The organism is Erwinia sp. AC075 (genome assembly GCF_979253995.1).
In genome coordinates, this window is the sequence record NZ_CEEDEU010000001.1 from 2,563,593 (window position 1) to 2,620,854 (window position 57,262).

The 57,262-nt window shown below is 55.8% G+C and carries 56 protein-coding genes (2 of these 56 only partly in view); 21 read left to right on the forward strand and 35 right to left on the reverse strand.

From position 1 onward, the window contains the following. A protein-coding gene (locus tag AC0IXH_RS12235; RefSeq protein WP_346565697.1) for an MFS transporter crosses the window boundary here: on the forward strand, positions 1-781 show its 3' portion. Its footprint begins 587 nt before the window's first position; only the last 781 of its 1,368 coding nucleotides appear in the window; its start codon lies off the left edge, out of view; it ends in the stop codon at positions 779-781. 55 nt (positions 782-836) lie between these two features. Here AC0IXH_RS12235 and AC0IXH_RS12240 read toward each other — a convergent pair whose 3' ends face one another. Continuing rightward, positions 837-1,328, reverse strand: coding sequence for a YajQ family cyclic di-GMP-binding protein (locus AC0IXH_RS12240; protein WP_013201028.1), 492 nt, complete (start codon positions 1,326-1,328; stop codon positions 837-839). Positions 1,329-1,490: 162 nt separating this feature from the next. On the opposite strand from AC0IXH_RS12240, the gene panE reads away from it, so the two are divergent. Both panE and yajL read left to right on the forward strand, forming a co-directional pair. Continuing rightward, the gene (gene panE / locus AC0IXH_RS12245; RefSeq protein WP_471720494.1) at positions 1,491-2,411 is read left to right on the forward strand and encodes a 2-dehydropantoate 2-reductase; all 921 of its coding nucleotides are present in this window, start codon (positions 1,491-1,493) and stop codon (positions 2,409-2,411) included. Beyond that, complete coding sequence (gene yajL / locus AC0IXH_RS12250; RefSeq protein ID WP_053141824.1) at positions 2,365-2,970, forward strand: protein deglycase YajL; 606 nt, start codon at positions 2,365-2,367, stop codon at positions 2,968-2,970. The genes panE and yajL overlap by 47 nt, the downstream gene beginning before the upstream one ends. Positions 2,971-3,065: 95 nt before the next feature. Here yajL and thiI read toward each other — a convergent pair whose 3' ends face one another. Beyond that, positions 3,066-4,514 carry a tRNA uracil 4-sulfurtransferase ThiI gene (gene thiI / locus AC0IXH_RS12255; RefSeq protein WP_013201025.1) on the reverse strand — a complete coding sequence of 483 codons (1,449 nt, stop codon included), beginning with the start codon at positions 4,512-4,514 and terminating at the stop codon, positions 3,066-3,068. Positions 4,515-4,744: 230 nt separating this feature from the next. Here thiI and xseB point away from each other — a divergent pair, with 230 nt between their 5' ends. From xseB to AC0IXH_RS12275, 4 genes are all read left to right on the forward strand, one after another. Continuing rightward, positions 4,745-4,987, forward strand: coding sequence for an exodeoxyribonuclease VII small subunit (gene xseB, locus AC0IXH_RS12260; protein ID WP_013201024.1), 243 nt, complete (start codon positions 4,745-4,747; stop codon positions 4,985-4,987). Continuing rightward, on the forward strand, positions 4,987-5,886 hold the full coding sequence (ispA, locus tag AC0IXH_RS12265) for a (2E,6E)-farnesyl diphosphate synthase (RefSeq protein ID WP_471720495.1): 900 nt from the start codon (positions 4,987-4,989) through the stop codon (positions 5,884-5,886). Before xseB ends, ispA begins: the two co-directional genes overlap by 1 nt. Positions 5,887-5,905: 19 nt before the next feature. Continuing rightward, positions 5,906-7,771, forward strand: a complete 1,866-nt coding sequence (gene dxs / locus AC0IXH_RS12270) for a 1-deoxy-D-xylulose-5-phosphate synthase (RefSeq protein ID WP_013201022.1) — start codon at positions 5,906-5,908, stop codon at positions 7,769-7,771. 97 nt (positions 7,772-7,868) lie between these two features. Further along, on the forward strand, positions 7,869-8,843 hold the full coding sequence (locus AC0IXH_RS12275) for an aldo/keto reductase (protein ID WP_471720496.1): 975 nt from the start codon (positions 7,869-7,871) through the stop codon (positions 8,841-8,843). Between the two features lie 58 nt (positions 8,844-8,901). Here AC0IXH_RS12275 and pgpA read toward each other — a convergent pair whose 3' ends face one another. The 6 genes from pgpA to nrdR form a co-directional block, all read right to left on the reverse strand. Next, a complete protein-coding gene (pgpA, locus tag AC0IXH_RS12280) occupies positions 8,902-9,408 on the reverse strand; it encodes a phosphatidylglycerophosphatase A (RefSeq protein WP_471720497.1) in 507 nt (168 codons plus the stop codon). Further along, positions 9,386-10,363, reverse strand: a complete 978-nt coding sequence (gene thiL, locus AC0IXH_RS12285) for a thiamine-phosphate kinase (protein WP_013201020.1) — start codon at positions 10,361-10,363, stop codon at positions 9,386-9,388. Before thiL ends, pgpA begins: the two co-directional genes overlap by 23 nt. 56 nt (positions 10,364-10,419) lie before the next feature. Continuing rightward, positions 10,420-10,839 (reverse strand): transcription antitermination factor NusB, encoded by a 420-nt coding sequence (gene nusB / locus AC0IXH_RS12290; RefSeq protein ID WP_013201019.1) that lies wholly within the window; start codon positions 10,837-10,839, stop codon positions 10,420-10,422. A 16-nt stretch (positions 10,840-10,855) separates the two neighbouring features. After that, complete coding sequence (gene ribH, locus AC0IXH_RS12295; RefSeq protein WP_013201018.1) at positions 10,856-11,326, reverse strand: 6,7-dimethyl-8-ribityllumazine synthase; 471 nt, start codon at positions 11,324-11,326, stop codon at positions 10,856-10,858. A gap of 84 nt (positions 11,327-11,410) precedes the next feature. After that, positions 11,411-12,517: a bifunctional diaminohydroxyphosphoribosylaminopyrimidine deaminase/5-amino-6-(5-phosphoribosylamino)uracil reductase RibD gene (gene ribD, locus AC0IXH_RS12300; protein WP_151038113.1), complete on the reverse strand. Its 1,107-nt coding sequence runs from the start codon at positions 12,515-12,517 to the stop codon at positions 11,411-11,413. A gap of 3 nt (positions 12,518-12,520) precedes the next feature. After that, a complete protein-coding gene (gene nrdR, locus AC0IXH_RS12305; RefSeq protein WP_151038114.1) occupies positions 12,521-12,970 on the reverse strand; it encodes a transcriptional regulator NrdR in 450 nt (149 codons plus the stop codon). A 213-nt stretch (positions 12,971-13,183) separates the two neighbouring features. Here nrdR and lysM point away from each other — a divergent pair, with 213 nt between their 5' ends. Both lysM and AC0IXH_RS12315 read left to right on the forward strand, forming a co-directional pair. Then, the gene (lysM, locus tag AC0IXH_RS12310) at positions 13,184-13,621 is read left to right on the forward strand and encodes a peptidoglycan-binding protein LysM (protein WP_013201015.1); all 438 of its coding nucleotides are present in this window, start codon (positions 13,184-13,186) and stop codon (positions 13,619-13,621) included. A 27-nt stretch (positions 13,622-13,648) separates the two neighbouring features. After that, a complete protein-coding gene (locus tag AC0IXH_RS12315; RefSeq protein ID WP_013201014.1) occupies positions 13,649-14,221 on the forward strand; it encodes a SadB/YajI family lipoprotein in 573 nt (190 codons plus the stop codon). A gap of 45 nt (positions 14,222-14,266) precedes the next feature. On the opposite strand, the gene secF is transcribed toward AC0IXH_RS12315, so the two are convergent. The 5 genes from secF to queA all read right to left on the reverse strand — a co-directional run bounded on the left by secF (position 14,267) and on the right by queA (position 19,756). Continuing rightward, entirely contained in the window at positions 14,267-15,235 is a 969-nt protein-coding gene (gene secF, locus AC0IXH_RS12320) for a protein translocase subunit SecF (protein WP_013201013.1), read from the reverse strand. A gap of 10 nt (positions 15,236-15,245) precedes the next feature. Continuing rightward, complete coding sequence (gene secD, locus AC0IXH_RS12325; protein ID WP_013201012.1) at positions 15,246-17,093, reverse strand: protein translocase subunit SecD; 1,848 nt, start codon at positions 17,091-17,093, stop codon at positions 15,246-15,248. Positions 17,094-17,120: 27 nt separating this feature from the next. Next, positions 17,121-17,453 carry a preprotein translocase subunit YajC gene (gene yajC, locus AC0IXH_RS12330; RefSeq protein WP_013201011.1) on the reverse strand — a complete coding sequence of 111 codons (333 nt, stop codon included), beginning with the start codon at positions 17,451-17,453 and terminating at the stop codon, positions 17,121-17,123. A 24-nt stretch (positions 17,454-17,477) separates the two neighbouring features. Then, positions 17,478-18,602 (reverse strand): tRNA guanosine(34) transglycosylase Tgt, encoded by a 1,125-nt coding sequence (gene tgt, locus AC0IXH_RS12335; protein ID WP_013201010.1) that lies wholly within the window; start codon positions 18,600-18,602, stop codon positions 17,478-17,480. 83 nt (positions 18,603-18,685) lie between these two features. Then, positions 18,686-19,756, reverse strand: coding sequence for a tRNA preQ1(34) S-adenosylmethionine ribosyltransferase-isomerase QueA (gene queA / locus AC0IXH_RS12340; RefSeq protein ID WP_346565689.1), 1,071 nt, complete (start codon positions 19,754-19,756; stop codon positions 18,686-18,688). A 181-nt stretch (positions 19,757-19,937) separates the two neighbouring features. Here queA and AC0IXH_RS12345 point away from each other — a divergent pair, with 181 nt between their 5' ends. From AC0IXH_RS12345 to AC0IXH_RS12360, 4 genes are all read left to right on the forward strand, one after another. After that, entirely contained in the window at positions 19,938-20,519 is a 582-nt protein-coding gene (locus tag AC0IXH_RS12345) for an ACP phosphodiesterase (protein ID WP_013201008.1), read from the forward strand. 195 nt (positions 20,520-20,714) lie between these two features. Continuing rightward, positions 20,715-21,317: a peroxiredoxin C gene (locus AC0IXH_RS12350; protein WP_013201007.1), complete on the forward strand. Its 603-nt coding sequence runs from the start codon at positions 20,715-20,717 to the stop codon at positions 21,315-21,317. A 330-nt stretch (positions 21,318-21,647) separates the two neighbouring features. Further along, positions 21,648-23,600 carry an acyltransferase family protein gene (locus tag AC0IXH_RS12355; protein ID WP_471720498.1) on the forward strand — a complete coding sequence of 651 codons (1,953 nt, stop codon included), beginning with the start codon at positions 21,648-21,650 and terminating at the stop codon, positions 23,598-23,600. Positions 23,601-23,694: 94 nt separating this feature from the next. Then, positions 23,695-24,984, forward strand: coding sequence for a histidine-type phosphatase (locus AC0IXH_RS12360; RefSeq protein ID WP_471720499.1), 1,290 nt, complete (start codon positions 23,695-23,697; stop codon positions 24,982-24,984). Between the two features lie 43 nt (positions 24,985-25,027). Here the strand turns inward: AC0IXH_RS12360 and proY are convergent, their stop codons facing one another. From proY to phoB, 6 genes are all read right to left on the reverse strand, one after another. Next, positions 25,028-26,395 (reverse strand): proline-specific permease ProY, encoded by a 1,368-nt coding sequence (proY, locus tag AC0IXH_RS12365; RefSeq protein WP_013201004.1) that lies wholly within the window; start codon positions 26,393-26,395, stop codon positions 25,028-25,030. Positions 26,396-26,465: 70 nt separating this feature from the next. Next, positions 26,466-27,791 carry a branched-chain amino acid transport system II carrier protein gene (brnQ, locus tag AC0IXH_RS12370; RefSeq protein ID WP_013201003.1) on the reverse strand — a complete coding sequence of 442 codons (1,326 nt, stop codon included), beginning with the start codon at positions 27,789-27,791 and terminating at the stop codon, positions 26,466-26,468. Between the two features lie 406 nt (positions 27,792-28,197). Next, a complete protein-coding gene (locus tag AC0IXH_RS12375) occupies positions 28,198-29,301 on the reverse strand; it encodes a cobalamin-independent methionine synthase II family protein (protein ID WP_471720500.1) in 1,104 nt (367 codons plus the stop codon). A 175-nt stretch (positions 29,302-29,476) separates the two neighbouring features. Next, entirely contained in the window at positions 29,477-30,403 is a 927-nt protein-coding gene (locus AC0IXH_RS12380; protein ID WP_471720501.1) for a PstS family phosphate ABC transporter substrate-binding protein, read from the reverse strand. A gap of 18 nt (positions 30,404-30,421) precedes the next feature. After that, positions 30,422-31,735 (reverse strand): phosphate regulon sensor histidine kinase PhoR, encoded by a 1,314-nt coding sequence (gene phoR / locus AC0IXH_RS12385; protein ID WP_053141799.1) that lies wholly within the window; start codon positions 31,733-31,735, stop codon positions 30,422-30,424. Positions 31,736-31,758: 23 nt separating this feature from the next. Then, positions 31,759-32,448 carry a phosphate response regulator transcription factor PhoB gene (phoB, locus tag AC0IXH_RS12390; RefSeq protein WP_013200999.1) on the reverse strand — a complete coding sequence of 230 codons (690 nt, stop codon included), beginning with the start codon at positions 32,446-32,448 and terminating at the stop codon, positions 31,759-31,761. Positions 32,449-32,647: 199 nt separating this feature from the next. Here phoB and sbcD point away from each other — a divergent pair, with 199 nt between their 5' ends. Further along, a complete protein-coding gene (gene sbcD, locus AC0IXH_RS12395) occupies positions 32,648-33,871 on the forward strand; it encodes an exonuclease subunit SbcD (protein WP_346595158.1) in 1,224 nt (407 codons plus the stop codon). Next, positions 33,868-37,542, forward strand: coding sequence for an AAA family ATPase (locus AC0IXH_RS12400; protein ID WP_471720502.1), 3,675 nt, complete (start codon positions 33,868-33,870; stop codon positions 37,540-37,542). Before sbcD ends, AC0IXH_RS12400 begins: the two co-directional genes overlap by 4 nt. Before the next feature lie 31 nt (positions 37,543-37,573). Here AC0IXH_RS12400 and AC0IXH_RS12405 read toward each other — a convergent pair whose 3' ends face one another. The 3 genes from AC0IXH_RS12405 to AC0IXH_RS12415 are packed head-to-tail and all read right to left on the reverse strand — an operon-like array spanning position 37,574 to position 39,267. Next, a complete protein-coding gene (locus AC0IXH_RS12405) occupies positions 37,574-38,218 on the reverse strand; it encodes a DUF799 domain-containing protein (protein WP_013200996.1) in 645 nt (214 codons plus the stop codon). Next, positions 38,218-38,571: a DUF4810 domain-containing protein gene (locus AC0IXH_RS12410; RefSeq protein WP_013200995.1), complete on the reverse strand. Its 354-nt coding sequence runs from the start codon at positions 38,569-38,571 to the stop codon at positions 38,218-38,220. The genes AC0IXH_RS12405 and AC0IXH_RS12410 overlap by 1 nt, the downstream gene beginning before the upstream one ends. 18 nt (positions 38,572-38,589) lie before the next feature. Further along, positions 38,590-39,267 carry a CsgG/HfaB family protein gene (locus AC0IXH_RS12415; protein WP_471720503.1) on the reverse strand — a complete coding sequence of 226 codons (678 nt, stop codon included), beginning with the start codon at positions 39,265-39,267 and terminating at the stop codon, positions 38,590-38,592. A gap of 308 nt (positions 39,268-39,575) precedes the next feature. Here AC0IXH_RS12415 and AC0IXH_RS12420 point away from each other — a divergent pair, with 308 nt between their 5' ends. Next, positions 39,576-40,004: a cell envelope integrity TolA C-terminal domain-containing protein gene (locus tag AC0IXH_RS12420; protein ID WP_049789584.1), complete on the forward strand. Its 429-nt coding sequence runs from the start codon at positions 39,576-39,578 to the stop codon at positions 40,002-40,004. Here AC0IXH_RS12420 and qhpR read toward each other — a convergent pair. Together qhpR and AC0IXH_RS12430 are read right to left on the reverse strand one after the other, a co-directional pair. Continuing rightward, positions 40,001-41,068, reverse strand: a complete 1,068-nt coding sequence (gene qhpR, locus AC0IXH_RS12425; protein WP_371732183.1) for an AraC-like transcriptional regulator QhpR — start codon at positions 41,066-41,068, stop codon at positions 40,001-40,003. The two genes, AC0IXH_RS12420 and qhpR, sit on opposite strands and share 4 nt — an antisense overlap. A gap of 147 nt (positions 41,069-41,215) precedes the next feature. Further along, positions 41,216-42,220, reverse strand: coding sequence for a phosphotransferase enzyme family protein (locus AC0IXH_RS12430; RefSeq protein ID WP_346565677.1), 1,005 nt, complete (start codon positions 42,218-42,220; stop codon positions 41,216-41,218). A gap of 238 nt (positions 42,221-42,458) precedes the next feature. Here AC0IXH_RS12430 and eat point away from each other — a divergent pair, with 238 nt between their 5' ends. Continuing rightward, a complete protein-coding gene (gene eat / locus AC0IXH_RS12435; RefSeq protein ID WP_105759642.1) occupies positions 42,459-43,823 on the forward strand; it encodes an ethanolamine permease in 1,365 nt (454 codons plus the stop codon). A 35-nt stretch (positions 43,824-43,858) separates the two neighbouring features. On the opposite strand, the gene mak is transcribed toward eat, so the two are convergent. Next, positions 43,859-44,764: a fructokinase gene (gene mak / locus AC0IXH_RS12440; protein WP_013200990.1), complete on the reverse strand. Its 906-nt coding sequence runs from the start codon at positions 44,762-44,764 to the stop codon at positions 43,859-43,861. A 144-nt stretch (positions 44,765-44,908) separates the two neighbouring features. Here mak and rdgC point away from each other — a divergent pair, with 144 nt between their 5' ends. Next, positions 44,909-45,820 (forward strand): recombination-associated protein RdgC, encoded by a 912-nt coding sequence (gene rdgC / locus AC0IXH_RS12445; protein WP_013200989.1) that lies wholly within the window; start codon positions 44,909-44,911, stop codon positions 45,818-45,820. Positions 45,821-45,894: 74 nt separating this feature from the next. Here the strand turns inward: rdgC and ppnP are convergent, their stop codons facing one another. From ppnP to aroL, 4 genes are all read right to left on the reverse strand, one after another. After that, positions 45,895-46,185, reverse strand: a complete 291-nt coding sequence (gene ppnP / locus AC0IXH_RS12450) for a pyrimidine/purine nucleoside phosphorylase (protein ID WP_013200988.1) — start codon at positions 46,183-46,185, stop codon at positions 45,895-45,897. A 60-nt stretch (positions 46,186-46,245) separates the two neighbouring features. After that, positions 46,246-46,923 (reverse strand): AroM family protein, encoded by a 678-nt coding sequence (locus AC0IXH_RS12455; protein WP_053142003.1) that lies wholly within the window; start codon positions 46,921-46,923, stop codon positions 46,246-46,248. A 298-nt stretch (positions 46,924-47,221) separates the two neighbouring features. Further along, positions 47,222-47,413, reverse strand: coding sequence for a YaiA family protein (locus AC0IXH_RS12460; protein ID WP_013200986.1), 192 nt, complete (start codon positions 47,411-47,413; stop codon positions 47,222-47,224). A gap of 103 nt (positions 47,414-47,516) precedes the next feature. Continuing rightward, on the reverse strand, positions 47,517-48,041 hold the full coding sequence (aroL, locus tag AC0IXH_RS12465; protein ID WP_013200985.1) for a shikimate kinase AroL: 525 nt from the start codon (positions 48,039-48,041) through the stop codon (positions 47,517-47,519). Between the two features lie 305 nt (positions 48,042-48,346). On the opposite strand from aroL, the gene AC0IXH_RS12470 reads away from it, so the two are divergent. Then, a complete protein-coding gene (locus AC0IXH_RS12470; protein ID WP_346599608.1) occupies positions 48,347-49,075 on the forward strand; it encodes a DUF2076 domain-containing protein in 729 nt (242 codons plus the stop codon). A gap of 37 nt (positions 49,076-49,112) precedes the next feature. Here the strand turns inward: AC0IXH_RS12470 and AC0IXH_RS12475 are convergent, their stop codons facing one another. Further along, positions 49,113-49,565, reverse strand: a complete 453-nt coding sequence (locus tag AC0IXH_RS12475) for a YaiI/YqxD family protein (protein WP_471720504.1) — start codon at positions 49,563-49,565, stop codon at positions 49,113-49,115. 172 nt (positions 49,566-49,737) lie between these two features. On the opposite strand from AC0IXH_RS12475, the gene proC reads away from it, so the two are divergent. Continuing rightward, on the forward strand, positions 49,738-50,547 hold the full coding sequence (gene proC / locus AC0IXH_RS12480; protein ID WP_013200982.1) for a pyrroline-5-carboxylate reductase: 810 nt from the start codon (positions 49,738-49,740) through the stop codon (positions 50,545-50,547). Between the two features lie 33 nt (positions 50,548-50,580). On the opposite strand, the gene AC0IXH_RS12485 is transcribed toward proC, so the two are convergent. The 4 genes from AC0IXH_RS12485 to AC0IXH_RS12500 form a co-directional block, all read right to left on the reverse strand. Continuing rightward, positions 50,581-52,110: an FAD-dependent oxidoreductase gene (locus AC0IXH_RS12485; RefSeq protein ID WP_471720505.1), complete on the reverse strand. Its 1,530-nt coding sequence runs from the start codon at positions 52,108-52,110 to the stop codon at positions 50,581-50,583. A 208-nt stretch (positions 52,111-52,318) separates the two neighbouring features. Then, the gene (locus AC0IXH_RS12490) at positions 52,319-52,624 is read right to left on the reverse strand and encodes a PsiF family protein (protein WP_013200980.1); all 306 of its coding nucleotides are present in this window, start codon (positions 52,622-52,624) and stop codon (positions 52,319-52,321) included. A gap of 151 nt (positions 52,625-52,775) precedes the next feature. Beyond that, the gene (gene iraP, locus AC0IXH_RS12495; protein ID WP_013200979.1) at positions 52,776-53,036 is read right to left on the reverse strand and encodes an anti-adapter protein IraP; all 261 of its coding nucleotides are present in this window, start codon (positions 53,034-53,036) and stop codon (positions 52,776-52,778) included. A 229-nt stretch (positions 53,037-53,265) separates the two neighbouring features. Next, on the reverse strand, positions 53,266-53,409 hold the full coding sequence (locus AC0IXH_RS12500) for a hypothetical protein (protein WP_162096468.1): 144 nt from the start codon (positions 53,407-53,409) through the stop codon (positions 53,266-53,268). A gap of 288 nt (positions 53,410-53,697) precedes the next feature. On the opposite strand from AC0IXH_RS12500, the gene AC0IXH_RS12505 reads away from it, so the two are divergent. Further along, positions 53,698-56,778, forward strand: coding sequence for a beta-galactosidase (locus tag AC0IXH_RS12505; protein WP_471720506.1), 3,081 nt, complete (start codon positions 53,698-53,700; stop codon positions 56,776-56,778). 29 nt (positions 56,779-56,807) lie between these two features. On the opposite strand, the gene AC0IXH_RS12510 is transcribed toward AC0IXH_RS12505, so the two are convergent. Beyond that, on the reverse strand, positions 56,808-57,262 hold the 3' end of the coding sequence (locus AC0IXH_RS12510; protein ID WP_013200977.1) for a multidrug efflux MFS transporter. The gene runs 754 nt beyond the window's last position; only the last 455 of its 1,209 coding nucleotides appear in the window; its start codon lies off the right edge, out of view; it ends in the stop codon at positions 56,808-56,810.

Consider the following 57,262-nt stretch of genomic DNA (forward strand, 5'->3'; position numbering starts at 1 on the left):
CGAATCGGGCATGGTGAAAGGCACCTTCAAAGCCGTGCTGACCAATCCGCGCCTGGTGAAGCTGAACTTTGGCATCCTGTGCCTGCATATTCTGCTGATGTCGAGCTTCGTCGCCCTACCGGGTGAGTTTGAGCGCGCAGGTTTCCCTGCGGAGCAGCACTGGAAAGTCTATCTGGTCACCATGCTGGTCGCCTTCTGCGGCGTGATCCCGTTTATCATTTACGCGGAAGTGAAGCGTCGCATGAAGCGGGTATTTGTCAGCTGTGTTGCTCTGATGCTGATTGCAGAGATCGTGCTGTGGGGTGCGGGAAGTAATTTCTGGACGCTGGTGGTCGGTGTGCAGCTGTTCTTTATTGGCTTTAACCTGATGGAAGCCATTTTACCGTCGCTGATCAGTAAAGAGTCACCTCCGGGTTATAAAGGCACCGCAATGGGCCTCTATTCCACCAGCCAGTTTTTAGGCGTGGCCATTGGTGGCAGCATGGGCGGTTGGGTATTCGGTCATTTTGATGCGCAATCGGTGTTCGTGGTCGGCAGCCTGGTGGCGGCGATCTGGCTACTGGTGAGCTGTACAATGAAGGAACCGCCGTATGTCAGCAGCTTACGCATCATGTTGGATGACAGTACCTTAGACAAGAGCGTGCTGGAGCAGCGTCTTAAAGCGCAACCGGGCGTGGCCGCGGTGTTTATCGTGCCGGAAGAGAAAAGTGCTTACGTGAAGATCGACAGCAAGGTGACCAACCGCGCAGAGATCGAAAAGCTGGTCGCCGAAGCGGCCTGATCGATGCAGATAACCAGCCAGCGCGGCCCTGAAAAGCCCCGCTGTCTGGGATCGCTTAGTCGCGGAAGTTTTTAAACTGGAAAGGCTGTCCCAAATCACCACCACGCACCAGCGCCATTGCGCCCTGCAGGTCATCACGAGATTTCCCCGTCACGCGTAATTCTTCACCCTGAATCTGCGTCTGCACTTTGATTTTGCTGTCTTTGATCAGCTTAACCAGCTTTTTCGCCACATCCGCAGGAATGCCTTTTTTCATTTTGGCTTCCACGCTCCAGGTTTTACCGCTGTGCTCAATCTCTTCCGGGATCTCCAGCGCCGCGCCTTCAATGCCACGCTTCAGCAGCCTTTCGCGCAGAATATCAATCAGCTGTTTAACCTGAAAGTCAGACTCGCTTAACACCTTGATAGACTCGTTTTTCTCAATCAGCTCATAGCTGGCGGTCACGTTACGAAAATCGAAACGGCTTGAGATTTCGCGGTTGGCATTTTCCACCGCATTTCGGACTTCCTGCATGTCAATTTCTGAAACGATATCGAAAGATGGCATGATGTATTCTCCTGATCCTAAAGTGACATGCATAATACCGACTTAGCGCCGTTAAAAAAACCATCGGCGTTGAAAGCTATAATAAGGATAACAAACCTGCGCGGCGCCATGATGGGCTGACAGCAAGGTGGTACTAACGCAACCCGCACGCGGGGAGGACGTATGAAGATTACCGTACTGGGATGCGGTGCATTAGGGCAAATCTGGTTAGCTGCCCTCGACGCTCAGGGACATGATGTACAGGGCTGGCTGCGGGTGCCGCAGCCCTACTGCTCCGTCAACGTCATCGATCTGAATGGCACGACGATCAATAAGACATGCATAGCCAACGATCCAAAGTTCCTCGCGGAAAGCGACCTGCTGCTCGTCACCCTCAAAGCCTGGCAGGTTTCCGAGGCGGTGAAGAATTTGCAGTTTATCCTGCGCGATGACTGCCCGATCCTGCTGCTGCATAACGGCATGGGGACGCTGGATGAACTGAAAGCCCTGCATCAGCCGCTACTGCGAGGTATCACCACGCATGCGGCGAAACGCGACGGTACGGTGATCGTCCACGTTGCGGCCGGTATCACCCACATCGGCCCAACTTCTGCCGATGCAGCGGCACTCAGCGATCTGGCAGAGGTGTTGCAGCAGGCGCTGCCGGATGTCGCCTGGCACAATAATGTGGCCTCCGCCGCATGGCAGAAACTCGCCGTTAACTGCGTGATTAACCCGCTAACCGTGCAGTACGACTGCACCAATGGCGAACTGCTTCATCATCTGGATGAAGTCTCGGCGCTGTGCAATGAAGTGGCGATGGTGATGGAGCGCGAAGGCCAGCATACCTCGCGTGAAGGGCTGCTCGACTATGTGCTGGACGTGATCAACTCCACCACCGCCAATACCTCTTCCATGCTGCAGGACATCCGCGCCGAGCGCCGCACAGAAATAGATTACATTACCGGCTACGTCATCCGACGAGCGCGGGCACAAGGCCTGGCAACGCCTGAAAATAGCCGACTTTATGAATTGATTAAGCGAAAGGAACAAGATTATGAGCGAGAACGCATCGGTACTGGTTTGCCTGGCACCTGGCAGTGAAGAAACGGAAGCGGTCACCACTATCGACCTGCTGGTGCGCGCCGGGCTGAACGTGACCACTGCCAGCGTGACGGATGACGGCAGCAGAGAAATCCGCTGCTCGCGCGGCGTCAGGCTGATTGCCGATGCGCCGCTGGTGGAGGTGGCAGATAATGATTTTGCCGCCATCGTGCTGCCCGGCGGCCTGAAAGGCGCTGAAGCCTTCCGCGACAGCCCGCTACTGGTTGAAACGGTGCGCCAGTTCCATCTCTCAGGCCGTATTGTTGCCGCGATTTGTGCCGCTGCCGGCACGGTGCTGATCCCCCATAACCTGTTCCCGGTCGGCAATATGACCGGTTTTCCGGGTCTTAAAGAGACCATTCCTGATGAGAAGTGGATGGATAAACGGGTGGTGTGGGATCCGCGCGTCAATCTCCTGACCAGCCAGGCACCGGGCACCTCTATCGACTTCGCGCTGAAGTTAATCGACCTGATTTTAGGCCGGGATAAAGCCCATGAAGTGGCGAAACAGCTGGTGGTCGCTGCCGGAATTTATGATTACCGCGAGTGGATTGAATAGGATCGACGCAAAGAAACAGCGTGAGGTGCCGGCAGGCGGGGAAAGTGCCTGCTGGCAAGGGTGGAGCTGACGGGATAAGTCAGCTCCACTGCCCACTACGGACGATAGACCTTCACATTTTTGAAGCCCTGCTCGTGCAGGTAAAGGGCCTGCAGACGGCTCATTACGCCGCGATCGCAGTAAAGCAGCCAGGTTTTGCTTTGGTCCAGATTGCCGAACTGGGTACTGAGCTTATAAAACGGCAGGCCTTTCACTTCCACCCCTTCCAGCTCCAGCGGACGATCGTCCTGCTCATCGGCAGAACGGATATCCAGCACCATATCTTCCGGGCCGAATGACACCACCGTTTCGACTTCAACCACTTCCTGCTCGGTATCTTCCGCAATACGACGGATATCGACGTTGGTGGCTTCTGCGACCATCCGATCGAGAATAGCAAAATCGAAGTTCTGCTCTTCCGCTTCGATCTTCGCCTTGACCGCTTTGACGGTTGGGCTTTTGGAAATCACACCGCAGTATTCCGGCATGGTACGGGCAAAATCTTCCGTACCGATATGACGCGCCAGATTAATGATGTGCTCTTTATCATGGGAAATCAGCGGGCGCAGGATCAGCGTGTCGCTGGCGTTATCAATTAAGCGCAGGTTGGTCAGCGTCTGGCTGGACACCTGGCCAAGCGCTTCACCGGTTACCAGCGCCTGCACGTCATAACGCTCGGCGATTTGAGATGCGGCACGCACCATCATGCGCTTCAGCACTACGCCCATCTGACCGTCTTCCACTTTCTCGAGGATCTCACCGACCACCGGCTCGAAGTTGATCGCCACAAAACGCACCTTGTGCGAGCGACCAAAACGGTTCCACAGATAATGCGCCACCTGACGAACGCCGATTTCGTGCGCTGCGCCGCCAAGGTTGAAGAAGCAGTAATGCACGCGGCAACCGCGACGCATCAGCATATAGCTGGATACGCCGGAGTCGAAGCCGCCGGAAATCAGCGACAGGACATCTTCCTGAGTGCCGATCGGGAAGCCACCGATGCCTTCATGACGGCCGGTCACTAACAGCATACGATCGTCTTCAATTTCCAGATTCACCGTCACCTGCGGGTGATTCAGTTTCACCTGGGCGCTGGCCACGTGCTGATTGAGCCCGCCGCCAACGTAACGCTCCACATCCTGCGAGCTGAAATCATGCTTGCCCCGGCGCTTCACGCGGACAGCAAAGGTTTTCCCTTCAATACGATCGCGGTTCAGCTCCAGCGTCTGCTCAAAGATGTCGTGCATATCGGTATAAGCACGATCTTCCACGTCGAGGATATGGTGAATGCCGGGGATGCGCTGCAGCCCTTCAACCAGTACGGAACGCTTGCTATCGTCCTTTGAACGCACTTCGATATGGTCCCAGTGACGGACCACGGCCAGCGTTTCATCGCTGTCCTTCAGCACGTTACGGATATTCGTCGTCAGGATTTTAATAAAACGCAGGCGAACGGTCTGACTTTTGATGGTGATTTCGGGGAATAACTTAATGATAAACTTCATGGCGGCATGGGTTCGTTAAGCAATTAAGTGCTGAAATGGGACGCACTTAGCTGGTAAAATGAGGGTATTGCAAAGCAGCTTGTAGCCCTTTACATTCAATACTCGAGTGTATCACACCTGTCCGCTCACTGCTTCTTCATCCGTTAGCAGCATCATTATTTTGCTAATCATTTCGAGTCGGCTACCATGGGCGGCTTCACGCTAAAAAAACGACTGAGCAGAACGCCATTATGCCTAAAAAAGCCGAACAGCCAGCCAGCTTCGAAACCTCTCTGCAGCAGCTGGAGCAGATTGTATCCCGTCTTGAAAGCGGTGACCTGCCGCTGGAAGAAGCGCTGAATGAATTTGAACGCGGCGTGCAGCTCGCACGTGCGGGCCAGCAAAAACTGCAGGCCGCTGAACAGCGCGTGCAGATCCTGTTGAGCGACGATAAAGACGCTGACCTGCAGCCCTTCACGCCGGAAAATGAGTAATGGATTTTAACGATTTACTGACCGCGCACCACACGCGTGTGAATCAGGCTTTACAGCGTTTTATCGCGCCACTGCCGTTTCAGAATTCCCCGCTGGTTAATGCCATGGAATATGGGGCATTATTGGGGGGTAAACGCTTACGTCCTTTTCTGGTGTACGCCACCGGAGAAATGCTCGGCGCGGACGATGCCGCGCTGGATGCGCCCGCGGCAGCCGTTGAATGCATTCATGCCTATTCATTGATCCACGACGATCTGCCGGCGATGGATGATGACAGCTTGCGCCGTGGCCAACCGACCTGCCACATTAAGTATGGCGAGGATACGGCGATCCTGGCCGGCGATGCTCTGCAAACGCTGGCCTTTTCAATTCTGGCCGATACACCGATGCCAGGCGTGAGCGCAGAATACCGCGTGGCGATGCTTTCAGAACTGGCTCAGGCCAGTGGCGTGGCAGGGATGTGCGGCGGACAGGCGCTGGATCTGGCTGCCGAAGGCCAGCAGGTTGATCTGGCCGCACTGGAGCAAATTCACCGCCATAAAACCGGGGCGTTAATTCGCTCCGCCGTTCGTCTGGGCGCTTTAGCCGCCGGAGAACGTGGGCGCGCTGCCCTGCCCGCACTCGATCGTTATGCCAATGCGATTGGTCTGGCGTTCCAGGTGCAGGACGACATTTTAGATGTGGTGGGTGATACCGCCATTATCGGCAAACGGCAGGGAGCCGATCAGCATTTAGGCAAAAGTACCTACCCGGCCCTGATGGGACTCGACGGCGCACGGGCCAAAGCGTGGGACCTCTATCAGGAGTCACTCAGCGCATTAGAAACACTTGCCGCGCACTCTTTTACTACAACGTCATTACAAGCGCTGGCAAGTTACATAATTGAACGCAATAAATAACTTCCACAATGAGTCTCTGATGAGTTTTGATACTGCAAAATATCCGACGCTGGCGTTGGCCAGCACGGTACAAGAATTACGATCGCTCCCCAAAGAGAGCCTGCCAAGACTTTGTGATGAGCTACGTCAGTATTTACTCGACAGCGTAAGCCGCTCCAGCGGCCACTTTGCCTCTGGTCTTGGCGTGGTGGAACTGACCGTCGCGCTGCATTACGTTTACAACACGCCTTTTGATCATCTGGTGTGGGATGTCGGCCATCAGGCCTACCCGCATAAAATCCTCACCGGACGACGCGATCGTATTGGCACCATTCGCCAGAAAAATGGGCTGCACCCGTTCCCGTGGCGCGATGAAAGCGAGTTTGATGTGCTGAACGTTGGGCACTCCTCGACGTCGATCAGCGCCGGGTTGGGTATGGCTGTCGCGGCAGAGAAAGAAGGCAAAAACCGCCGCACGGCATGCGTGATTGGCGATGGTGCGCTGACGGCGGGGATGGCGTTTGAAGCCATGAACCATGCGGGCGACATCAAAACCGATATGCTGGTGGTGCTGAATGACAACGAAATGTCGATTTCAGAAAACGTCGGCGCGCTGAACAATCGTCTGGCGCAAATCCTGTCCGGCAAAACCTATTCACGCCTGCGTGAGGGGGGCAAAAAAGTGCTGGGCAGCCTGCCGCCAATCAAAGAGTTGGTGAAGCGTACGGAAGAGCACCTGAAAGGGATGGTCGTGCCGGGCACCCTGTTTGAAGAGCTGGGCTTTAACTACATCGGCCCGGTCGACGGTCACGACGTGCTGGCACTGGTGCAAACGCTGAAGAATATGCGCGAGCTGAAAGGCCCACAGTTCCTGCATATCATGACTAAAAAGGGCAAAGGCTACGCCCCGGCAGAAAAAGATCCGATCTCCTGGCATGCGGTGCCTAAGTTCGATCCTGCCAGCGGCCTGCTGCCAAAAGCGGCTGAAGGGCTGCCAAGCTACTCGAAAGTCTTCGGGCAGTGGCTGAGCGAAACCGCCGCCGATGACAGCAAGTTGATGGCGGTCACGCCAGCCATGCGTGAAGGGTCTGGCATGGTCAGCTTCTCACGCGATTATCCTGGCCAGTATTTCGATGTGGCCATCGCTGAGCAGCACGCGGTGACCTTTGCTGCCGGTCTGGCGATCGGGGGGTATAAGCCGGTGGTGGCGATTTACTCCACCTTCCTGCAACGCGCCTACGATCAGCTGATCCATGACGTGGCGATCCAGAAGCTGCCGGTGCTGTTCGCCATCGACCGTGGCGGTATTGTCGGTGCTGACGGACAGACCCATCAGGGCGCATTTGATATCTCGTTCCTGCGCTGCATCCCGAATATGGTGATCATGACGCCAAGCGATGAAAACGAATGCCGTCAGATGCTGTACACCGGCTACCACTATTCGCAGGGGCCAAGCGCGGTACGTTATCCACGCGGCACCGGAACCGGCGCAGAACTGAAGCCGCTTGCCTCGCTGCAACTGGGTAAAGGCCTGGTCAAACGCGAAGGCGAGAAGCTGGCGATCCTCAACTTCGGCACCCTGTTGCCAGAAGCGGCAGCGGTTGCTGAAAAGCTGAATGCCACGCTGGTCGATATGCGATTTGTGAAACCACTGGATGACGCGCTGATTATTGAGCTGGCTGCCAGCCATGAAGCGCTGATTACGCTGGAGGAAGGCGCGATCAAAGGTGGCGCAGGCAGTGGTGTAATTGAACTGCTGATGGCCAGGCGCCTGCTGGTCCCGGTTCTGACCGTCGGGCTGCCTGATGAGTTTATCCCGCAGGGCACCCAGGATGAGATCCGTCATGACTATCTGCTTGATGCAGAAGGCATTGAGCAGCAAATCACCGACTGGCTCGCGCAGTAATTCCGCACAATGCTCCCCGTCCGGGGAGCTTTTCTCCTGCTATGCTTATTCAGTTCTTTACCGGCTTAACGCCGCCAACCGACTGGCAGGAGCTCGCATGAAAACCACCACACTGGGCACAACCGATCTGACGGTTTCCCGCCTTTGCCTGGGCTGTATGACCTTCGGTCAACCCGATCGAGGCCGCCACGCCTGGACACTTCCTGAAGAGAGCAGTCGCCCGCTGATCAGGCAAGCGCTGGAATCAGGCATCAACTTCTTCGATACCGCTAACAGCTATTCCGATGGCAGTAGTGAAGAGATTGTTGGCCGCGCGCTGAAAGATTTTGCCCGCCGCGACGAGGTCGTGGTCGCCACCAAAGTCTACTTCCCGATGAGCAACCTTTCGGGCGGACTTTCCCGCGCGAATATCATGCAATCCATTGACGACAGCCTTGGCCGGCTTGGGATGGATCACGTCGACCTGCTGCAAATCCACCGCTGGGATTACAACACCCCGCTGGAGGAGACGCTGGAAGCGCTGCACGACGTGGTGAAATCGGGCAAGGCTCGCTACATCGGCGCATCCTCGATGTTCGCCTGGCAGTTCGCTAAAGCACTGTACACCGCAGATTTACATGGCTGGACACGCTTTGTCAGCATGCAGGACCAGTACAACCTGATCCAGCGTGAGGAAGAGCGGGAAATGCATCCGCTGTGTCAGGCCGAGAATATTGCCGTGCTGCCGTGGAGTCCGCTGGCGCGAGGCCGTTTGACGCGTCCATGGGGCGAAACCACCGCGCGTTCCGTCTCTGATGAGTTCGGCAGCACGCTGTATGACAAAACCGAAGAGAACGACGGCGCGATTGCCGCCCGGGTGGCCGAGATTGCGGAAGATAAGGGCATCAGCCGCGCGCAGGTCGCGCTGGCGTGGATGCTGGCTAAGCCGGCGGTCACTGCCCCGATCATCGGCGCATCAAGAACCGAACAGCTCGCCGACCTGGTACAGGCGGTTGACGTTGAGTTGACGCTGGAAGAGATTATCCAGCTTGAAAGTGCCTACCAGCCGCATAACGTGGTCGGCTTCGAGTAAAGAAAAAGGGCGACGGTTACGTCGCCCTTTCTTATCCTGCCGCTTCAGAACACGCGGTTCAGAACGTAAAATGCAGCCCGGTATAATAGAGAATGCCCGCGGAGAGAATGCCGGCGATGATATCGTCGACCATAATCCCCATGCCACCGTGCACGTTGCGATCGAACCACCGGATCGGCCACGGCTTCCACATATCCAGAATACGGAAGATCACAAACCCCGCCAGCACCCACTGCCAGCTGTTGACCGGGATCGCCATCAGCGTAATCCACATGCCAATAAACTCATCCCAGACAATGCTGCCGTGATCGTGAACGCCCATATCTTTCGCCGTACGGTGGCAAAGATAGACCCCGATACAGATACCGAACATCACCACCAGCGAGTAAATATCCTGCGGCAAAAAGGTCATCAGATACCAGAACGGGATCGAAGCCAGCGAGCCCATGGTGCCCGGGACATAGGGGCTGAGTCCGCTGCCAAAACCGGTGGCCAGCAGATGCCAGGGGTTGCTCATTTTCAGGCGGCTTTTCGCCACATCCTTATTCGCGGCCAAAATGGTCAAATCCTTTCAGGTCTTTTTCGACGGGCTTGCCGTCCTGTAACAGCACCAAGCCTTCGGATTGTGGGGCGATCTGACCCACACAGGTAAACGGCACGCCATAATGCCCCAGCGCCACGTCTAACGCGCCACGGTTAATCTCCGGCACGGTGAAGCACAGTTCGTAATCTTCGCCACCGCTTAACGCCCAGCGGATCGCCTGCTCTGGCTCGAAGTGCAGTTTCATCACTTCAGAAAGCGGCAAGGCTTCCAGATTCAGTCTGGCGCCGCAGTCGCTGGCTTTCAGGATATGACCCAGATCGGAAATCAGCCCATCGGACAGATCGATCGCCGAACTGGCCAGGTCGCGCAGCGCCTGTCCTTGCAAAATACGCGGCATCGGACGCAGATGGCGTTTGATCAGCATTTCATGCGCCACCGGATCGTTAATCTTCACGAGGTGTTGCAGCAGCGCTAAGCCTGCGGCACTGTCGCCCAGCGTGCCGGTGACGTAGATCCAGTCGCCGGGACGGGCACCTGAACGTTTCAGCGCCCTGCCCTGCGGCACCAGGCCATGAATGCCCAGCGTCAGGCTCAGCGGCCCACGCGTGGTGTCACCGCCAATCAGCTGCATATCGTAGTAGTCGAGCAGCTCAAACAGGCTGTCGCTGAAGTCCTTCAGCCAGGCTTCGTTGACGGATGGCAGGGTTAAGGCCAGCGTCAGCCAGGCCGGATCGGCGCCCATTGCAGCCAGATCGCTGAGGTTAACCGCCAGCGCTTTGTAGCCCAGATCGGCAGGATGGATATCACGCAGGAAGTGAACGCCTTCTACCAGCGTATCGGTGCTGATAGCGAGGGTCTGTTTTTCAGACAGCGTCAGTAATGCGCAGTCGTCGCCGATGCCCTTTTCCACATCGCGACGGGAGCTTGTCACACGATCGAAATAACGCGCGATAAGTTCGAATTCGCCACATGCCATACTATGCGTTCCGAGTTTGAAAAATGAAGAAGGCCGGTCAGACCGGCCTTGGAGGATTACTTCTTGTTGGGGCGGATGTAGGGAGCGGCTTTATCCAGCACGCCATTGACAAACTTATGGCTGTCTTCGGCGCCGAACACTTTCGCCAGCTCAATGCCCTCATTGATGGCCACCTTGTAGGGAACATCGGCACGCTTGCTCAGCTCAAACAGCGAGATACGCAGGATGGCTTTTTCTACCTGGCCCAGCTCTTCGAGCTGACGCGACAGGTACGGCTTCATCAGGCCATCCAGGTATGCGCTGTTGGTTGCAACGCCTACCAGCAACTCGCGGAAGTAGCTGATATCAACGTCTTTGACGTCTTGCTCCGCCAGAAACTGATATTCGACATCAGAGATGTCGTTTTTAGACAACTGCCAGGAGTAAAGCGCCTGGACAGCACATTCACGGGCGCGGCGACGAGCAGCAGGTTTCACGAAATTCCCCTTAAAATCAGGCTTTGATGGCTTTCAATACGTTAATCATTTCTAGTGCGGTCAGGGCAGCTTCTGCGCCTTTATTACCCGCTTTGGTTCCGGCACGTTCAATGGCCTGTTCGATGTTTTCAGTCGTCAGGACACCAAATGCGACCGGAATATCGCTGTTCATCGCGACGCTGGCCAGGCCAGAACTGGCTTCACCAGCGACATATTCGAAGTGGGCAGTCCCGCCACGAATAACGGTTCCGAGGGCGACAACAGCGTCGTACTTACCGGCTTTAGCCAGCGCACGTGCGGTCATTGGCATTTCATAGGCGCCTGGCACCCACACCACGGTGATGTTTTCATCTTTCACCTGGCCGATGCGCTTTAACGCATCAAGGGCACCGCTCAGCAGGCTGTCGTTGATAAAGTTGTTGAAACGCGCAATGACGATGGCAACGCGCGCGTCAGGAGTAGCAACAGCAGCTTCAATAACGTTCATAATCTTCCTTTCAGGGTTCAGTTATGGCCCCGCAGGGGGGCGGATTCTATCATACTCTTCACCGCTCTGCTCCGCTTTTAAAAGCTAAGAGTCAGGCGTCAGCGTCAGGCGAATGTCGGGCCCAACCTGGCGACTATCGCTGAAGGTGAAGGCGGGAGCGTCAGCAAGATGTGCTATGCCCGGTAAATGGCACAGACCGCGTGCATTATCTCCCAGTAATTTCGGTGCCATATAGACAATCAACTCGTCCACGACGCCCGCGGTAAGCAGTGCGCCGGCCAGTTTTGCGCCGGCTTCCACCCAGACCGTATTGATCTGTCGGCGACCCAGCAGCATCATCAGCGACACTAAATCGGTATGGTCATTATGGCGCGGAACGAGGAACTGCTCCACGTTCTCCGGCCAGTTCAGGTTATCTGCCTGCTGGCGTGCCAGCCAGGTCTCACCGGGCTGGGAAATCAATCGGTGCTCAGGCGTCACCTGATTTTGACTGTCAATCACCACCCGTACCGGCTGGCGCAGATCTGCTTCGGCATACGCGGCCTGGGTATCCGCGGCAAAATCCTGCCAGCGCACGGTTAACGACGGATTATCGGCCAAAACGGTGGCGCTGGTGCTGAGGATAGCCGAACTCTGGGCGCGCAGGCGCTGAACGTCGCGGCGGGCTTCTGCTGAGGTGATCCACTGGCTTTCGCCATTGGCCATCGCCGTGCGGCCATCGAGAGAGGCGCCGAGCTTCAACTGCACCCATGGGAAACCGGTTCGCATGCGCTTCAGGAACCCGCGATTAAGCGCTTCTGCTTCCTGCATCATCAGCCCATGGCTGACCTCAATGCCCGCCTGCTGCAGGCGATATAGCCCGCGACCGGCTACTTCCGGATTGGGATCCTGCATCGCTGCAATAACCCGGCTGACGCCCGCGGCAATCAGCGCATCACAGCAAGGTGGCGTCCGGCCGTGGTGGCTACAGGGTTCAAGGGTGACATACGCCGTTGCCCCTTTCGCCTTATCGCCAGCCATCCGCAGCGCGTGGACTTCAGCATGTGGTTCACCGGCGCGAAAATGGTAGCCTTCGCCGACCATCACACCATCGCGGACAATCACGCAGCCGACATTCGGATTGGGCGTGGTGGTGAACCGGCCACGGCGGGCGAGCTCAAGGGCGCGCGCCATCCAGATTTCATCGCTCATGGTTTAATCCTGTAAACGGGCAATCTCTTCGCCAAACTCGCGAATATCTTCGAAGCTGCGGTAGACGGAGGCAAAGCGGATATAGGCCACCTTATCCAGTTTTTTCAGCTCATCCATCACCAGGTTGCCGATCATTTTGCTCGGCACTTCACGCTCGCCGGTGGAACGCAGCTGGCTTTTGATATGACTGATGGCATTTTCCACATCGTCAGAGCTGACCGGACGCTTCTCCAGCGCCTTCATCAGGCCGCTGGCCAGCTTGTCTTCATTGAAGGGTTCGCGGATATCATTGCTTTTGACGACCCGAGGCATCACCAGTTCGGCCACCTCAAAGGTGGTAAAACGTTCATGGCACACCAGACACTGGCGACGACGGCGCACCGAAGTGCCTTCCCCAACCAAACGGGAGTCGATCACTTTGGTATCCACAGCAGAACAGAACGGGCAATGCATGATAATTCCTGATAATCCTGGAAATTGGCCCACAGTGTAGCGCGAAGTGGCTACTAACAAAATAACGTCATCGCCCTTTCCGTGCCTTTGGCGAATGTTGCCTCGCCGCTCAGAACCTGCGCGTGTCCTGACGTGGCTTAACGCTTTACCCGCTATAATAAGCAGGTTGTATAGCGTTATTTCTTCTCTAACCAAGGATAAACCGGAGGATATATGGGATTGTTTAACTTCGTAAAAGAAGCAGGTGAGAAATTGTGGGACTCCGTCACCGGAGGCGATGACCAGAACAAAAAGCTGCAGGAGCACATCACCAAGCTCAACCTGCCCGGCAGCGACAAGATTGACGTGAAGGTTGCCGACGGCAAAGCCAGCATCAGTGGCGATGCCATTTCACAGGAGTTGAAAGAGAAAGTGCTGATTGCTGTCGGTAACGTCGCCGGCATCACCGCAGTGGAAGACAACGTAAACGTGGAGCAACCCGCCACGGAAGCCCGTTTCTACACGGTGAAAAAAGGCGACACGCTGAGCGCCATTTCGAAAGAAGTCTATGGCGATGCTAATAAATACAATAAGATATTTGAAGCTAACAAGCCGATGCTGTCTGATGTGAATAAAATTTATCCCGGGCAGACATTGCGCATTCCAGAATAAATTGACGGCAAGGAGCTCTGAGCGGGTATGGCGAAAGACTTAAAGAAAAAACCTCTGCTGCTGGTTGCAGCATTGATGCTGGCGGGTTGTGCAGCACCCAAGCAGCAGCCAGAGCTGAATAAACTGCATAATCAGGTCGGTAAGCTCAATATTGAAATGCAGCAGCTCACTCAACAGGCTGCCAGCCTTGAACAGCAAAACATGCTGAACAGTACCTTAAACCAGGGAGCCTGGTTGCTGCCCGCCACTAAAACGGCAGTGGCATTGAAGAGCCAGGCTGGCGAAGTCCGCCTTTCCCTCAGCCAGATTGAAGGCGATGCTAACGGCACCCGTGCCATTCTGCATATCCGCTCGGCAGCGGATAACACCATACCGGCCTTTACCGCGCAGGTTGAATGGGGCGAAATGGACCCCACTACCGGTAAACCGCTGCAGGTAGACAGCCAGAGTCAGTCACTGACGGTGAAAGACTCGCTGCTGGCGCGCAGTGAAGTTACCGTGCCCTTACGCCTGAGCAATATCACCCCTGAGCAGTTGGGCTATATCAGGGTTCACGATATCGTGTTGCAAGATCCGCCAAAACCGGCCACCGCGCCATAAAAAAAGGGCCGCTTTCGCGGCCCTTTCTCATCGTAACGTCACAGCTTACGGCATAATTGAAGGTTGATCGGCACCCTCTTTTTCTACTTTGGTCTGCAGCATGTGCTCACGCTTCATGCCGAGTTTCAGCGCCAGCGCTGAAGCCACGTAGATAGAGGAAACGGTTCCGATAGACACCCCGATCAGCATCGTCAGCGAGAAGCCTTCCAGCAGCGCGCCGCCGAAGATAAACAGCATCAGCACCACCATCAGCGTGGTCGCCGAGGTCATGATGGTACGGCTTAACGTCTGCGTCAGCGAGACGTTAACGATATCGTAAGGCGTGCCGCGACGGATCTTGCGGAAGTTCTCACGAATACGGTCCGATACCACGATACTGTCGTTCAGCGAGTAACCGATAACCGACATCAGTGACGCCACGATGGTTAAATCAATCTCAATATGGAACAGAGAGAGGATACCCATGGTGATGATCACGTCATGCGCCAGTGCCAGCACCGCACCTAACGCCAGTCGCCACTCAAAGCGGAAACCGACGTAGATCAGGATGGCAATCAGCGCCACCAGCAGCGCCATGCCGCCAGCCTGCGCCAAATCGCTACCCACGCTTGGCCCAACAAATTCGATACGCTTAACCGTGGCGTTCTGCTCGCTGGCCTGGTTGATGATGCTCACCACCTTGTTACCCAGCTCCTGGCCCGCATTGCCCTCGTTAGGGGACATACGCACCAGCACGTCACGGCTGCTGCCGAAGTTCTGTACCTGAGGATCGACGAATCCTGACTTCTCCAGCGCACCGCGCAGGCTGTCAATATCCGCTGGTTTCTCCAGGGTGATTTCAATAACGGTTCCGCCGGTAAAATCCAGGCCCCAGTTAAACCCTTTCAGTCCCATGATCGCAAAGGACGCGATCAGCAGCAGAGCTGAAATGGTAAAGGCCACTTTATCCCAGCGCATAAAGTCATGAACTTTACGCCCGTAGTTCAGTTGTTCAACGGTATAGTCCTGTGCCACAACGCACTCCTCAGATAGACAGCTTGGTGATGCGTTTGCCGCCGTACAACAGGTTGACGAGGGCACGGGTACCGACAATGGCGGTAAACATCGAGGTCACGACGCCAATCGCGGTCGTAATTGCAAAGCCTTTGATTGACCCGGTGCCCACCGCATACAGAATAATTGCAGTGATCAGCGTGGTGACGTTGGCATCGACAATACTGGAGAACGCGCCTTTATAGCCTTCATGGATAGCTTGCTGAATGGAACGTCCATTCTTGATCTCTTCCTTGATACGCTCGTTAATCAGTACGTTCGCATCCACCGCAACCGCCAGCGTCAACACGATACCGGCAATACCCGGCATGGTCAGCGTTGCACCCGGCAGCAGCGACATGATACCAACAATCAGCACCAGGTTAGCCACCAGCGCCGAGGTGGCGATCACACCGAACTTACGGTAGTAAACCACCATAAATACGATAGAGGCGATCAGGCCCCACAGACAGGCTTCCAGACCCTGAGTGATGTTCTGCGCACCCATGGTTGGACCAATGGTACGTTCTTCAACAATCTGGATTGGCGCAATCAACGCACCGGCACGCAGCAGCAGTGACAGCTGGCGGGCTTCGTTCGGGTTGCTGATGCCGGTAATACGGAAGCTGTTACCCAGTCGGGACTGGATGTTCGCAACGTTAATCACCTCTTCCTGCTTCGCCAGGATCGCACGGCCGTTGGCATCTTTCTTACCGCTGTCTTTGTATTCCACAAACAGCGTTGCCATCGGCTTACCGATATTATCCTTGGTGAAGTTGGACATGATGTTACCGCCCGCGCTGTCCAGCGAGATGTTCACCTGTGCCTGGTTGTACTCATCCTGGCTCGACGTGGAGTCAGTAATGTGGTCACCGGTCAGGATCACGCGCTTGTACAGGGTCACTGGCTGACCGTCACGGGTGTTTTTCACTTCTGAATCACCCGGTACACGGCCGTTAGCCGCAGCGGTTGGATCAACAGTGGTGTTCACCAGACGGAATTCCAGCGTGGCGGTCGCGCCCAGAATTTCTTTCGCACGGGCCGTGTCCTGGATACCAGGCAGCTCAACCACAATACGATCGGAACCCTGACGCTGAACCAGCGGTTCGGCTACGCCAAGCTGGTTAACACGGTTACGCAGGATATTGATGTTCTGCTGAACCGCATATTCACGGGCTTCACGCAGACGATCGTCAGTCATCACCGCTCGCAGGGTATTACCGCTGGTTCCGCTGATCACCAGGTCACGATGGCGGTCCGACAGATAGCTGACGGCAGCATCACGCGACGCGGCATCACGGAAACGAATTTCCAGACCGTAATTGTCGGTTTTGCGAACGTTGGTATAAGGAATGTTTTTGTCACGCAGATCGCTTCTGAGGTTATCGATGTTCTGCTCCTGGAGTTTACCCAGAGCGGTATCCATATCGACTTCCATCAGGAAGTGTACGCCGCCGCGCAGATCGAGACCGAGTTTCATCGGCTCTGCGGCCAGCAAGGTCAGCCAGGTTGGCGTTGCGGGAGCAAGGTTAAGCGCGACAACGAAGTCTTCACCCAACACTTTGGTAATGGCATCACGGGCACGCAGCTGCACGTCACCGTTTGCGAAACGCGCCAGAATTGCGCCATTTTCCAGTGCAATGGATTTGCTCTGGATATTATCTTGCTTCAAGGCATCTTGGATCTGAACCAGCGTCTGCTCACTGGCGGCGCTTCCGCGCGCACCAGTGATCTGAACGGCCGGATCCTCACCATACAGGTTGGGAAGTGCGTACAGCAGGCCGCCGAGTAACACGACGATCAGCATGATGTACTTCCACAAAGGATAACGGTTTAACACGGCAGTTCCCTTAGGGAAAACAAAAAATTAAAGCGCCTTCATCGTACCTTTCGGCAGAACGGCAGCCACGAAGTCACGTTTAACTACCACTTCAGTAGTTTCGTTCAGCGCGATAGCAACATAACCGGTGTCAGCCACTTTGGTGACGCGGCCAACCAGGCCACCGGTGGTCAGCACTTCATCACCTTTAGAGATGGAGTCCATCAGCTTCTTGTGCTCTTTACCGCGTTTTTGCTGCGGGCGCAGGATCATGAAGTAGAAAATCAGACCAAAAACCACCAGCATAATAACCAGTGAATAAGGACTTCCCTGAGACGGCGCGCCAGCTGCTGCCACTGCGTCAGAAATGAACAAGCTCATTAAATTTCCCTCATTGTTTAATTATCAAACGGATAGTGGCGGAGCCGTGTTACCCGTCCGGTCGTAGAATTCAGTCACAAAGTGCTCTAACTTACCGTCTTCAATCGCCTGACGTAAACCAGCCATTAAACGCTGGTAATAGCGCAGGTTGTGAATGGTGTTCAGACGCGCACCCAGTATTTCGTTACAACGATCAAGATGATGCAAGTAGGCACGGCTGTAATTGCGACAGGTGTAGCAATCACACTCCGCATCCAGCGTTGCGGTGTCATCTTTATACTTCGCATTACGGATTTTTACGATGCCGTCGGTCACAAAAAGGTGGCCGTTGCGCGCGTTGCGGGTAGGCATCACGCAGTCGAACATATCGATTCCGCGACGTACGCCTTCCACCAGATCCTGAGGTTTACCGACGCCCATCAGGTAACGGGGTTTGTCTTCCGGGATCTGCGGGCAGACATGCTCCAGAATACGGTGCATATCTTCTTTTGGCTCACCGACCGCCAGGCCGCCCACAGCGTAACCATCAAAGCCAATCTCTACCAGCCCTTTTACCGAGACATCTCGTAAATCTTCGTAAACCCCACCCTGGATTATGCCGAAAAGCGCATTTTTATTCTCAAGAGAATCAAAGCGATCGCGACTACGCTGCGCCCAGCGCAGTGACATCTCCATCGAGCGCTTGGCGTAATCCCAGTCAGCAGGATAGGGGGTACATTCATCGAAGATCATCACGATGTCAGAACCGAGATCGTACTGGATCTCCATCGACTTTTCCGGGTCGAGGAAGATCGCATCGCCGTTGATCGGATTGCGGAAGTGCACGCCGGCTTCGGTGATTTTACGGATGTCGCCGAGGCTAAACACCTGGAAGCCGCCGGAATCGGTAAGGATCGGGCCTTTCCAGTTCATAAAGTCATGCAGATCGCCGTGCAGCTTCATCACTTCCTGGCCAGGACGCAGCCACAGGTGGAAAGTGTTGCCGAGGATGATCTGTGCACCGGTATCAATCACTTCTTCCGGCGTCATGCCTTTTACCGTGCCGTAGGTGCCCACGGGCATAAATGCCGGGGTTTCCACCACGCCGCGATCGAAGATCAGACGGCCACGGCGCGCGCGCCCGTCAGTTTTATCTAATTCGAACTTCACGTTGCCTCCACCAGAGATACAGTCTGATGTTAAGTGTTAACAGCCGCACAGGGTGCACGGCTGAGGATACTGCCGGTTGGATGTTATTCGCCAACCTGCTCGGTAACAGCCCCGGGATTGCGGGTGATAAACATCGCATCGCCGTAGCTGAAGAATCGGTACTGCTCTGCCACCGCCTGCTGGTAGGCGTGCATCGTATTGCGGTAACCCGCAAACGCCGAGACCAGCATAATCAGCGTGGACTCCGGCAGGTGGAAATTGGTCACCAGCGCATCAATCACCTGATACTGGTAGCCGGGGAAAATAAAGATTTTGGTATCGTCGAAGAACGGCGCGATCAGCGCATCCTGAGCCGCCTGCGCGGCGCTTTCCAGCGAACGCACGGAAGTGGTGCCTACGGCCACCACGCGGTTGCCACGGGCTTTACAGGCCAGCACCGCATCCACCACATCCTGCGGCACTTCGGCATACTCCGCGTGCATAATGTGGTCTTCAATGCTGTCCACCCGAACGGGCTGGAAGGTCCCTGCCCCAACGTGAAGGGTGACAAAGGCCGTTTCGATGCCCTTTTCACGCAGCGCGTCGAGCATGGGCTGATCGAAATGCAGGCCGGCCGTTGGCGCAGCGACAGCGCCCGGGCGCTGGCTGTAGACGGTCTGATACAGCTCACGGTCAGCGTCTTCATCAGGACGGTCAATATAAGGCGGCAGCGGCATATGCCCCACCGCATTGAGGATATCCAGTACCGCGCGCTCATCGTCAAACTGCAGTTCAAACAGCGCATCGTGGCGGGCAACCATTGTCGCTTTGACGCTTTCATCATCGCCGAGCAGTAACTCTGCACCCGGCTTTGGCGCTTTCGACGCCCGCACATGGGCCAGCACGCGATGGTCATCGAGCATGCGCTCAACCAGCACTTCAATTTTGCCGCCGCTGACTTTACGACCAAACACACGCGCAGGGATGACGCGGGTGTTGTTGAACACCAGCAGGTCGCCAGGGGTGAGCTTATCCAGCAAATCCGTAAAGATGCCATGAGACAACTCGCCATCCGGTCCGTTAAGGGAAAGGAGACGACATCCGCTGCGCTGGGCCTGCGGATAATGGGCAATCAAAGATTCGGGCAACTCAAACGAAAAATCGGCAACGCGCATGGTCATTCACTGTTGGGAAATCAGGGCGCACATTCTAGCTGAAATCCCGCCATTTCTAAACAATCTAATGCTGCACGCGCCGGGAACACCTCCGGAGTCCTGTCAGAGCCGCATTCATCCAGAGTTCCTGCACCGGCTAACGCAACTACACCACCAGCGGATTAGGCGATATACTCCCCGGATGAACTTTCTTGCGCATCTCCACCTGGCCTCGCTGGCCGAAAGCTCCCTGTTGGGCAATTTGATGGCCGATTTTGTGCGGGGTAATCCGCATAACGACTGGCCGACGCCGGTTGCCGAGGGCATTTTGCATCATCGTCGCATTGATGTGATGACCGACGCGCTGCCCGAAGTGCGCGCTGCGCGTGACTTTTTCCGTGCCGAAACCCGTCGCGTTTCCCCCATCACCCTCGACGTGATCTGGGATCATTTTCTGTCACGAAACTGGGATAAAATCGTTCCGGAAATTTCCTTGCCAGCTTTTTTGGCTCAGGCAAAATCTGTGATCGCGCCCGAATTAGCCTCGACACCCGAGCGATTCCAGAATCTTAACCGTTATTTATGGTCCGATCGCTGGATGGAGAAGTACGCCGATGCCGATTACCTGCAGCCGGTACTGCGGGGCATGGCCAGTCGTCGCCCACGCCTGGCCGCGCTGGAAGATTCGTTCGACGACTTTATTGATAATTATCAAATATTTGAAGATTTTTTTTGGCAGTTTTATCCGCGTATGATGGATAAAGCCGTGCATAAAGCGCTGTAAAAGCCGGGTGAGACGTTTGCCGCTTGCCCTTTTGGCGAAAACGGTTATTGTATGAGGCTGCTTTAAGCATTTTAATTTTTTGATAGGTTTTACCTATCTGAACAATCAGCGTTTTACGCTGGCACCTGTCCCGACATCGCTCTTATACTGCAGGCGATTCGTCTCATTAACCCACCTCTCTCTACAGGAGTGAACATGGTCCTGGTAACTCGTCAAGCCCCAGATTTTACTGCCGCAGCTGTGCTGGGCAACGGTGAAATCGTTGAGAACTTCAACTTTAAAAAACACACCGCTGGTAAAGCCACCGTTGTGTTCTTTTGGCCAATGGATTTCACCTTCGTTTGTCCTTCTGAACTGATTGCTTTCGACAAGCGTTACGAAGAATTCCAGAAGCGCGGCGTTGAAGTTGTCGGCGTGTCTTTCGATTCTGAGTTTGTGCACAACGCATGGCGCAAAACCCCAATCGAAAAAGGCGGCATCGGCGAAGTGAAATACGCCATGGTTGCTGACATCAAACGTGAAGTGCAGAAAGCGTACGGTATCGAACATCCGGACGCTGGCGTTGCACTGCGCGGTTCATTCCTGATCGACAAAGCCGGTGTGGTTCGCCACCAGGTTGTTAACGATCTGCCACTGGGCCGTAACGTTGACGAAATGCTGCGCATGGTTGACGCGCTGCAGTTCCACGAAGAGCACGGCGAAGTGTGCCCGGCTCAGTGGGAAAAAGGAAAAGAAGGTATGGGCGCGTCTCCAGACGGCGTTGCTAAATACCTGTCTGCGAACGCGGCTAAGCTGTAATAGCGTCCGCTGTCGAAAAGGCTCGCTTCGGCGGGCCTTTTTCATTTCTGCGCCCCACCATTTTTTTCACTTAATTGTTAGTTCCCCTCTGCTTAGCCGAAATTAACACCGGTCGTTTTAAGATAATTCCCTCAGGAATATCTATATTTGTTTCTCCGTATTGGAAATCCCCGCGTATTGCCATAGCCTGATATGAAAATTAGTCCAATTATTCATCGCGGCTTGCTTCACAGGTGGCCTGACAGAAGTCAGTAACGCGTGTGGGGTAATCAGTTGTTATTTTCGTTTTTTTATTAACGGCAATACTGCGTATTTTTGGGATCAGTGACCATGAAGAGTGTGCATCTATTTTCCTATCGTAAAGACATTGACGGGCTGCGGGCCCTTGCGATCCTGCTGGTGGTTCTGTTCCACTCTGGCGTTGGCGCGTTATCGGGCGGATTTATTGGCGTTGACGTATTTTTTGTTATTTCTGGATTTTTAATTGGCAGCATTATCTCCAGAGAAATAAGCAATAATACCTTCACCTTTTATCAATTTTACGTTCGACGCATCCGCCGTATTGCCCCCGCCCTGTTCTTTATGTTGTTTTGCATCACCGCATTAAGTTACAGCATTTTGTCACCGCTGGAATTCCGCGATCTGGCAAAGTATGTCACCGCCGTATTGCTGTTTGTTCCCAACGTCATGCTGTTGAAAGGCATTGATTACTTTAATCCCAACGCCGACCTCAATCCGATGCTGATGACCTGGTCGCTGGGCATTGAAGAGCAATTTTATTTTGTGCTGCCGGCGTTGATGATCATTGCCCACCGGTTACGATTTTCACTGAAGGCGGTCATTGTTACCCTCAGTCTGGCCTCGCTGGTCGCGGGCATTATCATCACCCCAATCAACGGCAACAGCGCGTTTTACCTGTTGCACACCCGGGCGTGGGAGCTTGGCGCAGGAGTGCTGTTGGCTCTGTGGCGCAACCAGCCGGTGACCGGCAGCAAAGGCGTGCCGTTGACGCTGGCGGGCCTGCTGTTAATCCTGCTGCCGGTATTTTTCCTCGATAAAGAGAGTGCTTTTCCCGGCTTCCTCGCGCTGATGCCGGTGGTCGGCGCGGTGCTGATTATTCTTACCCATAACCGCCTGCATCAGACTCTGCTGGAAAACCCGCTGATGGTATTTATCGGCAAGGTTTCCTACTCATGGTATTTGTGGCACTGGCCGTTACTGAGCCTGGCCCGTATCAGCGCGAACGATCCTTTAAGCGTGGTGCAGGGATTATCCATCAGCGCTGGCGCACTGCTGATTGCCACCTTTTCCTGGTACTTTGTCGAGAAGCCGTTCCGGCGTCCGGCTCAGCCGCAACAGCGTATTATAACGTCCTACGCCATATTATGCGTGGTCGGTATTCTGTCATTCGTTTCTATCTATATGACCGGCGGGCTGAAATATCGCGTTAACGATTTGGTGAACAACGGTGAGCTGTTTAAGGTCGAGGCGGAAACCAATCCCTGCCTGTTAACCTATGGTGCCAACCTGCCGTCAACCAACAGTCTGTGTATGCCGGCGATAGCGGTGCCGGCTGTGGCACTGGTGGGCGACAGCCATGCTGCGGCGCTGCGCTCGGCCGTCGCGCAATATGCCTTGAAAAATAAAAAGCCCTTATTCCAGATGACCAAATCCTCCTGTCCATTTTTGATTGGCAGCAGCCGCTATATGCTGGATCATCCTGAACAGGGCGACCAGTGCACCGCCTTTAATAAAGAAGTGATGAAAACGTTACTCAGTGACAAGGTCGACGAAGTGGTGATTACCGCATTCTGGTCATCCGGCTTTTCATTAATTCCCGGCTATGGCTATCGCTCAATCGATGGAAAACAACAGGATAATTATCTGGCGCTCGATCAGGGCCTGGGTAATGCGGTAAAACTATTACGCGCGGCGAATAAGAAAGTGACAATAGTGGAAGATGTGCCGAGTCTGGATATCGATCCGCTGCGTTACAGCATTACCCAGAATATCCCGCTGCGGGCGAAAATTAACGCGTGGCTGAGCAACGGCTCTGGCGTAAATACGGCTGCCGACCGCACGCTGCGTTTTCATCTGACGGAAGATAAAGTCAATAAAATCCTCGGCGCCTATGCGCAGCCGGGGGTGAAAGTGCTCAATTTGAAAGAGAATTTATGCTCGCAAAAAGGCTGTCTGATTGCCAGTAAAGGCTTGCCGCTTTACTACGACACCCACCATCTTACCGATCTGGGCAGCAGCATTGCACTGGGCAACAATTTGTAGCCTTGCCCGCAGCGTCACGGTTTCAATGGCCTGACGATTGCGTTACTGTCAGGGGCCTGGCACGCCCCTGACTCAACGCTAAGCAAAGGAAAACATGGACGCTAAACTCTCCCTTGTGACCACCCTGATGGTTTCTGTCCTGTACGGGGTCTTCAGCCCGTGCGTCGCGGCGAAAGCAGAAGACTACACGCTGGAAAAAGTGGTCGAAGTCAGCCGCCATGGCGTGCGGCCGCCCACCCCGGGCGATCGTCAGTCCATTGAAGCGGGCACACAGCGCAGTTGGCCGCGCTGGTTAACGGCCGACGGCAACCTGACCGGCCACGGTTACACCGCCGTCTGGTTGAAGGCCCGCTATGAAGCCGGGCGCTATCGCCAGCTGGGCGTGTTAAAAGCCGGTTGCCCATCCCCTGGCGACGTCTATATCCGTTCCAGTCCGTTGCAGCGCACCCAGGCCAGTGCAGAAGCCTGGTCTGCGGCCGCGTTCCCTGGCTGCGGCGTTCCGGTGCATGCGCTGGACAAAGACGATGCGCTGTTTGCCTTCCCCTCGGATAAAGTCAGTGAGTCGCAAAAGGCCCGCTATAAGCAGGAAGCGCTGGACGCACTGGGCGGCACCCCCGAACAGGCGCAGCAGCGTCTGCAACCGCAAATTGACGCCCTTAAACACGCCGTTTGCCAGCATCACCAGCCCTGCCCGGCATTCGATCGGCCCTGGACTCTGAACGTCTGGTCGAATGGCGGCATCGCTATCCAGGGGCTGGATACCCTGGCGGCAATGGCAGAAAGCATCCGCTTAGCCTGGAGTGAGAATCAGCCGTTGAGCAAGGTGGCGTTTGGCCAGGCGGATAGTGCGGCCAAGGTCAGCGCATTACTGCCTTTGCTGACGGCGAAATATGATTTCACCAACGATTTGCCTTCCGCCGCACGCCGGGGCGGCTCGGTGTTGCTGGATCAGATTGCCAAAGCGTTGCAAACCTCTCAGTCGCAGGATGCACCACCCGACGTGCGCTGGTTATTGTTCGTCGCCAGCGATATCAACCTCTCCTACCTGCGCACGCTGCTGCACTTCAGCTGGCAACAGGGCGATTATCCACGAGGCAATCTGCCGCCCGGCGGCAGCCTGGTGTTTGAACGCTGGCGCGATAATCTCGGTAAGCGTTTTCTCCGGGTCTACTTCCAGTCGCAAAGCCTGGATCAACTGCGCCAGCTAACGCCCATCAGCGCCAGCGATCCGTTGCTGACCACGGAATGGCACCCCGACGGCTGCAAACGCACCGAGGTGGGCACGCTGTGCCCTTATGACGCTGCCTTACAGCGTATCGGGCAGGCGACAGATCGCTCAAGTCAGGTGCCGGTCAGCTACCCTCAATCCGCATCGCAGCCATAAAAAAACCGCCCACGTTGGGGCGGTTCTTAAACGGTTAGCGCGGTTAAGCGTTGGCGTTCTTGTTCAGCGTTTTCTTCACAAACTGCCAGCTCACCAGCAGCACCACCAGCCAGGCGACACCGACATACAGCGAAATTCGCGTATCCGGGAAGTAGCCAATCAGGCCGATGATAAAGACGAGGAACAGGATGCCTACGATGGCGGTAAAGATGCCGCCTGGCACGGCAAACTTCAACGCTTTCGCCTGCTCTTTGGTCAGCGAGCGGCGGAAACCAATCTGGGCGAAGAGGATCATAATCCACACCCAAACGGTGGCAAAGGTCGCCAGTGAGGCGATCACCAGGAACACTTTTTCCGGCATCAGGTAGTTCAGATAGACCGCCACCAGCATCGCCGCCATCATCACCAGCACCGTCACCCACGGAATGCCGCGACGGGAAACCGTAGCGAACATTTTCGGCGCGTGGCCCTGCTCGGCCATACCGTGCAGCATACGTCCGACGCCAAACACATCGCTGTTAATCGCCGACAGTGAGGCGGTGATCACCACAAAGTTCAGGATTGCCGCCGCGGCCGCAATGCCCATATGCTGGAAGGTCAGCACGAACGGGCTGCCGTTGGTGCCGACCTGGTTCCACGGGAAAATCGACATAATCACGAACAGCGTGCCGACGTAGAACACCAGAATACGCAGCGGAACGGTATTGATCGCTTTCGGGATCGAGGTTTCAGGATCTTTCGCTTCACCTGCGGTGATGCCGATGATCTCAATGCCGCCATAGGCAAACATCACAATCTGCAGTGACAGCACCATGCCAATCACCCCGTGGGCGAAGAAGCCGCCGTTGGTCCACAGATTATGGATGCCGGTCGGCTGACCGCCGTTGCCGATACCCCAGAAGATGATGCCGATACCGGCGACAATCATAATAATGATGGTCGCGACCTTGAACAGCGACAGCCAGAACTCCACTTCCCCGAACACTTTCACCGTGGCCATGTTAATGGCGCCGATAATCAGCACCACGCTCAGCACCCAGATCCAGTGCGGAACGTCCGGGAACCAGACGCCCATATAGATACCAAAGGCGGTGACATCGGCGATGGCGACAATCAGGATTTCAAAACAGTAGGTCCAGCCGGTGATATACCCGGCCAGCGGGCCAAGGTAGTCCTGCGCATAGCGCGAAAAGGAGCTGGCCTGAGGATTGTTGACGGACATTTCGCCGAGCGCGCGCATGATGATATACGCAATCGCGCCGCCGATAATATACGCGAGAATCACGCTCGGACCGGCCATTTTCATCGCGTCTGCCGAGCCATAGAACAGCCCGGTGCCGATTGCCGATCCCAATGCCATAAAACGAATGTGGCGGGTACTCAGTCCCTTTTTGAGCGTATTTTTTGTCATGTTTCGGGTTCTGCTTTCACTCTGACTGCGTCTTCTGCCGCACGGGCAACAGAAGACGCGGGGGTTAAGACTATTTCTGCTGCGCGCTGACCTGCTCACGACTGCCGGAGACGCGGTCATACACGGCCACCAGTACCAGCATGGCCAGCGATGGCGGCAACCAGGCCAGACCTTGTTCTGCCAGCGGCAGATGCTGGGCGAACGCCGGCAGCAAATCTTTCCAGCCGGTGGTTTTGATCGCATCAACAATGCCGAACAGCAGGCTGACCAGCATGGTTGGCGCAATAATGCGGGTGTTTTTGTTCCACCAGCTCAGGGTAAAGCTCAGCAGCACCAGCACGATGCACGGCGGATAAATTGCGGTCAGCACCGGAATGGAGATGGCAATCAAATGGCTCAGGCCGAGGTTAGACACCACCATTGAGAACAGACCCAGCACAAACACCAGCTGGCGATAGCTCAGCGGCAGGTACTGCTCAAAGAACTCGGCACAGGCACAGGTCAGGCCAACTGCCGTCACCATGCAGGCCACAAAGATCAGCGCGGCGAGGAACACGCTGCCCATGCCACCGAAGGTCTGCTGAACATAGGCGTGCAGGATAGCTGCGCCGTTGGCACCCTGATCAACGATAGCTGAACTGTTGGAACCCAGCTTGAACAGCGCCAGATACACCAGCGTCAGGCCGACACCGGCAATCAAACCGGCCAGTACGGTATAACGCGTCAGCAATTTCGCGTCACTGACGCCACGCGAACGCGCTGCGTTGACAATCACGATGCCGAACACCATTGCCCCCAGCGTATCCATGGTCAGGTAACCATTGACGAAGCCGCTGGAGAACGCCGCATGTTGATACGCCTCGGTCGCCGGGGCCAGGCCGCCAGCAGGCCAGATCAACGCCGCGATGCCCAATATCGCCAGCGCCACAATTTTCAGCGGCGCCAGGAAGTGGCCAACGGTGTCCAGCAGTTTGCCGGGATAAAGGGAAATGCCGATCACCAGCGAGAAGTAAATCAGGCTGTAGATAAACAGCGGCAGCCAGCCGTCACCGGTCAGTGGCGCGATGCCGACTTCAAACGAGACGGTTGCGGTACGCGGCGTGGCGAACAGCGGGCCAACGGCAAGGTAGCAAACGGTGGCCAGCACCAGTCCGGCTGCTTTGCCGATAGGCGTACTCAGCGCATCCACGCCGCCGCCGACACGGGCCAACGCAATGACGGTGATCACCGGCAGACCTACGGCAGTGAGCAGGAAGCCGAGGGCCGCAATCCAGACATGTTCACCAGACTGGATGCCGACCATAGGCGGGAAAATAATGTTACCTGCACCCACAAACAGCGCAAAGGTCATAAACCCCAGTGCCAGGATGTCTTTGGAAGTTAAACGATTCGTCATAAGCAGAAAATTAGCCCGTACTGGTGTTAAGTGAAGTCGCGATGTCAGCTTCATCACCCTGCCTGCACTAAAAACGCCAGAATTTCAGACCGATACAGGGCGATTGTCTGTCCTGTGGTCACTCTGGTAGCGGATTTGCGCTGATTTTAATCTGTTTACAGGGGGATAACGTAAAAACGGCGCTAAGTAAACCGTTTATAGGGCAGAAAGGCAAGGCGGGATCGGAAAAGCAGAGCGATATGTTGCAAAAAAAGAACCAGCCAGTGTATCGCTTCAGGTTATCGGCTGGATGCCTTACATGATTTGTATTTTATTTGTGCAACGCGGGGTTAATTTCTGCAGGGAATGGCCGGATGATGCACAAAAGGCGCGGAATTCCGCGCCTTTTACACAGGTTGATGCAGGGTTACCAGACGTCTTTGGCGATATCGACCACCAGACGCAGCTTCGCCCACTGCTGCTCTTCGGTCAGGCTGTTGCCCTCTTCAGTGGAGGCAAAGCCACACTGCGGGCTCAGGCAGATTTGATCGAGGCTGACAAACTGCGCCGCTTCGGCAATCCGCGCTTTCACCGTTTGCGGATTTTCCAGCTCACCGTTTTTAGTGGTGATCAGGCCCAGCACCACCTGCTGCTTGCCGGGTTTGATAAAGCGCAGAGGCTCGAAGCCGCCGGAACGCTCGTTATCATACTCCAGGAAGAAGGCATCAATATTCACGGTGCCGAACAGAATTTCTGCCACCGGCTCATAGCCGCCTTCGGAGATCCAGGTTGAACGGAAGTTGCCGCGACAGACATGCAGACCAATGGTCAGATCGTCCGGCTTGCCTTCGATGGCTTTATTCAGCACCTGCGCATAAATGCGCGCCAGCTGTTCTGGATCGTCGCCGCGCTCGCGGATCTGGCTTTTCTGATCTTCAGAACAGAGGTAAGCCCAGACGGTGTCGTCGAGCTGCAGGTAACGGCAGCCGGCCGCATAAAATGCGCTAATCGCGTCACGGTAGACGGTGGCCAGATCGTCGAAGTAGTCGTTAAGATCCGGGTAAACGTTGGCGTCGATCGCCTTACGGCCACCGCGGAAGTGCATCACGCTTGGGCTAGGAATGGTCATTTTCGCCACCGCGTCGCCGCTGATACTTTTCAGGTAGCGGAAGTCTTCCAGCATCGGATGGTTACCGAAGGCGATCTTGCCGGTGACACGGATACCGTGGGCTTTGGTCTGCACGCCGTTGAACTGGATGCCCTGCTCAGACTCATAGCGCTCAACGCCTTCCAGGCCATCGAAGAAGTCAAAGTGCCACCACGCGCGGCGCAATTCACCGTCGGTGACCACCTTCAGTCCACAGGCGCGCTGATGAGTGACCACATCACGAATGGCTTCATCTTCAATACGACGCAGGGCAACGGCATCAATCTCACCCTTCTGGAACTGCTCGCGCGCCTGTTTGATGGCGGCGGGACGAAGGAAGCTGCCTACCACTTCGGCACGATACTGAGCTGAATCTCTTTGCATGTTGTGTCACTCCTGACCTGCGCACACGCGCATAATTTACCGGTGAAATTATCACGAATCGTTATTCTTAGACTTCTGGATGTCTATATGTCCAGACGCAAGAGTGTCATGAGAGCGACGCTGGCGCAAACGAGGATAATTCATCAGACATGAAAAAAATTCATCTTGGCCGGTGTTAACGATCCTCAATCAGCGCACGCGCCTGACTGACCTGCTCTGGCGATAACGGCAGATATCCCGCCTGGGTGACCAGCGCCTGGCCGTCAGCGGATAACACGTGATGAAGAAACGCGGCGGTAAGAGGTTCCAGCGGCTTGCCGGGTGGTTTATTGACGTACAGGTACAGCTTGCGGGCGTAAGGATAACGGCCGCTGCGAATATTGGCCGCATCCGGCGCCACCCAGTTCTGGCCATCGCGGGACACCGGTAATGTCTTCACACCGCTGAGATGAATGCCCATGCTGGCATAGCCAATGGCATTCAGCGTGCCCGCCACGGCCTGCACCACCGCCGCAGAGCCGGGATATTCCCCGACATCATTGCGGAAATCGCCATTGCACAACGCCTGCTGCTTGAAAAAGCCCCAGGTGCCGGAAGCGGAATTGCGGCCAAAACGCTGCAAAGGACGGGACACCCAGCTTGGTTGAGTTAACTGCACATCGCCCCAGCGATCCACCGCGGAGAGCGCGCCACAGCGCCGGGTAACGGAAAAGATCGCATCGAGCTGCTGCGTATTCAGACCCTTGATCGGGTTGTCCTGATTGACCACCACCACCAGCGCATCCATCGCCACCGGCACGGCCAGCGGTGGATAGCCATAGCGGTCCTCGAACAGCTGGCGCTCAACCGCCTGCATCGGGCGACTCATTGCGCCAATCTGCGCCGCGCCGGCCGCCAGCGAGGTGGGTGCGGTAGAGGAACCAGCGGCCTGCACCTGCACATTTACGCCCGGAAACTGCCGGTTGAAGCTATCGCCCCACAGCGTCATTAAGCTGCCGAGGGTATCCGAGCCAACGCTGGTCAGGTTACCGGCCAGCATCCCCTCTTGTGCCTGGGTGGTCAGGCTGAAACAGGCCAGCAGCATCAGAAACAGCTTTTTCATCACAGGGTTCCGCTACGATCATCGAACCGCATTCTGTGCCAACTCGCTGCTGACAATCAACCTTGGTGGTAAGGAGAAGCTGAAACAGGTCTCTTTGCCAGGCTGGCTGGTGATGTCCAGCCGGGTGTTGTGGTGGCTGAGCGCATGCTTGACGATCGCCAGGCCAAGCCCGCTGCCGCCGGTTTGCCGCGAACGGGCCTTATCGACGCGGTAAAAGCGCTCGGTCAGCCGGGGAATATGCTCTTGTGCAATGCCCGGACCGTTATCCTTCACCTTAAATTGCGCGCCCTGTGGAGTTCTCAGCCAGCTGATATCGATGCGCGTGCCGGCCGGCGTGTGGTTAACCGAGTTGTACACCAGGTTTGAGATGGCGCTGCGCAGCTGTTCATCATTGCCATACACCCGCAAATCCGCGTCCATCGTGAAGTGAATCTCGTGCCGGCCCTGGCTCAGGGTTTCCGCTTCACGCTGCAGCAGACGCAGCATCATCGGCACGTCGACTTTTTCCTGCAGATCCAGCGCCGGTGCGGCTTCAATCCGCGACAGGGTCAGCAACTGTTTCACCAGGCCGTCCATGCGGCGGGTCTGCTCCTGCATGGTGTGCAGGGCCTTGTCACGCAGCGGGCCTTCCATCACCGAATCGTTCATCATCTCCAGATAGCCCTGCAGCACCGTTAACGGCGTGCGTAGCTCATGGCTGACGTTAGCGAAGAAGTTGCGCCGGGCACCCTCAAGCTGATGCATCTGCGTCACATCACGGGCCACCAGCAGCCATTGCCCTTCCGAGTAGGGCATTACGCGGAATTCCAGCTGACGATTGCTGTTCAGCACCAGCGTCAGCGGTCGGGTAAAATCGCGCTGCCGCACATAGCGGGTAAACTCGGGATAGCGCAGCAGGTTAAGGATGTTCTGACCATTGTCTTCCGGCCAGCGCAGTCCCAGCATCTGTTGCGCCAGGCCGTTACACCAGAAAATGGTGCCCTCTTCTGTGGTCAATACCACCGCATCAGGTAAGGATTCGGCGCCACTGCGAAAGCGTTTGATCAGATGGCCCAGCTCACGCCGACGCCGGCGATTTCTCGCCTGCATCTGGTAAAGGCCATAAAAGAGAGGTTCCCAGCTGCCGCGCCCCGCCGGTGGCGTCATGCTGCGGTCAATCCACAGCCAGTGGGATAAACGAAGTAAATTAGCGAAATGCCAGCCCAAAACGGCTAACACCGATACCAGTAGCAGCCAGGGCAGGTAGCCCACCAGCAGCCCCAAAATCAGGGCCGGAAGGCAGGCGAGCACCACTTCCAGCAACAATCTCTTCCAGGAGAGGCGTTCCAACACGGTGAAGACTCCAGTGCGAACGATCAGTAACGTGCAGAGAAACGGTAACCTGTTCCGCGAACCGTCTGCACCATGCGATCGTGCCCGGTCAGTTCCAGCGCTTTACGTAAGCGGCGAATATGAACGTCAACGGTACGATCTTCGACGTACACGTTAGTGCCCCAGACATGATTAAGCAACTGCTCACGGCTGTAAACCCGCTCAGGATGGGTCATAAAGAAATGCAGCAGCTTGTATTCCGTCGGCCCCATTTCCAGCGGCTGGGTGTCTGACATCACGCGATGAGACGAAGGATCCAGGCTCAGTCCCTGCATCTCAATCACTTCTTCCACCGCCATTGGCGAGATCCTGCGCATCACCGCTTTAATCCGCGCCACCAACTCTTTCGGCGAAAACGGCTTGGTAATATAGTCGTCAGCCCCCACTTCCAGACCGCGAACGCGATCTTCTTCTTCACCGCGCGCCGTCAGCATCATCACCGGAATGTCGCGGGTCATCGCTTCACGCTTTAAATGCTTGATAAACTGAATGCCTGAACCACCCGGGAGCATCCAGTCCAACAGGATCAAATCAGGCCAGGGTTCGATAAGCAAATTGACCGCACTGTCATAATCTTCCGCTTCTATCGGTTGATAGTCATTTTGCTCCAGCACGAAACACAACATCTCACGGATTGGGGCTTCATCTTCGACTACCAGAATACGCTTAGCCATTATTGCTCCTGCTACTGTGACGGAATGTCACTGGATTTGCGGCGTCATTATGCGTCAGTTTTATGACAGTTTTATGAAAAAAGCACGGCCCGGGCCGCCGTTTAATAACACTTTTGTGAAGGTTACAGTCATTCAGACTGGGGTTTTACGCGTTGCTGTTTATAATCGTCGACTCTGCCTTGCGCCTTAAAGGGATCTCATGCGAATTATCCACACGTCAGACTGGCATCTGGGCCAATTTTTTTACACCAAAAGCCGCGCCCCGGAACATCAGGCTTTTACAGACTGGCTGCTGGCTCAGGCGGTGGAACATCAGGTAGATGCCATTATCATCGCGGGGGATATCTTCGACACCGGTTCGCCGCCCAGCTATGCGCGCGAGCTGTATAACCGTTTCGTGGTCAACCTCCAGCAAACCGGCTGTCAGCTGGTGGTGCTGGGTGGCAATCATGATTCCGTCGCCACGCTGAATGAATCGCGTGAGCTGCTGGCCTGTCTCAACACCCGGGTGATCGCCGCGGCCAGTGACGATATCGCCCAGCAGGTGGTGATCCTGAATAAGCGCAATGGCGAACCTGGCGCGGTCCTGTGCGCCATTCCCTTCCTTCGCCCGCGTGACATCACCGTCAGCCAGGCCGGTCAGTCTGGCCATGAGAAGCAGCAGACCCTGCTGGAGGCCATCACCCAGCATTACGATCGCTGCTGGCAGGCGGCGCAGGCCGAGCGGCAAAGGCTGGATTTACCGTTGCCGATTATTGCTACCGGCCATCTGACCACCGTCGGCGTGACCAAAAGTGATGCGGTACGCGATATCTATATCGGCACGCTGGATGCTTTTCCGGCCCAGGCATTTCCCCCGGCGGATTACATCGCGCTCGGCCATATCCACCGCGCGCAGCGCATCGCCAACACGGAGCATATTCGCTACAGCGGCTCCCCGATTCCGCTCAGTTTTGACGAGTTGGGCAAAGACAAAAGCGTGTTTCTGGTCGACTTTGCCGACGGCAAGCTGAGCCAGGTTGAAACGCTCTCCGTCCCGCTGTTTCAGCCGATGCAGATGATCAAAGGCTCGCTGGAGGAGATTGAGCAGCAGCTGGCCGCGATTGCGCCGCGTGAAGATGGCAAGCCGGTGTGGCTGGATATCGAGATTTCCACCCAGGCGTGGCTGAACGACCTTCAGCGGCGTATTCAGGAACTGACCCAGGAAATGCCGGTAGAGGTGGTGCTGTTGCGCCGCAGCCGCGAGCAACGGGAACAGGTTATCGACCGGCAAAACAATGAAACCCTCAGCGAACTCAGCGCGCAGGAGGTGTTTAGCCGCCGTCTGGCGCTGGAAGAAAATGAACAGCCTGAACGGCTGGCGCGGGCGACGGCGCTGTTCACCCTGACGCTGGCAGAAATTGATGATGAGGTGCAACCGTGAAAATCCTGACGCTGCGGTTCAAAAACCTCAACTCGCTTAAAGGCGAATGGAAGATAGATTTTACCGCCGAGCCCTTTGCCAGCAACGGTTTGTTTGCCATTACCGGCCCGACCGGCGCGGGAAAAACCACCCTGCTGGATGCCATCTGCCTGGCGCTGTACCACGAGACGTCGCGGCTGGGGAAACTCTCGCAGACGCAGAACGATTTGATGACCCGCGACACCTCAGAATGTCTGGCCGAGGTTGAATTTGAAGTGAAAGGCGTGGCCTGGCGGGCATTCTGGAGCCAGAACCGCGCACGCGGCGCGGTGGATGGCAATTTGCAGGCCCCGCGCGTCGAGCTGGCCCGCTGTGATGACAACAAAATCGTCGCCGATAAGGTGAAAGACAAGCTGGATATGCTGACGGCGCTGACCGGGCTGGATTTCGAGCGCTTTACCAAATCGATGATGCTGTCGCAAGGGCAGTTTGCCGCCTTTCTGAATGCCGATGCCAACAGCCGGGCAGAGCTGCTGGAAGAGCTGACCGGCACCGAAATCTACGGTCGCCTGTCCGCCAACGTCTTTGAACGGCATAAAAACGCCAAAGTGGCGCTGGATACGCTGCGTGCGCAGGCCAGCGGCATGGCGCTACTCGACGAAGAGCAACTGCAGCTGCTAACAACCCAGTTAGAGCAGTTGGTGTCGGATGAGCAGGTACTCACTTCGCAACATCAGCAGCACAGCCTTTTATGGCAATGGCAGCAGCAATATCACGCGGCCTTGCAGGCGCTGAAAGCGGCCGAAGACGATCATCAGCAGGCCGAAAGCGCCTGGCAACATGACAGCGGCGAGCTGGCGCGTCTGGTTCAGGCCGAACCGGCAGAAAAACTGCGCCCGCTCTGGCAACAACGCGAACAGTATCAGCAGGATGCGCATCAGCTCAGCATCCAGCTGCAGAACCTGTCCCAGCAAAAGGATCGGGCTCAGCAGCAGCTGACCGGCTTAACCCAGCAGCTGAAAGCGGCCGATGAGGCACGGCAACAGCATGAAGCGCATCGCCAGCAGCAGGAAACGGTGATTACCGACAGGGTGCTGCCGCTGGATAACCGCATCGCCACGCTGGACCAGCAAAACCAGCTGCTCGAAAAAGAGGTCAGTGAGTACCAACAATCTCTTAATCGTCGGCAGGATGCCCTGCAGCAGAACCAGAAATCCCAGGCTGAGAAGCAACTTCAGCAGCAGCAAACCCGCCAATGGCAGCAGGCACATCCGCACTTTTCCGGCTGGGGTGCCTCCCTTCCCCTGTGGCGCGTGCGCTTTGAGCAGCAGCATCAGAGCGAACTGGCGCTGACTGCACTGCAGGCACGCAGTGCACAACAGGCCGCTCAGGTGGTTCAGCAGGAACAGCATTACACCGCGCTCGATCGGCAGATACAGCCTCAGCAACAGCAGCTGGAACAGGCCAAAACCCGCTGTGATGAAGCTGAAAAATTGCATCACCAGCGTCAGCTGCAGCATCCGGAAGATCGGCTGCAGGCCTCGCTGGCCCAGCTCAGCCAGCAACGTCCACTCCGACAAACGCTGGCGCTGCTGATCCCGCAGTGGCAGCAGTTGCAGACCCGCATGCAGCGACAGCAAACCAGTCAGTCAGAGGGTCAGAAACAGCTGAAGCTGACCGAACAGCAACTCGAGGTGCTGCGCGCGAACTGGAAAGAGAAGCATCAGCACTGGCAGGATCTGGAGAAGCGCTGCGAGCTTGAGAGGCGCATTGCCGGGCTGGAGCAGCAGCGGGCCTTACTGGAAGCCGGTCAGCCTTGTCCGCTGTGTGGCGCGTGCGAGCATCCTGCAATTGCCGACTATCAGGCCCTTGAGCCGTCAGAAAATCAGCAGCGGCTGGTCAAACTGAAAGCCGAGGTCGATAGCCTGAAAGATCAGGGCACGGCGACGCGGGAACAGTTGAAAAACCTGCAGCAGCAGGCGGAGAAAGAGCAGCAGCTGCGGGAAGAGAACGATCGTGAAGCCGCACAGTTACAAAGCCAGTGGCAGACCGCAGTCGATGGCCTGGCGTTAACCCTGACGCTGGCAGACCGGGAAGAAACGCAGCAATGGCTGGCCGCTCAGGATCAGTCAGAAGCTGAGGGTCAGGCTAACTTACTCAGCCTGCAGCAAAGCGCGCGAGAACTGCAACAGCAGAAAGATGCGCTGAACCAGCGGCAGAATGAGCTGGCAGCATTGCTGCAGCAGCAACAGCTGGCAGGTCAGCAACTGCTTACTACCCGACAGGCGCTGAGCGAGCTGGAGCAGCAGCATAAACAGCAGCAGGCCGCCGTGCAGCAGCAGCGCGACGACCTGCAGGCCTCGCTGGCCGAATCTGCGCTGACGCCACCCGAGCCGGGCAGCCATGAAAGCTGGCTGGCCAGCAGACAAGATAAGTGGCAGCAGTGGCTGAAAGCGGAGCAGGCGCTAACTGACCTGTTGCCACAGCTGACGACCCTTGCCACTCAGCAGCAGGCATTGAGCGATGAAATCGGCCGCGAAAAATCGCGCCTTGCGGAACTGGCACTGCGCCTTAACACCGAAGCTGAATCGCTGAGCGAATTGCGAGCCCAACGCCTGCAGCTGTTTGGCGAGCAGGCAACTTCAGCGGTACAACAGCAGCTGCGTCTGGATTCTCAGCGTCACGCCGAAAGCAGCCAAGCCTGCCTGCAGCAGTGGCAGACAGAGCAGAACCAGTTAAATACACTGACCGGACAGCATAACTCACTATCTGAGCAGTCGGTTACGCTGGCACGACGGCTTGAAGATGCTCAGCAAGCGTTGAATACCGCACTGGCCGCCAGTCACTTCAGTGATGAAGCGGCCTTCACTGCCGCATTGCTGGATGAAGAGCAGACGCTGAAACTGCGTGCATTGCAAAAGCAGCACGACCAGCGTCGCCAGCAAGCCAGCGTATTGCTGCAACAGGCGCAAAAAATCCGGGATCGGCATCTTGAGCAGAAACCCGCCGAACTCACGGAGCAGACTGAGGCGTTAAGTGAAGCGGTCAGCCGGCTGGCTAACCTGCTGAAAGAGAATAATCGCCAGCAAGGGGAAACCCGCCAGCAGCTGACCAGCGATGCCGCGCGTCGCCAGCAGCAGCAATCGTTACTGGAACAAATCCGGCAGAACGAACAGGAAGTGGAAGACTGGGGCTATCTCAACCAGCTGATCGGGTCCCGCGAAGGGGATAAATTCCGTAAGTTTGCCCAGGGACTGACCCTTGATCACCTGGTGTGGCTGGCGAACAACCAGCTGAACCGGCTGCACGGACGCTATCTGTTGCAGCGTAAATCGAAAGAGGCGCTGGAGTTGCAGGTGGTGGATACCTGGCAGGCAGATTCACTGCGCGATACCCGCACCCTGTCCGGCGGCGAAAGCTTCCTCGTCAGCCTTGCGCTGGCATTGGCGCTGTCGGACCTGGTCAGCCATAAAACCCGGATTGAATCCCTGTTCCTCGACGAAGGTTTTGGCACGCTGGATGCGGAAACGCTGGACAGTGCGTTGGACGCGCTGGATGCCCTGAATGCCAGTGGCAAAACGATTGGCGTGATCAGCCACGTGGAAGCGATGAAAGAACGCATCCCGGTGCAGATCAAGGTCAGAAAAGTCAACGGATTGGGTTACAGCAAGCTGGAAACGCCCTCGGCGTAAAGCGGGCGCCTGGAAGGCGCCCGATGATGACTTACAGGGTCGGTGATTTCGCGCGCGGCCCTTTTAAAATGCCGCCATTGTCATTGGCGCTCAGCAAACGGGCACTGGTGACAGAGGCCACGGTATGCGCCTCATCGCTGACGTTGTTGACGATCTGCTTCACCGCCGCCGCAACCAGCATCCCCACCAGTCCCTGGTTATTGTTGTTTTCGTTGTTCGCCGCGGTGGCCAGTCCACTCCAGATCTGCGTGCCGGTGCGCAAATCCACCAGTTTGGCAGTGGCCGTCACCTGGGTCACGCTGTCTACCACAATGTACTTGGTGCCGTACGAAGTGATATCGATGTACAGCGCCGCATCCGCATTGAAGATACTGCGCAACTTAGCCGCGCTGACGCCACGAATGTCGGTGGCATTGGTCAGGCCGTTCTGATTAAAGGTCTCTTCCACCACGGCGACCGGGAAGACGTAGTAGCCCGATTCCGCCAGCGGCTGTGTTACCAGCGAGGCAAAGCTGTGGGCGGCATTGATATCCGTGGTGCGATTTTCCGCAGGCAGCACCAGAATCGAGGCCGGCTTGCTGGCACGGAACGCGGTGTAATCATAAGGCGTTTTTTTGGCGCAGCCGGTCAGGGCCAGCACCGCCAGGACGGCGGAAATAACTACAATTTTCTTCATTAATTTGCTCCCTGCTTATTACGCATCAGAAAGTCCATATAGTGAGCGGATTCAGGAAACGCGGTTTTCTCGGCGTTAAATTGCTCGAATGCCAGATCCGGATGACCGGTATCGACATACAACAATCCCAATTGCGCGCGCAGGCCTGGCGCTACCGGTTTATTTTTGGCATGGGCTTGCTGAATAACTGCATTAAGCGTCTCAATTTCTTTTTCAGGTGCCGCACTTTTCTGGTAATAGCTGTAAAGCGAGGGCTGATAGTCACCCCAATAATAGATATTGCTACTTTTTTCGGCGCAGGCCGTCAATAACAGCGCGGTTGTCGCTATTAGCAGTGTCTTATTAATTCGCATTGTATTCCCTTCCCTGAGTTATTTAGCTGCGCGCCATGCGCCGGACTCCAGTCCGCTGACCAGATGATTTACCGCTTCACGCATCGCCAGATCGATCACCTTGCCATTCAACGTTGAGTCATAGCTGGCGGTGCCGCCAAAGCCAATCACTTCACGATTTGAAAGCTGATATTCGCCCGCGCCCTGCACGGAATAAACCACTTCAGAGGTGGCAACATCGACGATATTCAGGTTCACTTTCGCGTAAGCAACCTGCGTTTTCCCCCGGCCCAGAACGCCCCACAGCTGCTGATCGCCGACTTCCTTGCGTCCGAACTCGGTGATATCACCGGTCACCACATAATCCGCACCCTTGATGGTCTGCGCGCTGCGCTTGTAGCCCGCTTCAGCCTTCAGCTCATCCAGGTTGGCGCGATCCAGCACGTTAAAGCGGCCGGTTTGCTGCAGGTGGGTGATCAGAATCGTTTTGGACTGATTGCCCAGACGATCGACGCCATCCGAGAAGATGCCGTTCATATACGCGGAACGGTTATCGAACTTACCGACCGCGATGGGGCTTTTAGCGCCCTGCCAGGCCGGTTGCGTGGCAGCAGTCACCTGAGGCGCTTCAATGGCACGCGAGGATTCGGTCGCGCAACCGCTGAGCATGGCGCTACTTAATAAGGTCAATGCGAGGACGTTAATATAAGGTTTCATTTCTGTTCCATGAATTAAGGTAAAAACCCGTCTGACGGCTTCATTTACGGCAAACCTGTTGCTCTACTTCCCGAAGCACTTAATAAAAACAGGCATAATTTACGCTGGAAAAGGAGAATTGAAAAATAATTTATTTCCGTTATTAAGTAAATTCCCTGCCAGTTTGTTTTAATCTGAGAGAATATATTCGCTGAAGTAGAGATTTATCTGTAAAGAGTCTGACGGCGAAAAAAGAGTCAGCCAGCAAGAAGCTAACAGGATAAACTATCGGCTGGACGTCAGGATTCTTTAGAAATAGTGATGAATAAATGAAAATGAATCGGCACAAAATGGCATGGGCGTTGGCGGCAACGGTGATGACGACGCTGCTGGCCGGCTGTCAGTCAGCCAAAAATACTCAGCAAAATGCCCCGGCGACGGCGCAGGAAATGCAGGCGTTTGCTGACCAGCAGTGCACAGCCGCCACCGCAGAAATGTCTGAGGAAGACTGCCGCTACTACGCGAAAATGCAGTACGGTATTCAGCGCAATTTTTATGACCACGCGCGTTATGTCGGACGCGAATGCGTGCTGACCATTAGCTGGAAACAGAATGGGCGGTATAGCGTGTTGAGTACGTCGGGCGATGAGCAACTGTGTAAGAAAGCCTGGGGCGTGGTCAGCAGCGCGGAAAATCTGCCCGCGCCACCGAAAAAATTCCCCAGCGAAATTATTCTCGACTTTAAGCCGGCCGGTTAACCCGCCAACTCGTCCTGCCGCCACTGACGTGGGCTGATGCCAAACCAGCGGCGGAAGGCGCGGGAAAAGGCGCTGACTTCGGAATAGCCCAACAGCAGCGCCATCTCCGAAATTGGCAGCTGGCGCTGTTGCAGGTAGTGCTTGGCCATTTCGCAACGCACCTTGTCCACCAGCGCGGTGAAGCTCAGGTTTTCATCGCGTAGACGCCGTTGCAGCGACCAGCTCGACAGCCCCATTTTTTCAGCCACCTCTTCCAGCACCGGCTCACCTTTCAGCAACACCAGATGCACCTGCGCACGGGCCTGATCGACAATATTTTGTTGTGGCGTGGCGCTGTTCAGGCGGCGGATCGCATCCTGCATCACCATTAACAGCATCGGATCGCTGTCCGGCATCGATCGCGCCAGATCGCGTTTCGGGATCAGTAATGAGTTGAAGGGTTGATCAAAATAGACCGGCGCATCGAACACTTTGCAGTGCTCATGCCATTGTGAAGGCCGTGGATGCTCGAAATGGACCTCTCTGGGTGCCCAGTTTTTACCCGCCACATGGCGAATAAGGTTCATAAACATCCCCAGCGTCAGTTCAGCATCCTGACGGCGACAGAGGATCGCGCCGTGGCGCACCTGGTAATCCAGCCGCCAGCAATCCCCTTTATCAACCAGCCGGGTGAGCGTGTCGTGCTGATGATACGGAAAGGCATTCACCACGTTCTGCAATGCCTGTTCCAGCGTCGCCGAACACAGGCCAACATAACCAATCAGACCTAATGACTGCGGTTTAAACTGCTTGCCGTAGTGCAAACCGAAGTTATCAAAACCTGAATAACGCGCCGCTTCTTCCATCACGCGACAGTAGTTGATCAGCCCAAGGCTTAAGGTCGGGCTGGAAAGCAGTTCGGGATCGATGCCGCTGACGCCAAAAATGCGATCGACATCGCCGCCCTTCTCACTGATAAAACTGCTCAGGCCGCTGGCTGCCGCCGCCAGAACCCCACGATTACTGACGGCGCTGGCATTCAGCGCCGTTGCCATGTCAGGCTGTCTGATAAGACCGGTTTCCATCATCGTCGCCTCGGCGTAGAAAATATGCTGCTAATGCAGCAATATTCATACCAACCTCGTCGGTGACGTTTAAAAACAAGGTGTTATGACAGGACAATCACGGGCAGATGCGGCACCCGCCGCGTGCCTGCCCGTTCTGGGTGCAAATCAGGCGCCAACCGGAAGCTCGCGGGTCTCCAGATAGCGGTGGCACAGGCGCACAGAATGATCCGCCCACTCTGGGCCAAGACTGTGCGCCATCTCGGTTTCGGCATGGGATCCGGCCCACGCCATCAGCTGGATACGGCGCTGGATCAGCAGGGTTGGCAGCATCGCCATCTCTTCATCACTGATATGGGCAATCTGCTCGTAGCCTTTGATCCAGTGATCCACCCACTCTGCTGCACGAGGATGGTGCTCGACAAAACTGATCGCTGCCGCAAGATCGTGCAGATACCAGCCCATGCCGCAGTCATCGAAGTCGATCACCCGCGTCTCGCCTTTGTGCAGCAGCAGGTTGGTCAGCCGCAGATCCGCATGGATCAAGCCGTAACGCGAGGCGTCTTTACCGAAGATCGTCAGATCGCTACCGACCCGGGCAATCGCTTCTTCCACCACCGGACGATCCTGCAGACGCAGATTCGGCACATCGCGCCAGTCGCCCCAGTGACTCTGCGGGCTGACCATCGTCTGGTGATCCCAGATGATGCGCTGGAATCCCGCCGGCTTCTGCCAGCTTTTGCTGTGCTGATGCAGGCGGGCGGTGATATGGCCTAACTGCTGGAAGGCACGCGGATCGACCTCGGTGGTCGGCATCTCGCCTTCAATCCAGTCAAACAGCACCACATGGCGCTCGCTACCGTCTTCCAGTTGCAGCGTCTGCACGGTCTGACCCTCTTTATCCGGCACCGCCTGCGGCACCACGATGCCGGTTTCCCGCAGCGCATCGAGCCAGTGCAGTTCACTTTCGATATCCGCACGCTGATGATAATTGCCGCGATGCAGGCGCAGCGCGTAGCGTTTGCCACCGGCCTGCAGTAAAAACGTGGCGTTCTCTGAGCGGCAAAGCAGGCTCAGCGTTCCCTGCAAGGCTGCGGGATAACGGGTGAGCGTGCGCTGAGCAAGGTTTAGCAGCGCGGCTGTATCCAGGTTGTCATATTGCGTGGCAGTCATAGTCTGGCTCCGTAATGGTTGGCTGTCGGTTACCCGCCGTGTGATACCAGCATGGCGTCACCTGCCTCTGACCCGCTTGACCGCAGATGACCCTCTTTTGACTTTAGCGTGCATCTGGCGCTTTTTTTGCTTCTGAGTTGACAGCAGAGCACAAAATTCCTTACGCCAGCGTCAAGTTTTCCGGCGGGTCGCGACTGCATTATCGACTGACAATAAAACTCATCACGGGGAATGCGTTATGACAGGCAAACTGAAGCCCACTCTGGGCACAATACATCTGTGGGGCATTGCGGTAGGTCTGGTGATTTCCGGCGAATATTTTGGCTGGAGTTACGGCTGGGGTGTGGCGGGAACCTTAGGATTCCTGGTCACCACCGCGCTGATCGCCCTTATGTATACCTGTTTTATTTTTAGCTTTACCGAACTGACCACGGCGATCCCGCATGCCGGTGGCCCTTTTGCTTACAGCCGTCGCGCCTTTGGCGAAACCGGTGGCCTGATTGCCGGTATGGCAACCCTGATTGAGTTCGTCTTTGCCCCGCCGGCCATTGCGATGGCTATCGGCGCCTATCTCAACGTGCAGTTCCCCGATCTGAATCCGAAATATGCCGCAGTGGGCGCCTATATCATCTTTATGACGCTGAATATCCTCGGCGTTAAGCTGGCGGCGATGTTTGAGCTGGTGGTGACGGTGTTAGCGGTGCTTGAGCTGCTGGTATTTATGGGCGTAGTCGCGCCGGGCTTCAGTGTGGCCAACTTTGCCGCCAATGGCTGGTCGGGTGGCGAGCACTTCGGACTGCCTGCGCTTTCCGGGATTTTTGCCGCTATCCCGTTCGCTATCTGGTTCTTCCTCGCCATTGAAGGGGCCGCGATGGCCGCTGAAGAAGCCAAGGATCCGAAACGCACCATTCCGAAGGCTTATATCAGCGGTATTCTGACGCTGGTGATCCTGGCCATTGGCGTGATGCTGCTGGCCGGCGGTGCGGGTGACTGGCGTAAGCTGTCGGACATCAACGATCCGTTGCCGCAGGCGATGAAAATGGTGGTGGGCGAAAACTCCGGCTGGATGCATATGCTGGTGTGGATTGGGTTGTTTGGCCTGGTGGCGAGCTTCCACGGCATTATTCTGGGCTATTCCCGCCAGTTCTTCGCCCTGTCCCGCGCTGGCTATCTGCCTGCCGGACTGGCTAAGCTGTCCCGCTTCCAGACGCCACACCGCGCCATCATTGCCGGTGGTTTGATTGGCATTGCCGCGATCTTCAGCGACAGCTGGATTAACCTGCAGGGCATGACGCTGACCGCCGCGATGATCACCATGGCGGTGTTCGGTGCCATTGTGATGTACATCATGAGCATGCTGAGCCTGTTCCGACTGCGCCGCACTGCGCCAGAGCTGGAGCGCAGTTTCCGGGCGCCGGGCTACCCAATCGTTCCGGGCATTGCGCTGGTACTGGCCGTGGTCTGTCTGATTGCCATGCTGTGGTTCAATGCGCTGATTGGGGCGCTATTCGTGGCCTTTATGGTGGCAGGCTATATCTACTTCCTGATGACCAAAAACCAGCGAGCCAACGCGCCGCGCGATGCGATGCTGGCAGGCGAGTAAGCAAGAAAAAGGGCCGACCCTCGGCCCTGTTTTTTTTACTGCGGCCAGAGCCAGGCGGCGCCACGTACGCCACTTGAATCGCCGTGAACCGCTTTACGCAGCGGGGTTTCACACTCTCCGCCAAACACCCACTTCTTCATCAACTGCGGCACGGTCTGATACAGACGATCGTTATTGCTCATGCCGCCGCCCATCACAATCATTTCCGGATCGAAAATATTGACGATGTGCGCCAGCGATTTTGCCAGCCGCAGCTCATAACGGCTCATCGCCAGCTCCGCAACCGGATCCTGCTGCTCCAGCAGCGTGATAATCTCCGCGCCTTTCAGCTCCACGCCGCTCAGGCGGTGATAGTCCGTGGCGAAGCCGGTGCCGGAGATAAAGGTTTCAATGCAGCCCTGTTTACCGCAGTAGCACGGCACTTCTTCGCGGTAACGCAGCTCATCTTCATCCATCCACGGCAGCGGATTATGCCCCCACTCGCCCGCATTACCGTTGCCGCCAATGTGCGCCTGACCGTTCAGCGCCACACCCGCACCACAGCCGGTGCCGATAATCACCGCAAACACCGTCTGCTTCCCTGCCGCCGCGCCATCCACCGCTTCGGACACGGCCAGGCAGTTAGCGTCATTGGCGATCCGCACCTCACGGTTAAGCATTTTTTGCAGGTCTTTATCCAGCGGCTGCCCGTTGAGCCAGGTCGAGTTGGCGTTCTTCACCAGCCGCGTGTAGGGCGATAGCGTCCCCGGAATGCCGATGCCGACCGTGCCCTGCTCACCGGTTTTCTCTTCGGCCAGCCTGACGAGGCCGACAATGGCGTCCAGCGTCTGCTGATAATCATCACGCGGCGTGGGCACGCGGTGACGGAACAGCGTCTCGCCGGATTCAGCAAGTGCTATCACCTCAACTTTAGTTCCACCTAAATCTATCCCGATACGCACTTGTTATTCCTCATTATTTGACGGTCATCGTCTTACCTTAGAAGGCCGGAGGCGGAAAGGCAATGAAACCCCGCCGCCGATTCGCTATCATGCGCGCTGACTTTGAATTAGCGCGCCTGATGCGCGCCCGAGAGGGAAAGCATAATGCTGTGGTTTAAGAATTTAATGGTATATCGTCTGAATCGCGAGATCCCACTGGCGGTTGACGAGATGGAAAAACAGCTTGAGGCATTCTCTTTCGCTCCCTGTGGCAGCCAGGATATGGCAAAAACCGGTTGGGTTTCGCCAATGGGCCCGCGCCATGATGCATTTACCCACGTCAATAATGGCCAGATCCTGATTTGCGCGCGCAAAGAAGAGAAAATCCTGCCTTCTACAGTGATCAAACAGGCGCTGGAAGCCAAAATTGGCAAGCTTGAAGCCGAACAGCAGCGCAAACTGAAAAAGACCGAAAAAGATTCGCTGAAAGATGAAGTGCTGCACAGCCTGCTGCCACGCGCTTTTAGCCGTTTCAGCCAGACCTTCCTGTGGATTGATACCGTTAACAACCTGATCATGGTTGACTGTGCCAGTGCCAAAAAAGCCGAAGATACGCTGGCGCTGCTGCGCAAGAGCCTCGGTTCGCTGCCGGTGGTGCCACTGACGCTGGAAAGCCCGATTGAGCTGACCATGACCGAATGGGTGCGTTCAGGTGAAACGCCGGCCGGTTTCGCACTGATGGACGAAGCCGAGCTGAAAGCCTTGCTGGAAGATGGCGGCGTGATCCGCTGTAAGAAGCAGGATCTGGTGTGCGATGAGATTGCTAACCATATCGAAGCCGGCAAACTGGTGACCAAACTGGCACTGGACTGGCAGGAGCGCGTGCAGCTGATCCTCTCCGATGATGGCTCGCTGAAGCGTCTGAAGTTTTCAGACACCCTGCGTGAACAGAATGATGATATCGATCGGGATGATGTTCAGGCGCGATTTGATGCCGACTTTATTCTGATGACCAGCGAGCTGGCGGCGTTGGTGAGCAATACGATTGAAGCTTTGGGTGGCGAAGCGCAGCGTTAAGCGGATGCATTAAAGAAGCTCAGCGCGAGACGGCTGAGCTTCTTTTGGCGCCGAACGGCGTCGGCCCTTCAGGTTTAATCTTTCAGATAGCGGCACAGATAGGAAGAAGGCTCTGCCACCTGCAGATGAAACTCGCTGTGACCCGGGACGTTAAACACCTGGCCTGGCTCAAAGTGCTTCCACTCGGCTTCACCTGGTAACAACACCTTCAACGATCCGCTGACTACCGTCATCTCTTCCGCCTGGCCGGTGCCAAACGTATATTCGCCTTCCGCCATCACGCCCACACTGGCGCGCCCGGTACTGGCACTGTCGAAACCAATTGATTTCACTTTTCCGTCGAAGTACTCACTGACGTTGAGCATATAAACATCCTTAAAATCAGAGAAAAAGATAACAGTGTAAAAGTGCCGAGAAGTTCTCGTTTACACAAGCAGTTCTGCTGCCAGTTTGGCTATTAACACATTGGACAACAATACCGGAATGCCTAACAGTTTCTGCAGGAAATCCCGGTGCCGCTGGTGGTAGCCCAGACAATCCAGCACCACCACATCCGCGCCCTGCTCCTGTAGGTGCAGCGCAGCGTCAATCAGATCATCATCGCTGGTTTCCCACGGGCTGGCTACTGCAAAGTGGGGCTTCTGTCCCAGGCTCTGCCATTTGTACGCCTGCTCCGCGATATACTCTTCCCGCGCCACCACAATACCGACCTGATGCCCACCGGTGATCGCGTCCACCAGCGGCGGCAGGATACGGTAAGGTTCAAGCAGAATGGCGCTGTCAGTAAACAGGTTTTTGTACTGCCCGCTACACAGCATCAGGATAGTCTCAAAGCCCTGCTGTTCAAGTTCAAGGATCTTGTTTTGCAGCGCCGCTTCCACTTTCGCGGCCGAAAGCACCACGTGAGTGCCGTCTTCCAGGCGGGTCATCACCACCTTTTCATTGCCTGCCGTGGCGTATTTTTGCTGTATTTCGTCATGGGTCAGATCGTCAAGCAATCCAACGTGGGCGATTTGTTCTTCAGGGAGATTTTCCAGTAGCAGGGGATGAAGATCGCTACGGGCAGCCTGGCCTAGTGTAAGTGTTGCAAGTGAGTGTTTCATCGTTTTACTTTCCGCAAAGTTCGCCCTGTCAGCGAACGTAACCGCCAGATCCTCAGTGGTGTCAGCACCGGGAACCACAGATACAGAAAGCATAGCAGCTGCCTCTGAAACAGCGTGAGGGTCAGCAGGCGTGGCGGTGTTTTTCAGAAAATCTTTCAAGAGTCAGTCCAGCTCGGGCTAAGGGATGATCGGTTTTTATTTTAGGTAAATCAGGGTGCCACAGAAAAATACGGGGAGGGTCTGGCGGGGTCAAGTCATAATCTCGCGGGGAGATCGCTGGCATCCTTGCCGGCCGCCATCACTCTTTGTCTTTATCTTCGTAACGGATTTTGGCGTCCTGCGCCTCTTGCTCAGTTTCATGCTCACTGATCAGCGTGTCAGGCTTAGGATGATCGGCGCGCAGTTCATACCAGGTGACAGTTTTCTCGGTGGTGCCTTTTTTAACCGGGACAATTTTTGCTTCACGTGGATACGGGGGTTTACCAGCCATATAATTTCCCTCTTGTCAGAATAAAAACCTCTGTCGGCAATAAAGGCCCGACAATCGCGTATCTGACTAAGTATAGACAAAGACTGGTATTTTTCCGCAGTATTTAGCTGGCGCGGGCCAGAGAGAGCATCGTAATGATGTCCTCTACCACCTTGTCCGGGCACTGCATGGCATTAATCACGTAATGCGCGGTCTGCTGATACAGCGCATCACGGGCAGCCAGCACTTCCACCATTTCATCGGCTATCGGGCGGCCGGTTAACGTCGGACGCTGATCCTGCTCCGGGTAGGCTTCCAGCCGCGCGGCCAGCACGTTGGCGTCCGCTTTCAGGTAGATAACCCGGCCCTGTTCACGCATAAATTTGCCGTTCTCCGCCGCCAGAACCATACCGCCGCCCGTGGCGATGACCGTGGCCGGCGCCGTCACCGCTTTTAATGACAGCGTTTCACGCTGACGAAACCCTTCCCACCCTTCTGCGGACACAATATCAGCAACGGTACGCTGCGTGGTTTGCTGGAGGTAGCGATCGGTATCACTGAAGGCATAGCCTAAAGCGTTCGCCAGCGCCTGACCTACGGTAGTTTTTCCGCAGCCGCGCGCGCCGATCAGATAAAGGGGTAACGACATAACTGGCACTTCCTCAGCCTGCTCGTCAGGGTCAACGCCCACGCCGAAAGGCAGATAATGATGAACTTTGCGTCGCATCATACCGATAATTTCCCTGTGCGACCAGTAGTCACTTTTTCTTTACACCCGCCGTGTGACCGAGGTCGATTAACAGACTGAATTATAACAATTAACAGGCTGTAATTTTAACTTTACAGTCACACAATAACCGCGCGATAACAGCAACATTTCCTTACCCGATGCACGTTTACTTTCCCACGCGTAGCCCCAATATAGTCAGCATCACCCGTTACGGAGTTAGACTAATGCAGAGCGAAGAACAACAGTTAATAGAGAGCCTGTTTGGCCGTTTAAAACAGGCTGAAACTCAGTCCGGCCAGCGTGACGCCGAAGCGGAGAAATTAATCCAGCAGCAGGTTCAGCAACAGCCAGGTGCACCTTACTATATGGCGCAGTCGATTCTGATTCAGGAAGCGGCACTGAAGCAGCTCAACAACCGTGTCAGTGAGCTGGAAGCCAGGCTGGCTCAGGCGCAGCAGCAACAGCCCCAGCAGAGCAGCGGCGGTTTTCTGGCCGGCCTGTTTGGCGGCGGCAGTCAGCGCCAGCAGCAGCCGACACAGCCACAGGCCCAGCAGCAGAACCCGTGGAACAGCGCGCCGCCTCCGCAACAGCAGCAGCAGCCTGCTTATGCGCCTGCGCCCGCTCAGGCTGCGGCCCCTTCCGCGACGCGCGGCTTTTTAGGCGGCGCATTGCAGACGGCGGTCGGTGTTGCCGGTGGCGTGGTGATGGCAGATATGCTGACCAGCATGTTCCATCATTCGCAGCCAGAGGAAATTGTGAACATTATCAACGAGCCGGCGATGCCGCAGGAAAACTTTGATAATAATCTCGATACTTTTAACGGCACCGGCAATGACAATCAGTTCGCCAGCCAGGATTCGGGCTATCAGCAGGATAACAGCAATGATTTTGCTGATTTCGGTGGTGACGACTTCAGCGGCGATGATTTTGGCGACGACGACAGCTTTGTCTGATTAACTCAGCGGGTGGAGTTCTCCACCCGCTTCTTGATTATTTCTTTTTCTGGCTGAGCAGCCACTTATCCAGTTCATTGGCAAACTGCTGGCGATCGCGCTGGTTCAGTGTCGCCGGTCCGCCGGTCTGCACGCCACTGGCCCGCATCGTATCCATAAAATCACGTATGGTCAGCCGTTCGCGAATCGTGGCGTCGCTGTAGCGTTCACCCCGTGGATTCAGCGCAATCGCCCCCTTCTCCATCACTTCTGCCGCCAGCGGAATATCCGCGGTGATCACCAGATCGCCCGCTTCAGCCCGGCGCACAATTTCGTTATCGGCCACATCAAAACCCGCCGGCACGCGCAGCGTGGTAATAAAACGCGATGGCGGCACGCTCAGCGGCTGATTCGCCACCAACGTGACCTTCATCTGCTCGCGTTCGGCAGCCCGGTAAAGCACCTCTTTGATCACTTTCGGGCACGCATCGGCATCCACCCAGATTGGCATATGACCCCTTTCCTTTTTGTTATCACGGTAAACAGGGAGATCATGCCGTGCTTTTCAGGAATGGCAAATCTAATCTGCCGGTAACGGCTAAACGAAGCGGAAACTGGATAAAGGCCGGGAATGACGTAAGCTAGAGCCGTATCAAATACTGACTGAAACAGGGAGCACAACGGTGGATAAGAAAATTGGTTTTATTGGCTGCGGCAATATGTCGAAAGCCATTATCGGTGGTCTGGTTTCGTCGGGTCAGATCGCACCTGAGAACATCTGGGTATTTGACCGTAAACCGGCCACCAATGAAGCGATGCAGCAGCAATACGGCATTACGCCGGCGTCCAGCGCGGAAGAAGTGGCCAAACAGGCCGATATCCTGTTTGGTGCGGTGAAACCCAATGTCATTTTGAACGTGCTGAAAGAGATCGCCAACAGCCTGAATAAAGATACCGTGGTGGTGTCAATTGCGGCGGGCATCACGCTGGATTCACTGGCGAACGTACTGGGCCACGACCGTAAGCTGGTCCGCGTCATGCCGAACACGCCGGCACTGGTGAATGAAGGGATGACCTCAGTGACGCCAAACGTGCTGGTCACCAAAGAAGAAGCCGATGAGATTGTTGATATCTTTAAGGGTTTCGGTAAAGCCGCGCTGGTGCCGGAATACATGATCCATGCGGTGGTCGGCGTAAGCGGTTCTTCCCCGGCGTATGTGTTTATGTTTATCGAAGCGATGGCGGATGCAGCGGTGCTGGGCGGGATGCCACGCGCGCAGGCGTATCAGTTTGCCGCGCAGGCGGTTAAAGGCGCAGCGCAGATGGTGCTGGAAACCGGCAAACATCCTGCTGAACTGAAGGATATGGTGTGCTCGCCTGGCGGCACCACCATTGAAGCGGTGAAAGTATTGGAAGAGAAAGGCTTCCGCGCGGCGGTGATGGAAGCGATGCAGCAGTGCATGGCCAAATCCGAGCGGATGAGCAAGGCCTGACCTTAAGGGGCGAACGGCGTTCGCCCCTGTCGATCACTTCAGCGCTTCTTTGACCAGCGCAGCGGTTTCAGCCATCGTCATCGGCTCCTGCATCCGCAAGACCAACTCGGCGGTGAAGGTATACAGCCCGCAGGAGGCTACCGCCGCCAGCTGGCCTTTCTGCCCATAGAGCGCGACAAATTTCTTATCTGCCAGCGACCCAAACAGCTGATAGTCATCCCACTCTTCCGCATGACCCAGATATTCGTAGCGCGTCCCAAACTGCGCGGTCCAGAAGAACGGCACGCGATCGAACGCTTCGTTTTGCCCCAACATGTTCTTAGCGGCAACCCGACCCTGCTGTTGCGCGACCCGATAGTGCTCAATCCGCAGCGGGCCTGACGCCGCCGGGAAGGTGGCTATATCGCCTGCGCTCCACACCTGGCTGGCCACTTCTAACGTCTCACTGGTGGTCAGGCTGGCATCGTCATTGAGCGGAATGTCATGAATAAACGAGGTGCCCGGCGCGACGCCCGTAGCCAACAGAACGATATCAGCCGGCACGATTTTACCGCTTTTTAACGCAATCGCACTGACGTGACCGTTATCTTCCTTCAGCTCGGCCACCTCGCCGTCGATAAACTCCACGCCTTTATCTTCATGCAGCTTGCGGAAATAACCGGCAATCTCCTCACCGAAGGTGTTTTTAAACGGCAACGGTTCCGGTGCTACCACCTGTACCTTCACATCCTGCGCACGTAGCGCAGACGCCAGCTCCATGCCGATAAAACTGTTACCAATAATCACCAGCTGCTTGGTGGCATCGACCGCCTGCAGCAGCTTGTCAGCCTGCTCAAGGCTGCGCAGCACATGCACGCCCTGCAGCGCCTTACCTTCCAGATCTGGCCGCTGCGGAATGCCGCCGCTGGCAATCAGCAACTTGTCATACTGCAAGCTTGTGCCATCGGCGAAATGCAGGGTCTGATTACGGCTTTCAAGCCGTTCGACGTCCGCCAGCTTATGTTCGGCATAGGCGGAGAAATCCTCTTTTAACAGCGGAGGAACCTCATCAATCTTCATGTTGCCGGAAGGGACAAATTTGGTCAGCACGGTACGATCGTAGGGCGCCTCACTTTCACGATCGACCAGGATCAGCTTGCCGGTGAAGCCTTCCCTGCGCAGCGTCCATGCCGCAGCCGCTCCTGCCGCGCCGGTGCCCAGGATCACAAAGACCGGATCCTGGCGATCGGCCTGGAAAGTGGCCAGCGGCGGCAGCGGCTCGGGATCCACCTGCACCATGCCGTTTTCTACTCTGACCGGATAGCGCTTTAGATCGCTCAGCGCTAAGGGCTCGCACAGACTGCCGTCATTCAAGCTGAAGTTGGCTTTATGCCACGGGCAAACCAGCCTGTCGCCATAGATTGCGCCCTGCTCTAACGGCGCGCCAGAGTGGGGGCATTTGCTTTGGAAGGCTTTCACTTCCTGCTGCTCGCGGATCAGAATTATACCGGTTTCACCTACCGGTACTCTGACGGGTTTTCGCTCAGGGAGATCCTGTAAAACGATGGCATTTTGATAGCTCACGACAAGGCTCCTTTTTATTATCTGTTTTCAAATCAACAGTAATAAGCCTGGCATTTACAGGGGAAAGGATCGAAAAGGGGCAGGCGAAGCGAGGATAATTACGGTTAAGTCATTGTTTATTATCGATTATTAATATTTAAGGAAATATGAATGAACGGTGGGACGGAGGGAAGTGCAAAAAGAGGGGCCTGAGCAGGCCCACCTCAGGTTAACTTTTTTTCAGGCAGCTGCTCATATAGGTTTTACGTTCATCCCCTTTCAGCATTTTTTCACCGGCCTGGGTATTACAGGTTTTCATTTTCATCTGCTGTGGCGTCATCGAGTCCATTTTGCTGTCTTTCTTCAGGCAATTGCTCATAAAGGTTTTTCGTTCATCGCCTTTTAAGGTCTTTTCACCGGCCTGCTGATTACACACGGTCATTTTTTGTTGTTGGGCGGTCTTTTCTGCCGCGCTGGCATAACCACCGGCCATTAACGAAAGCATTGCCGCAACCATCAGATATTTCAGCTTCATGTTTTCCATCCCTATTTGATTAACGAACACTCAAAGTTTGGCAGAAATTCAGACGGGAGCGAGAAAGAAAAGCAGAAATAAACATAAGGGAATAATGAACGGGGTCAACTCGTCACCGCATACATGCGAGCGACGGGCTTGATAAAGCAGATTACTGGCGGGGATGAAGCAAAAGGCGCTGAATGTAACCTTCCAGCAATGACGAGTCTTCGGGATTGATGGTCTCCGAACGTGTCGCCGTGTCCATCGCGGTAGTGATGCTGTCTGAGATCTGCTGGAATTGATGACTGTCCAGCTTACGCAGTAATGCGGTCACCACGATTTCTAACGCCTCAACCTGAGCCACTAATTCCTTGGACTCTTCTTCCTTCTCCGCCAGCCTGACCAGTAGTTCTGCAATGAGGTTTTTCATGCGGACGTCTCAGCGAGTTAAAGCAAGACGTTAACACCAGCAAAAAAAAAAGAAAATAGATAATCGCTATATTTTTTCGTTACTTAAACACGGTATTGATTTCATTATTCACTTTTGCGAAGCGCAGCAAATTTTTATTGCGAGCGAAACGTTTTGCTGCCTGTTAATGTCACAAAATAATCGTCAGAAATAAAAATCAGAGGCAATTTGCCTCTGATTAAAGGTTTTATCAGCCTGGGCCCTGAGAGAAGCCACCGCGTGGGCCACCGCCGCCCCAACCGCCACCGTGACCGCCGCCGCCGCCACCACCTGGAGGTGGGAACAGGCAACCACTTAAGGCTGTTACCAGCGCAATCACACTTACTACTTTCATTAATCGGTTCATTGTACAGACCTCCACGGAACAGTGGCGCTGATAGTAAGCGTCCGTTACTGGCCCAGCAATGCAGAATAGTCCGGTTCAGGGCCATTTTTACCGTCAGTCACTACGCTTAACACTTTCCTGTCAGAACCCCGTAACAATGCTGGGTTAACCCGGTAAATTGCGGATTATCCGCAGGCTGTTTTACCTGCGATCGTGCTCGCAGGATCGCAGGGATCTGCTTTACAACGACGCCAAACCGGCGCAATGTGAGCGCATAACATTTATGAGGTATTGTTGATGAAACCCGCTCCTTCTCTCTCTTTGCAACAGCAACTGATCCGCCGTGATTGGGAAAATCCGGCCGTAACGCAAATGAATCGCCTGCCTGCGCATCCGCCTTTCTCCAGCTGGCGTTCGGTTGCTGCGGCCAGAGAAGACAGAACGAGCGAGCGTCGCCAGTCACTGAATGGCGTCTGGAACTTCAGCTATTTCAGCCAGCCAGAACTGGTTCCGGACAGTTGGTTAGCGCAGGATCTGCTGGAGGCGGATCCCCAGCCGGTGCCGTCAAACTGGCAACTGGCCGGTTATGACGCCCCGATTTACACCAACGTGCAGTACCCTATTCCGGTCACGCCACCTTTTGTGCCGAAGGAAAACCCGACCGGCTGTTATTCACTCACCTTCAGCTGCGATCCGGACTGGCTGACGTCCGGACAGACGCGGATCCAGTTCGACGGCGTGAACTCGGCCTTTTACTTATGGTGCAACGGCCAGTTTATTGGCTATTCGCAGGACAGCCGCCTGCCGGCAGAATTCGATCTCTCCCCGGTGCTGACCCACGGCGAGAACCGGTTGGCGGTACTGGTACTGCGCTGGAGTGACGGCAGCTATCTGGAAGACCAGGACATGTGGCGCATGAGCGGGATTTTCCGCGATGTCAGCCTGCTGCATAAACCCGCCGTGCAGCTGAGCGATATCCAGATTGAAACGCATCTCAGCCCTGAGTTTCACTCCGCCCAGCTGAAAATTCTGGCGGTCTGCTCACTGGAGCATGCCGGGCAGTATCAGGTTGAGGTTCAGCTGTGGCGGCATAACGCGCTGGTTGGCAGCGTTCACCAACCGTTTGGCAGCGCGATCGTGGATGAGCGAGGCCGCTACAGCGATCGCACCACGCTGACGCTGCGCGTCGAAAATCCTGCGTTATGGAGTGCGGAAACGCCGCATCTTTATCGGGCGACCGTGGCGCTGCGCGATCTGCAGGGGAACCTGCTGGAAGTGGAAGCCTATGATGTCGGTTTCCGCAAAATCGAAATCCATCAGGGCTTGCTGAAGCTGAATGGCAAACCGCTGCTGATTCGCGGCACCAATCGCCATGAACATCATCCGGAACATGGCCAGGTGATGGATGAAGCGACGATGATCCGCGACATCACGCTGATGAAGCAGCATAACTTCAATGCCGTGCGCTGCTCGCATTATCCCAATCATCCGCTGTGGTATCGCCTCTGCGACCGCTTCGGACTGTATGTGGTGGACGAAGCGAATATCGAAACGCACGGTATGCAGCCGATGAACCGTCTGTCGGACGATCCGGTGTGGTTCAATGCCTTTAGCGAACGCGTGACCCGAATGGTACAGCGCGATCGCAATCACGCCTGCATCATCATCTGGTCGCTGGGCAACGAATCGGGGCATGGCAGCACGCATGACGCGCTCTGGCGCTGGATCAAAAGTAACGATCCGACGCGGCCGGTGCAGTATGAAGGCGGCGGTGCCGATACCGCCGCCACCGATATCATCTGCCCGATGTATGCCCGCGTCGATCAGGATCAACCGTTCGACGCGGTGCCGAAATGGTCACTGAAGAAGTGGATCGGTCTGCCGGAAGAAACCCGTCCGCTGATCCTCTGTGAATACGCGCATGCAATGGGCAACAGCTTTGGCGGCTTTGCCAAATACTGGCAGGCCTTCAGAGCGTTTCCACGGTTGCAGGGCGGCTTTGTCTGGGACTGGGTCGATCAAAGTCTGACCCGTTACGATGCGCAGGGCAATGCCTGGCAGGCATACGGTGGCGACTTCGGTGACACGCCCAACGATCGTCAGTTCTGCATGAACGGTCTGGTTTTTGCCGACCGTACGCCGCATCCTTCCCTGTTTGAAGCGCAGCGTGCGCAGCAATTCTTCCAGTTTTCGCTGCTCAGCACCCGGCCGTTAATCCTGCGCATTGAGAGCGAATATCTTTTCCGCCACAGCGACAATGAAATCCTGCGCTGGTGCATTGAGCATAATGGCGTGGAGATAGCGGCAGGTGAACAACCGCTGGCCATCGCTGCGGAAGGTCGGGTGGATATCGAACTGCCACCGTTTACCGATCTTGATGATCAGCTGTGGCTGAACGTTGAGGTTATCCAGCCAGAGGCGACAGCGTGGTCGCCGGAAAATCATCGCGTGGCCTGGGATCAATGGCAACTGCCTTCTCGCCTGCCGATGCCTTCACCGCTTAAGTCGTTGTTTATCCCCGAAATGGTGGAGACCGAACAACTGATCGAAATCCGTCAGCAGAACCAGCGCTGGCAGTTCTCAAAGCACAGTGGCGAACTGGTGCAGTGGCTGATTGATGGGCAGCCTCAGCTACTGACGCCATTACGCGATAACTTCACCCGCGCGCCGCTGGATAATGATATCGGCATCAGCGAAGTGACTAAAGTCGATCCGAATGCCTGGGTTGAGCGCTGGCAGCGCGCCGGTTTCAATCATCTGGAAAGCGAGCTGACAGATTTCCAGGCCGATGCACTCAGCCGCAGCGTGCAGCTGACCACCACCCATGCCTGGTTGCATCAGGGCGAACGGCTGTTTATCAGCCGTAAAAGCTACCTGATTGATAGCGCGGGAGAATTACATATTCAGGTAGAGGTAGATGTGGCTGCCGGCTTACCGGCACCGGCCCGCATCGGTCTCAGCTGCCAGTTAAGTCAGCCGACAGAAAACGTCAGCTGGCTGGGCCTGGGCCCGCACGAAAACTACCCGGACCGCCTGCTGTCCGCGCAGTTCTCACGCTGGACGCAGCCACTCGACGCGCTCACTACGCCGTATGTGTTCCCCAGCGAAAACGGTCTGCGCTGCGGCACAAAATCGTTAAGCGTGGGCAGGATGAAGGTCGACGGGGAGTTTCATTTCTCGGTCAGTCGCTACAGCCAGCAACAGCTTCGCGAGGTGACCCACCGTCATCTGCTGCAGGAAGAGGAAGGCTGCTGGCTGGTGCTGGATGGTTATCATATGGGCGTCGGCGGCGATGACTCGTGGAGCCCCAGCGTCAGCCCTGAATTTCTGCTGTCAGCACCACGCTACCGTTATGCGCTGACGCTGAAAGCAGAGTAAATGCGTGTTCAGGCCTGACGGCAGCAGCGTCAGGCCTGAGCCGCAGTCACCACTTTGCGGTTACGCCAGGTGACGATCAGCTGAACCGTATTGGCCAGCACCACCACCGCCGTTGCCGCAAATACCCAGCGGAATCCGCCAATGGCCGACACGCCGGAACCAATCAGCGGCCCGACGACGTTGCCCAGGTACATAAATGACTGGTTGTAGCCAAAAATGCGTCCGGTAACCCGATCGCTGGAATAGCGCAGCAGCATGGTTTGCACCGCGGGCATCATCGCCCCTTCCGCAAACCCCAGCAGGAAACGCAGAGCACCCAGTTGGAAGGCACTTCCCGCCCATGACATGGTCACAAACAGCACGAAGGTCAGGATCAGCGCGGAAAACAGGATGCGCTGGGCGCCAATCCGATCGCCCAGTTTCCCCAACGTCGGCGCCGAAAACAGCGCAGACACGCCGGGAATGGCCGCTACCACCCCGCTGA

Excerpts from the sequence above, each read along its gene's own strand:
- AC0IXH_RS12470 (WP_346599608.1), top strand. The coding sequence starts at position 48,347 with ATGCAGAGCGAAGAACAACAGTTAATAGAGAGCCTGTTTGGCCGTTTA.
- dxs (WP_013201022.1), top strand. The coding sequence starts at position 5,906 with ATGAGTTTTGATACTGCAAAATATCCGACGCTGGCGTTGGCCAGCACG.
- AC0IXH_RS12490 (WP_013200980.1), bottom strand. The coding sequence starts at position 52,624 with ATGAAGCTGAAATATCTGATGGTTGCGGCAATGCTTTCGTTAATGGCC.
- AC0IXH_RS12505 (WP_471720506.1), top strand. The coding sequence starts at position 53,698 with ATGAAACCCGCTCCTTCTCTCTCTTTGCAACAGCAACTGATCCGCCGT.
- phoB (WP_013200999.1), bottom strand. The coding sequence starts at position 32,448 with ATGGCTAAGCGTATTCTGGTAGTCGAAGATGAAGCCCCAATCCGTGAG.
- AC0IXH_RS12415 (WP_471720503.1), bottom strand. The coding sequence starts at position 39,267 with ATGAAACCTTATATTAACGTCCTCGCATTGACCTTATTAAGTAGCGCC.
- iraP (WP_013200979.1), bottom strand. The coding sequence starts at position 53,036 with ATGAAAAACCTCATTGCAGAACTACTGGTCAGGCTGGCGGAGAAGGAA.
- AC0IXH_RS12430 (WP_346565677.1), bottom strand. The coding sequence starts at position 42,220 with ATGACTGCCACGCAATATGACAACCTGGATACAGCCGCGCTGCTAAAC.
- AC0IXH_RS12410 (WP_013200995.1), bottom strand. The coding sequence starts at position 38,571 with ATGCGAATTAATAAGACACTGCTAATAGCGACAACCGCGCTGTTATTG.
- proY (WP_013201004.1), bottom strand. The coding sequence starts at position 26,395 with ATGACAAAAAATACGCTCAAAAAGGGACTGAGTACCCGCCACATTCGT.
- AC0IXH_RS12240 (WP_013201028.1), bottom strand. The coding sequence starts at position 1,328 with ATGCCATCTTTCGATATCGTTTCAGAAATTGACATGCAGGAAGTCCGA.
- queA (WP_346565689.1), bottom strand. The coding sequence starts at position 19,756 with ATGCGCGTTGCCGATTTTTCGTTTGAGTTGCCCGAATCTTTGATTGCC.
- AC0IXH_RS12315 (WP_013201014.1), top strand. The coding sequence starts at position 13,649 with ATGGCGAAAGACTTAAAGAAAAAACCTCTGCTGCTGGTTGCAGCATTG.
- yajL (WP_053141824.1), top strand. The coding sequence starts at position 2,365 with ATGAGCGAGAACGCATCGGTACTGGTTTGCCTGGCACCTGGCAGTGAA.
- ribH (WP_013201018.1), bottom strand. The coding sequence starts at position 11,326 with ATGAACGTTATTGAAGCTGCTGTTGCTACTCCTGACGCGCGCGTTGCC.
- aroL (WP_013200985.1), bottom strand. The coding sequence starts at position 48,041 with ATGTCGTTACCCCTTTATCTGATCGGCGCGCGCGGCTGCGGAAAAACT.
- AC0IXH_RS12275 (WP_471720496.1), top strand. The coding sequence starts at position 7,869 with ATGAAAACCACCACACTGGGCACAACCGATCTGACGGTTTCCCGCCTT.
- AC0IXH_RS12405 (WP_013200996.1), bottom strand. The coding sequence starts at position 38,218 with ATGAAGAAAATTGTAGTTATTTCCGCCGTCCTGGCGGTGCTGGCCCTG.
- ispA (WP_471720495.1), top strand. The coding sequence starts at position 4,987 with ATGGATTTTAACGATTTACTGACCGCGCACCACACGCGTGTGAATCAG.
- thiI (WP_013201025.1), bottom strand. The coding sequence starts at position 4,514 with ATGAAGTTTATCATTAAGTTATTCCCCGAAATCACCATCAAAAGTCAG.
- eat (WP_105759642.1), top strand. The coding sequence starts at position 42,459 with ATGACAGGCAAACTGAAGCCCACTCTGGGCACAATACATCTGTGGGGC.
- AC0IXH_RS12420 (WP_049789584.1), top strand. The coding sequence starts at position 39,576 with ATGAAAATGAATCGGCACAAAATGGCATGGGCGTTGGCGGCAACGGTG.
- thiL (WP_013201020.1), bottom strand. The coding sequence starts at position 10,363 with ATGGCATGTGGCGAATTCGAACTTATCGCGCGTTATTTCGATCGTGTG.
- yajC (WP_013201011.1), bottom strand. The coding sequence starts at position 17,453 with ATGAGCTTGTTCATTTCTGACGCAGTGGCAGCAGCTGGCGCGCCGTCT.
- AC0IXH_RS12500 (WP_162096468.1), bottom strand. The coding sequence starts at position 53,409 with ATGAAAGTAGTAAGTGTGATTGCGCTGGTAACAGCCTTAAGTGGTTGC.
- lysM (WP_013201015.1), top strand. The coding sequence starts at position 13,184 with ATGGGATTGTTTAACTTCGTAAAAGAAGCAGGTGAGAAATTGTGGGAC.
- panE (WP_471720494.1), top strand. The coding sequence starts at position 1,491 with ATGAAGATTACCGTACTGGGATGCGGTGCATTAGGGCAAATCTGGTTA.
- AC0IXH_RS12350 (WP_013201007.1), top strand. The coding sequence starts at position 20,715 with ATGGTCCTGGTAACTCGTCAAGCCCCAGATTTTACTGCCGCAGCTGTG.
- sbcD (WP_346595158.1), top strand. The coding sequence starts at position 32,648 with ATGCGAATTATCCACACGTCAGACTGGCATCTGGGCCAATTTTTTTAC.
- rdgC (WP_013200989.1), top strand. The coding sequence starts at position 44,909 with ATGCTGTGGTTTAAGAATTTAATGGTATATCGTCTGAATCGCGAGATC.
- AC0IXH_RS12360 (WP_471720499.1), top strand. The coding sequence starts at position 23,695 with ATGGACGCTAAACTCTCCCTTGTGACCACCCTGATGGTTTCTGTCCTG.
- AC0IXH_RS12380 (WP_471720501.1), bottom strand. The coding sequence starts at position 30,403 with ATGAAAAAGCTGTTTCTGATGCTGCTGGCCTGTTTCAGCCTGACCACC.
- AC0IXH_RS12460 (WP_013200986.1), bottom strand. The coding sequence starts at position 47,413 with ATGGCTGGTAAACCCCCGTATCCACGTGAAGCAAAAATTGTCCCGGTT.
- ribD (WP_151038113.1), bottom strand. The coding sequence starts at position 12,517 with ATGAGCGATGAAATCTGGATGGCGCGCGCCCTTGAGCTCGCCCGCCGT.
- xseB (WP_013201024.1), top strand. The coding sequence starts at position 4,745 with ATGCCTAAAAAAGCCGAACAGCCAGCCAGCTTCGAAACCTCTCTGCAG.
- nrdR (WP_151038114.1), bottom strand. The coding sequence starts at position 12,970 with ATGCATTGCCCGTTCTGTTCTGCTGTGGATACCAAAGTGATCGACTCC.
- qhpR (WP_371732183.1), bottom strand. The coding sequence starts at position 41,068 with ATGGAAACCGGTCTTATCAGACAGCCTGACATGGCAACGGCGCTGAAT.
- AC0IXH_RS12455 (WP_053142003.1), bottom strand. The coding sequence starts at position 46,923 with ATGAAACACTCACTTGCAACACTTACACTAGGCCAGGCTGCCCGTAGC.
- brnQ (WP_013201003.1), bottom strand. The coding sequence starts at position 27,791 with ATGACGAATCGTTTAACTTCCAAAGACATCCTGGCACTGGGGTTTATG.
- ppnP (WP_013200988.1), bottom strand. The coding sequence starts at position 46,185 with ATGCTCAACGTCAGTGAGTACTTCGACGGAAAAGTGAAATCAATTGGT.
- AC0IXH_RS12345 (WP_013201008.1), top strand. The coding sequence starts at position 19,938 with ATGAACTTTCTTGCGCATCTCCACCTGGCCTCGCTGGCCGAAAGCTCC.
- AC0IXH_RS12475 (WP_471720504.1), bottom strand. The coding sequence starts at position 49,565 with ATGCCAATCTGGGTGGATGCCGATGCGTGCCCGAAAGTGATCAAAGAG.
- AC0IXH_RS12355 (WP_471720498.1), top strand. The coding sequence starts at position 21,648 with ATGAAGAGTGTGCATCTATTTTCCTATCGTAAAGACATTGACGGGCTG.
- AC0IXH_RS12375 (WP_471720500.1), bottom strand. The coding sequence starts at position 29,301 with ATGCAAAGAGATTCAGCTCAGTATCGTGCCGAAGTGGTAGGCAGCTTC.